This window comes from Caballeronia sp. AZ7_KS35 (genome assembly GCF_023631045.1).
Classification (GTDB): Bacteria; Pseudomonadota; Gammaproteobacteria; order Burkholderiales; family Burkholderiaceae; genus Caballeronia; species Caballeronia zhejiangensis.
In genome coordinates this window covers 1-51,405 of the sequence record NZ_JALQDV010000019.1, presented here as the reverse complement: position 1 = coordinate 51,405, position 51,405 = coordinate 1, and the positions used below count along the sequence as shown (strand labels likewise).

General features: G+C 62.9%; 52 protein-coding genes. 20 read left to right on the top strand and 32 right to left on the bottom strand.

Annotated features, from left to right (window positions below; genetic code table 11):
- Window positions 1-216: 216 nt before the first annotated feature.
- On the top strand, window positions 217-1,851 hold the full coding sequence (locus NCT05_RS15080) for an NAD(P)/FAD-dependent oxidoreductase (protein ID WP_250435243.1): 1,635 nt from the start codon (window positions 217-219) through the stop codon (window positions 1,849-1,851).
- Between the two features lie 77 nt (window positions 1,852-1,928).
- Window positions 1,929-2,261 (top strand): hypothetical protein, encoded by a 333-nt coding sequence (locus tag NCT05_RS15075; protein ID WP_244807658.1) that lies wholly within the window; start codon window positions 1,929-1,931, stop codon window positions 2,259-2,261.
- Between the two features lie 53 nt (window positions 2,262-2,314).
- Here the strand turns inward: NCT05_RS15075 and NCT05_RS15070 are convergent, their stop codons facing one another.
- From NCT05_RS15070 to NCT05_RS15060, 3 genes are all read right to left on the bottom strand, one after another.
- A complete protein-coding gene (locus NCT05_RS15070) occupies window positions 2,315-3,856 on the bottom strand; it encodes a UxaA family hydrolase (RefSeq protein WP_008344367.1) in 1,542 nt (513 codons plus the stop codon).
- Window positions 3,857-3,872: 16 nt separating this feature from the next.
- Window positions 3,873-5,159 (bottom strand): MFS transporter, encoded by a 1,287-nt coding sequence (locus NCT05_RS15065; protein ID WP_008344369.1) that lies wholly within the window; start codon window positions 5,157-5,159, stop codon window positions 3,873-3,875.
- A 97-nt stretch (window positions 5,160-5,256) separates the two neighbouring features.
- Complete coding sequence (locus NCT05_RS15060) at window positions 5,257-6,381, bottom strand: mannitol dehydrogenase family protein (RefSeq protein WP_034473910.1); 1,125 nt, start codon at window positions 6,379-6,381, stop codon at window positions 5,257-5,259.
- Window positions 6,382-6,605: 224 nt separating this feature from the next.
- Between NCT05_RS15060 and NCT05_RS15055 the strand changes: the two genes are divergently transcribed.
- Window positions 6,606-7,304, top strand: a complete 699-nt coding sequence (locus NCT05_RS15055; RefSeq protein ID WP_008344373.1) for a FadR/GntR family transcriptional regulator — start codon at window positions 6,606-6,608, stop codon at window positions 7,302-7,304.
- Window positions 7,305-7,352: 48 nt separating this feature from the next.
- On the opposite strand, the gene NCT05_RS15050 is transcribed toward NCT05_RS15055, so the two are convergent.
- Window positions 7,353-7,673 (bottom strand): hypothetical protein, encoded by a 321-nt coding sequence (locus NCT05_RS15050; RefSeq protein WP_008344375.1) that lies wholly within the window; start codon window positions 7,671-7,673, stop codon window positions 7,353-7,355.
- A gap of 376 nt (window positions 7,674-8,049) precedes the next feature.
- Between NCT05_RS15050 and NCT05_RS15045 the strand changes: the two genes are divergently transcribed.
- Window positions 8,050-8,925, top strand: coding sequence for a class I SAM-dependent methyltransferase (locus NCT05_RS15045; RefSeq protein WP_008344377.1), 876 nt, complete (start codon window positions 8,050-8,052; stop codon window positions 8,923-8,925).
- Here the strand turns inward: NCT05_RS15045 and NCT05_RS15040 are convergent, their stop codons facing one another.
- Both NCT05_RS15040 and NCT05_RS15035 read right to left on the bottom strand, forming a co-directional pair.
- Window positions 8,926-9,483: a DUF1415 domain-containing protein gene (locus tag NCT05_RS15040; RefSeq protein WP_250480701.1), complete on the bottom strand. Its 558-nt coding sequence runs from the start codon at window positions 9,481-9,483 to the stop codon at window positions 8,926-8,928.
- Window positions 9,480-10,127: a TetR/AcrR family transcriptional regulator gene (locus NCT05_RS15035; RefSeq protein ID WP_175983101.1), complete on the bottom strand. Its 648-nt coding sequence runs from the start codon at window positions 10,125-10,127 to the stop codon at window positions 9,480-9,482. Before NCT05_RS15035 ends, NCT05_RS15040 begins: the two co-directional genes overlap by 4 nt.
- Before the next feature lie 131 nt (window positions 10,128-10,258).
- On the opposite strand from NCT05_RS15035, the gene NCT05_RS15030 reads away from it, so the two are divergent.
- Window positions 10,259-11,542: an MFS transporter gene (locus tag NCT05_RS15030; RefSeq protein WP_033536108.1), complete on the top strand. Its 1,284-nt coding sequence runs from the start codon at window positions 10,259-10,261 to the stop codon at window positions 11,540-11,542.
- Between the two features lie 104 nt (window positions 11,543-11,646).
- Complete coding sequence (locus NCT05_RS15025; protein WP_250440230.1) at window positions 11,647-12,243, top strand: nitroreductase family protein; 597 nt, start codon at window positions 11,647-11,649, stop codon at window positions 12,241-12,243.
- A 6-nt stretch (window positions 12,244-12,249) separates the two neighbouring features.
- Here the strand turns inward: NCT05_RS15025 and NCT05_RS15020 are convergent, their stop codons facing one another.
- The gene (locus NCT05_RS15020; protein WP_175983103.1) at window positions 12,250-13,737 is read right to left on the bottom strand and encodes an MFS transporter; all 1,488 of its coding nucleotides are present in this window, start codon (window positions 13,735-13,737) and stop codon (window positions 12,250-12,252) included.
- A gap of 183 nt (window positions 13,738-13,920) precedes the next feature.
- On the opposite strand from NCT05_RS15020, the gene NCT05_RS15015 reads away from it, so the two are divergent.
- Window positions 13,921-15,171, top strand: a complete 1,251-nt coding sequence (locus tag NCT05_RS15015) for an Hsp70 family protein (RefSeq protein ID WP_250502660.1) — start codon at window positions 13,921-13,923, stop codon at window positions 15,169-15,171.
- Between the two features lie 74 nt (window positions 15,172-15,245).
- Here the strand turns inward: NCT05_RS15015 and NCT05_RS15010 are convergent, their stop codons facing one another.
- Window positions 15,246-15,449, bottom strand: coding sequence for a cold-shock protein (locus tag NCT05_RS15010; protein WP_007000074.1), 204 nt, complete (start codon window positions 15,447-15,449; stop codon window positions 15,246-15,248).
- A 493-nt stretch (window positions 15,450-15,942) separates the two neighbouring features.
- Between NCT05_RS15010 and NCT05_RS15005 the strand changes: the two genes are divergently transcribed.
- On the top strand, window positions 15,943-17,493 hold the full coding sequence (locus NCT05_RS15005) for an APC family permease (RefSeq protein WP_075583595.1): 1,551 nt from the start codon (window positions 15,943-15,945) through the stop codon (window positions 17,491-17,493).
- Window positions 17,494-17,550: 57 nt separating this feature from the next.
- Here NCT05_RS15005 and NCT05_RS15000 read toward each other — a convergent pair whose 3' ends face one another.
- The 7 genes from NCT05_RS15000 to NCT05_RS37010 form a co-directional block, all read right to left on the bottom strand.
- Complete coding sequence (locus NCT05_RS15000; protein ID WP_250502658.1) at window positions 17,551-18,336, bottom strand: DODA-type extradiol aromatic ring-opening family dioxygenase; 786 nt, start codon at window positions 18,334-18,336, stop codon at window positions 17,551-17,553.
- A 94-nt stretch (window positions 18,337-18,430) separates the two neighbouring features.
- A complete protein-coding gene (locus NCT05_RS14995; RefSeq protein ID WP_034473917.1) occupies window positions 18,431-19,033 on the bottom strand; it encodes a UbiX family flavin prenyltransferase in 603 nt (200 codons plus the stop codon).
- Window positions 19,034-19,044: 11 nt separating this feature from the next.
- The gene (grxD, locus tag NCT05_RS14990; RefSeq protein WP_008344391.1) at window positions 19,045-19,356 is read right to left on the bottom strand and encodes a Grx4 family monothiol glutaredoxin; all 312 of its coding nucleotides are present in this window, start codon (window positions 19,354-19,356) and stop codon (window positions 19,045-19,047) included.
- 73 nt (window positions 19,357-19,429) lie between these two features.
- Window positions 19,430-20,254, bottom strand: a complete 825-nt coding sequence (prmC, locus tag NCT05_RS14985) for a peptide chain release factor N(5)-glutamine methyltransferase (RefSeq protein ID WP_239295460.1) — start codon at window positions 20,252-20,254, stop codon at window positions 19,430-19,432.
- The gene (gene prfA / locus NCT05_RS14980; protein ID WP_034473922.1) at window positions 20,251-21,333 is read right to left on the bottom strand and encodes a peptide chain release factor 1; all 1,083 of its coding nucleotides are present in this window, start codon (window positions 21,331-21,333) and stop codon (window positions 20,251-20,253) included. The genes prmC and prfA overlap by 4 nt, the downstream gene beginning before the upstream one ends.
- Window positions 21,334-21,430: 97 nt before the next feature.
- Window positions 21,431-22,726, bottom strand: coding sequence for a glutamyl-tRNA reductase (hemA, locus tag NCT05_RS14975; protein ID WP_008344394.1), 1,296 nt, complete (start codon window positions 22,724-22,726; stop codon window positions 21,431-21,433).
- Between the two features lie 188 nt (window positions 22,727-22,914).
- Complete coding sequence (locus NCT05_RS37010; protein ID WP_250502657.1) at window positions 22,915-23,523, bottom strand: glycosyltransferase family 2 protein; 609 nt, start codon at window positions 23,521-23,523, stop codon at window positions 22,915-22,917.
- On the opposite strand from NCT05_RS37010, the gene NCT05_RS14965 reads away from it, so the two are divergent.
- From NCT05_RS14965 to NCT05_RS14950, 4 genes are all read left to right on the top strand, one after another.
- The gene (locus NCT05_RS14965) at window positions 23,518-23,826 is read left to right on the top strand and encodes a hypothetical protein (protein ID WP_250502656.1); all 309 of its coding nucleotides are present in this window, start codon (window positions 23,518-23,520) and stop codon (window positions 23,824-23,826) included. The two genes, NCT05_RS37010 and NCT05_RS14965, sit on opposite strands and share 6 nt — an antisense overlap.
- A gap of 276 nt (window positions 23,827-24,102) precedes the next feature.
- Window positions 24,103-24,375 (top strand): hypothetical protein, encoded by a 273-nt coding sequence (locus NCT05_RS14960; RefSeq protein ID WP_034473925.1) that lies wholly within the window; start codon window positions 24,103-24,105, stop codon window positions 24,373-24,375.
- Window positions 24,376-24,501: 126 nt separating this feature from the next.
- On the top strand, window positions 24,502-26,289 hold the full coding sequence (locus NCT05_RS14955; RefSeq protein WP_502801794.1) for an aminopeptidase P family protein: 1,788 nt from the start codon (window positions 24,502-24,504) through the stop codon (window positions 26,287-26,289).
- 18 nt (window positions 26,290-26,307) lie between these two features.
- The gene (locus NCT05_RS14950) at window positions 26,308-26,931 is read left to right on the top strand and encodes an HAD family hydrolase (protein ID WP_250435229.1); all 624 of its coding nucleotides are present in this window, start codon (window positions 26,308-26,310) and stop codon (window positions 26,929-26,931) included.
- A 23-nt stretch (window positions 26,932-26,954) separates the two neighbouring features.
- Here NCT05_RS14950 and NCT05_RS14945 read toward each other — a convergent pair whose 3' ends face one another.
- The 4 genes from NCT05_RS14945 to ychF all read right to left on the bottom strand — a co-directional run bounded on the left by NCT05_RS14945 (window position 26,955) and on the right by ychF (window position 31,562).
- Window positions 26,955-28,082 carry a DUF748 domain-containing protein gene (locus NCT05_RS14945; RefSeq protein ID WP_250502654.1) on the bottom strand — a complete coding sequence of 376 codons (1,128 nt, stop codon included), beginning with the start codon at window positions 28,080-28,082 and terminating at the stop codon, window positions 26,955-26,957.
- Window positions 28,083-28,213: 131 nt separating this feature from the next.
- Window positions 28,214-29,881: an energy-dependent translational throttle protein EttA gene (ettA, locus tag NCT05_RS14940; protein WP_008344405.1), complete on the bottom strand. Its 1,668-nt coding sequence runs from the start codon at window positions 29,879-29,881 to the stop codon at window positions 28,214-28,216.
- Window positions 29,882-30,019: 138 nt separating this feature from the next.
- Window positions 30,020-30,328 (bottom strand): DUF3761 domain-containing protein, encoded by a 309-nt coding sequence (locus tag NCT05_RS14935; RefSeq protein WP_008344406.1) that lies wholly within the window; start codon window positions 30,326-30,328, stop codon window positions 30,020-30,022.
- A gap of 139 nt (window positions 30,329-30,467) precedes the next feature.
- On the bottom strand, window positions 30,468-31,562 hold the full coding sequence (ychF, locus tag NCT05_RS14930) for a redox-regulated ATPase YchF (RefSeq protein WP_034473932.1): 1,095 nt from the start codon (window positions 31,560-31,562) through the stop codon (window positions 30,468-30,470).
- A 200-nt stretch (window positions 31,563-31,762) separates the two neighbouring features.
- On the opposite strand from ychF, the gene NCT05_RS14925 reads away from it, so the two are divergent.
- The 4 genes from NCT05_RS14925 to NCT05_RS14910 all read left to right on the top strand — a co-directional run bounded on the left by NCT05_RS14925 (window position 31,763) and on the right by NCT05_RS14910 (window position 36,427).
- Window positions 31,763-32,935, top strand: a complete 1,173-nt coding sequence (locus NCT05_RS14925) for a UbiH/UbiF family hydroxylase (protein WP_034473934.1) — start codon at window positions 31,763-31,765, stop codon at window positions 32,933-32,935.
- A gap of 50 nt (window positions 32,936-32,985) precedes the next feature.
- Entirely contained in the window at window positions 32,986-33,717 is a 732-nt protein-coding gene (locus tag NCT05_RS14920) for a DsbC family protein (protein WP_244807656.1), read from the top strand.
- Between the two features lie 171 nt (window positions 33,718-33,888).
- Window positions 33,889-35,688 (top strand): M61 family metallopeptidase, encoded by a 1,800-nt coding sequence (locus NCT05_RS14915; RefSeq protein ID WP_250502659.1) that lies wholly within the window; start codon window positions 33,889-33,891, stop codon window positions 35,686-35,688.
- A 142-nt stretch (window positions 35,689-35,830) separates the two neighbouring features.
- Window positions 35,831-36,427 carry an FMN-dependent NADH-azoreductase gene (locus NCT05_RS14910; protein ID WP_250440218.1) on the top strand — a complete coding sequence of 199 codons (597 nt, stop codon included), beginning with the start codon at window positions 35,831-35,833 and terminating at the stop codon, window positions 36,425-36,427.
- Window positions 36,428-36,475: 48 nt separating this feature from the next.
- On the opposite strand, the gene NCT05_RS14905 is transcribed toward NCT05_RS14910, so the two are convergent.
- Genes NCT05_RS14905 through trpE form a run of 6 tightly spaced genes read right to left on the bottom strand, consistent with a single transcriptional unit; the run spans window position 36,476 to window position 41,862 of the window.
- Window positions 36,476-37,258: a uracil-DNA glycosylase gene (locus NCT05_RS14905; protein WP_008344418.1), complete on the bottom strand. Its 783-nt coding sequence runs from the start codon at window positions 37,256-37,258 to the stop codon at window positions 36,476-36,478.
- Window positions 37,255-37,902, bottom strand: coding sequence for a CYTH domain-containing protein (locus NCT05_RS14900; protein ID WP_008344419.1), 648 nt, complete (start codon window positions 37,900-37,902; stop codon window positions 37,255-37,257). The genes NCT05_RS14905 and NCT05_RS14900 overlap by 4 nt, the downstream gene beginning before the upstream one ends.
- A 20-nt stretch (window positions 37,903-37,922) precedes the next feature.
- Window positions 37,923-38,708, bottom strand: a complete 786-nt coding sequence (gene trpC / locus NCT05_RS14895) for an indole-3-glycerol phosphate synthase TrpC (RefSeq protein WP_250502653.1) — start codon at window positions 38,706-38,708, stop codon at window positions 37,923-37,925.
- A 22-nt stretch (window positions 38,709-38,730) separates the two neighbouring features.
- A complete protein-coding gene (gene trpD / locus NCT05_RS14890; RefSeq protein WP_008344422.1) occupies window positions 38,731-39,765 on the bottom strand; it encodes an anthranilate phosphoribosyltransferase in 1,035 nt (344 codons plus the stop codon).
- A 4-nt stretch (window positions 39,766-39,769) separates the two neighbouring features.
- A complete protein-coding gene (locus NCT05_RS14885) occupies window positions 39,770-40,354 on the bottom strand; it encodes an aminodeoxychorismate/anthranilate synthase component II (RefSeq protein WP_034473938.1) in 585 nt (194 codons plus the stop codon).
- Between the two features lie 11 nt (window positions 40,355-40,365).
- Complete coding sequence (gene trpE / locus NCT05_RS14880) at window positions 40,366-41,862, bottom strand: anthranilate synthase component I (RefSeq protein ID WP_250502652.1); 1,497 nt, start codon at window positions 41,860-41,862, stop codon at window positions 40,366-40,368.
- Here trpE and NCT05_RS14875 point away from each other — a divergent pair.
- The gene (locus NCT05_RS14875; protein WP_160172923.1) at window positions 41,861-42,025 is read left to right on the top strand and encodes a hypothetical protein; all 165 of its coding nucleotides are present in this window, start codon (window positions 41,861-41,863) and stop codon (window positions 42,023-42,025) included. The two genes, trpE and NCT05_RS14875, sit on opposite strands and share 2 nt — an antisense overlap.
- A 201-nt stretch (window positions 42,026-42,226) precedes the next feature.
- On the opposite strand, the gene NCT05_RS14870 is transcribed toward NCT05_RS14875, so the two are convergent.
- Window positions 42,227-42,967, bottom strand: a complete 741-nt coding sequence (locus tag NCT05_RS14870) for a phosphoglycolate phosphatase (RefSeq protein ID WP_250497038.1) — start codon at window positions 42,965-42,967, stop codon at window positions 42,227-42,229.
- Complete coding sequence (gene rpe / locus NCT05_RS14865; RefSeq protein WP_250502651.1) at window positions 42,964-43,659, bottom strand: ribulose-phosphate 3-epimerase; 696 nt, start codon at window positions 43,657-43,659, stop codon at window positions 42,964-42,966. The genes NCT05_RS14870 and rpe overlap by 4 nt, the downstream gene beginning before the upstream one ends.
- 220 nt (window positions 43,660-43,879) lie before the next feature.
- On the opposite strand from rpe, the gene apaG reads away from it, so the two are divergent.
- Window positions 43,880-44,254, top strand: coding sequence for a Co2+/Mg2+ efflux facilitator ApaG/CorD (apaG, locus tag NCT05_RS14860; protein WP_008344432.1), 375 nt, complete (start codon window positions 43,880-43,882; stop codon window positions 44,252-44,254).
- A 25-nt stretch (window positions 44,255-44,279) separates the two neighbouring features.
- Here the strand turns inward: apaG and NCT05_RS37230 are convergent, their stop codons facing one another.
- Window positions 44,280-44,429, bottom strand: coding sequence for a hypothetical protein (locus NCT05_RS37230; protein ID WP_033536109.1), 150 nt, complete (start codon window positions 44,427-44,429; stop codon window positions 44,280-44,282).
- Between NCT05_RS37230 and mltA the strand changes: the two genes are divergently transcribed.
- A complete protein-coding gene (mltA, locus tag NCT05_RS14855) occupies window positions 44,428-45,591 on the top strand; it encodes a murein transglycosylase A (protein ID WP_502801793.1) in 1,164 nt (387 codons plus the stop codon). The two genes, NCT05_RS37230 and mltA, sit on opposite strands and share 2 nt — an antisense overlap.
- A gap of 65 nt (window positions 45,592-45,656) precedes the next feature.
- Here the strand turns inward: mltA and paaK are convergent, their stop codons facing one another.
- The 4 genes from paaK to paaN form a co-directional block, all read right to left on the bottom strand.
- Window positions 45,657-46,961 (bottom strand): phenylacetate--CoA ligase PaaK, encoded by a 1,305-nt coding sequence (paaK, locus tag NCT05_RS14850; protein WP_008344438.1) that lies wholly within the window; start codon window positions 46,959-46,961, stop codon window positions 45,657-45,659.
- A gap of 69 nt (window positions 46,962-47,030) precedes the next feature.
- Window positions 47,031-47,417, bottom strand: coding sequence for a hydroxyphenylacetyl-CoA thioesterase PaaI (paaI, locus tag NCT05_RS14845; RefSeq protein WP_235366211.1), 387 nt, complete (start codon window positions 47,415-47,417; stop codon window positions 47,031-47,033).
- A 64-nt stretch (window positions 47,418-47,481) separates the two neighbouring features.
- Window positions 47,482-48,273, bottom strand: coding sequence for a 2-(1,2-epoxy-1,2-dihydrophenyl)acetyl-CoA isomerase PaaG (gene paaG / locus NCT05_RS14840; protein ID WP_250481667.1), 792 nt, complete (start codon window positions 48,271-48,273; stop codon window positions 47,482-47,484).
- Window positions 48,274-48,431: 158 nt separating this feature from the next.
- Complete coding sequence (paaN, locus tag NCT05_RS14835) at window positions 48,432-50,141, bottom strand: phenylacetic acid degradation protein PaaN (protein WP_175983113.1); 1,710 nt, start codon at window positions 50,139-50,141, stop codon at window positions 48,432-48,434.
- Between the two features lie 140 nt (window positions 50,142-50,281).
- Between paaN and NCT05_RS14830 the strand changes: the two genes are divergently transcribed.
- Window positions 50,282-51,058, top strand: coding sequence for an enoyl-CoA hydratase (locus NCT05_RS14830; protein WP_008344444.1), 777 nt, complete (start codon window positions 50,282-50,284; stop codon window positions 51,056-51,058).
- Window positions 51,059-51,405 lie beyond the last annotated feature (347 nt).

Sequence of the window (51,405 nt, the reverse complement as noted above, 5' to 3'; positions counted from 1 at the left end):
GGACCGTGAAACGACTCCACGCCGATGATAGTGCGGATACCCGTGTGAAAGTAGGTAATCGTCAGGCTCCTCATGCTCCAAACAAAAACCCCACCCCAAAAAGGTGGGGTTTTTGCGTTTGAAGCGCGGTATCTGCAAATCCGCGAAGTGCGCGTTGCGCAAGCGCTAGAATCTCTCTACAGCTTTTCAAAAAGTACGGAGCGCCGTCGACTTCCCATGCTACGTCTAAGCGAACTCAAGCTCTCGCTCGATCATCCCGAATCGGCTATCGAAACTGCGGTTCTCGCGCGTCTCGCGGAAATCGGCGTTGGCGCGAACGAACTCGTGAGCTTTCACGTATTTCGCCGCGCACACGATGCCCGCAAGCGCGCCGATATCAAGCTCACCTACATCATCGATGTCGAGTTGCGAGACGAAGCGTCGGTGTTGAAGCGACTGGAAGCGCATCCGCATCCGCACTGCGGCGTGACGCCCGACATGGCGTATCGTTTCGTCGCAAAAGCGCCGGCGCAATCGACGATGCTGCGTCCCGTCGTCATCGGCATGGGACCGTGCGGGCTTTTCGCCGGATTGATCCTCGCGCAGATGGGTTTTCGGCCGATCATTCTCGAACGCGGCAAAGCGGTGCGCGAGCGGACGAAAGACACGTGGGGCCTCTGGCGTCGCAACGAGCTCAATCCGGAATCGAACGTGCAGTTCGGCGAAGGCGGCGCAGGCACATTCTCGGACGGCAAGCTCTACAGCCAGATCAAGGATCCCAAACATTACGGCCGCAAGGTGCTCGACGAGTTCGTCAAAGCTGGCGCGCCGGAAGACATTCTGTATTTGAGCCGGCCGCACATCGGTACCTTCCGGCTCGTGAGCATGGTCGAGAAGATGCGCGCGCAAATCCATCAGCTTGGCGGGGAAGTGCGATTTCAGCACCGGGTTGAAGACATCGACATCGATAACGGCAAGGTGCGCGGGCTCAAGCTTTCGACGGGCGAAACGCTGCGCTGCGATCACGTCGTGCTCGCCGTCGGTCACAGCGCACGCGATACGTTCGAGATGCTGCACGAACGCGGCGTCTACATGGAGGCCAAGCCGTTCTCGCTCGGCTTCCGGATCGAGCATCCGCAAGGCGTGATCGACAGAAGCCGCTTCGGCAAATTCGCCGGCCACGAAAAGCTCGGCGCCGCCGACTACAAAGTGGTCCATCACTGCAGCAATGGACGCGCGGTCTATAGCTTTTGCATGTGCCCGGGCGGCACGGTCGTCGCGGCGACGTCCGAGCCGGGCCGCGTCGTGACGAACGGCATGAGCCAGTATTCGCGCGCCGAGCGTAACGCGAACGCGGGCATCGTCGTCGGCATTACGCCGGATGACTACCCGGGCGGCCCGCTGGCCGGCATCGCGTTTCAGCGCAAGTGGGAAGAGCGCGCGTTCGAACTCGGCGGCGGCGACTACTCCGCGCCGGGGCAACTCGTCGGCGATTTCATCGCGGGGCGCGCATCCACTTCGCTCGGTTCCGTGGCGCCGTCCTACAAGCCGGGCGTAAAGCCGACCGATCTGAGCACCGCGCTGCCCGATTACGTGATCGAAGCGATTCGCGAAGCGTTGCCCGAGCTCGACAAGAAGATCAAGGGATTCGCGATGCACGACGCAGTGTTGACCGGTGTCGAGACGCGCACGTCGTCGCCGATCCGCGTGCGTCGCAAGGACGACTATCAGAGCGTCAATGTGGAGGGGCTTTATCCGGCGGGAGAGGGCGCGGGCTACGCTGGGGGCATTTATTCGGCTGCGATCGACGGCATCGAAGTGGCGGAAGCCGTCGCGTTGCAGATGATGGCGCAACACGCCGAGACGGTCTGATCGTCCGCGCTCCCAACGAGGTCGCGAACATGCCATCCGATGCGCTTCTCGTCACCGATCGAGCGGCTGCTGTCGTCTTGCCGAAGCAGCCGTTCGTCGATTGGATCAACCGCGCCGATCCGGCACCAGATCCGCAGCGTCCCGTTCTTTTCGACGAGGCGCGCGACGACCCAAACACGTTCCTGATTCCATGCGGAGGCGACGATGTTATCGAGTCCGCCGAAAAATGGATCAACCGAAACTGGCAGACGATCTTCGACCAGATGCTCGACGACCGGTACACGGACGACGCATTGTGGCCGCAGAAGCGATCGCTCAAACTCTTTCGCGAATGGCGCGAAGTGCGGCTTCACGGCACGGTGTTCGACTGCTCGGACGAGCCAATCCAAATCGACCTCGGACCGGCCTGATCGAAGAAAAACGCGCCGGAACACGGCGCGTTTTTTTCACCAAAATAGAAGCCTCAAGTCACCACACCCACCTGCCAAGGCACGAACTCACTCTGCCCATACCCGTGGAGTTCGCTCTTCGACGCCACGCCTGACGCACAGTCGAGCATCATCTGGAAGATTTCGTCTCCGAGTTGTTCGATGGTCGCGGAGCCGTCGATCACGCCGCCGCAATTGATATCCATGTCCTCTTCCTGGCGTTCCCACAGCGCGGTGTTCGTCGCCAGTTTGAGCGACGGCGACGGCGCGCATCCATAAGCCGAACCGCGTCCCGTCGTGAAGCAGATCAGATTTGCGCCCGATGCAACCTGGCCCGTCGCCGACATCGGATCGTAGCCGGGCGAATCCATGAACACGAAGCCTTTCGCGTCGATGCGCTGAGCGTACTCGTACACTTCGACGAGATTCGTTGTCCCGCCTTTCGCGACCGCGCCGAGCGATTTCTCGAGGATCGTCGTCAATCCGCCGACCTTGTTGCCTGCCGACGGATTGTTGTCCATCGCCGCGCCATTGCGCGCGCAGTATTCTTCCCACCACTTGATACGCGTGAGCAGTTTCTCTCCGACCTCGCGGCTCACCGCGCGGCGCGTCAGCAGATGCTCCGCGCCATACACTTCCGGCGTTTCGGAAAGAATCGCCGTGCCGCCATGCGCGACGAGCTTGTCGACCGCCGCGCCCAATGCGGGATTCGCCGAAATGCCCGAATAGCCATCCGACCCGCCGCACTGCAAACCGACGATCAGGTGCGACGCCGGCAGCGGCTCGCGCTGCACGCGATTGGCATCGGCGAGCATTTCCTTCACCAGCGCGATGCCGCGTTCGATCGTCTTGCGCGTGCCGCCGCTATCCTGAATCGTGAAGCTCTTCAGATGCGAACCGTCCTTCAGCCCGCTCGATTCGAGCACACCGGAAATCTGATTGGTCTCGCATCCCAGACCCACGAACAGCACCGAATGAAAATTCGGATGCACCGCGTAACCCGCAAGCGTGCGCCGCAAGATGCCGAGCCCTTCGCCCTGCATGTCGATGCCGCATCCGAGACCGTGCGTCAGCGCGATCACGCCGTCGACGTTCGGGTAATCCGCGAGCGCTTCCGGATGCACGTCGCGCCGGAAATGATCGGCGATCGCGCGGGCGACCGTCGCCGAGCAGTTCACGCTCGTCAGCACGCCGACGAAATTGCGCGTGGCGACGCGGCCGTCCTCGCGGCGGATGCCCATGAAAGTCGCGGGCTTGTCGACGAACGGCGTCGGATGCAGATCGACGCCGAACTCGTGCTCGCGCGCGAAATCGGCCATCGACAGATTGTGCGTGTGGACGTGCTGCCCGCGCGCGATCGCTTCCTTCGCCACGCCGATGATCTGGTTGTAGCGCTTCACGGGCGCGCCCGCCGCGATATCGCGCGTCGCGATCTTGTGGCCCGGCGGAATCAGCCCGGCGACGACGAGATCCTCCGACGCGATCCGCGCGCCGGAGAGCAACTGACGCGTCGCGATCACGACGTCGTCGTTCGGATGCAGCCGGATGACCGCATGGTCGGTGGATGTGGTGGACATGGTTTTGTTCTCAGACTCAGACCGTGGAAGGTGCGCGACCGTCGTCGCGCCGGGCTTGCTCTTCTTCGGCGCGATTGAGCGGTTCGATCTTGCCGACAATGAAAAGATAGCTGAACGCGCCGAGGAAGCAGAAGCCGCCCGCGACGCACAGCGGAATCACGAATGAGCCCTTGGTGATCGCGAGCATCACGCCGGTGAACGTGGTGATGACGATGCCCGCCAGATTCGACGCGAAATTCTGGATGCCGCCGATCGACGCGACGTGATCCGGCGTCGGCGCGACGTCGCTCGGGAGCGACCAGATCGATGCAGCGGCGAACGCGAGACTCGCGTAAGCGATGCCGAAGAACGCGAGCATCAGATAAATGTTTTCGACGAACGCGCACAGCGTGATGACGGACGACATCAGCATGCCGCCGACCATGCAGGTCTTGCGTGCGGCGGTCAGGCTCCAGCCGCGCTTGAAGAGCGAATCGGAGATGAAGCCGCCGAGCCAGCCGCCGGGAATCGACATCAGCGCGGGAATCGTGCCGAGCGTGCCGAGCGATTTCAGCGAGAAGCCGTGCGCCTGTACGAGATAGCTCGGGAACCAGGTGATGAAGAAGTAGATCACGAAGTTCAGGCAGAAGAAGCCGAGCATCATGCCCCACAGCGTGCGGTACTTGAACAGCGACGCCCACGACACCTTGTTCTTCGGCGCAACCGGCACCGGCGCGACATCGGTCTCGCCGGTGAGATCGCCCTTCGACTTGTTACGGTAGATCAGGAACCAGCCGAGAATCCACACGAAGCCGATCACGCCGGTAATGACGAACGACGCTTCCCAGCCGAACGAGCTGATGATGAACGCGACGACCGGAATGGACAGTGCCGAACCCACGCGCGAGCCCGAATCGAAGATGCTGGTCGCGAATGCGCGCTGCGATTTTGTGAACCATTGCGACACGAGCTTCGCGCACGACGGATACGCGCCCGCTTCGCCGACGCCCAGCATCAGGCGGCAGCCGAACATGCCGACGACGCTCGTCGCAACCGCGGTCAACGCCGTGAACACCGACCACCAGCCCACCGCGAGCGGCAATGCGATGCGTGCGCCGACGCGATCCACGAACCAGCCGAACGGCATCTGCATGAGCGCGTAGCTCCAGAAGAAGCCGCTCAGGATGAAGCCCATTTCGGCCGGGCCGATATTGAGCGCTTTTTCGATTTGCGGCGCGGCGACCGCAAGGTTTGCACGATCGATGTAATTGATCGCGATTGCCAGAAAGGCCAGAAATATCACTACCCAACGCATTTTGCGCATCGTTTGTCTCCTCAATGGGGCGGCACTTCAATGTGTTCCAGCTCGATCCGCGATGCCGGCGCGGTGAGCCGTGATTGAAAATCGGTCGGGCCGGTCGTCAGGCGGTTTCGAGTGCGTCGCGAAGACGCGTTTGTTCGATGTCGAGCTTCAGTTCGCGCGCCAGATCGATGACGGGCTGAAAGCGTCGAACTTTCTTCTCGTCGTGATTGCGCGCGATGTCAGCGAGCCGATGGACGAGAAACGGGTTCTCGAAGCGGTCGCGCACGCTCGCGAGGTAGTCGGCCGCAACGTCGCCCTTGCCGAGCGCCGCGAATACGGGAAGCACTTCGTCGCGCCACGTCGCTTCGAGCGGCTCGCGATAGGCCGGATCGCGCATCGCGTCGAGTACGGTCATGTCCGGCGAGCCGTCGCGCGTGCGCCAGATCTGCGCGAGCATCGTGTGGCCGAGATTCAGCATCAGAAGCTTGAGGCGTTCGTAGTGCGCGAGATCGTCGGTGACGACGATGTCCTCGTGCTCGCACGGCAATACCATGCCGTCCTGACGCTCGATCGCCCACAGCGCGTACGGCTCCGCGATCGCGCCGACAGGTTGTATCGGCTCCGACACGATGCGGTCCACTAGCGAATTCACCCACACGCAGTCGTTCGTCAGATAAGCGATGAACGCGTCGTCGACGTTCCAGCCGCGCGCCACGCCGATGACCAGATCGCGCAGCGTATCGCCGTTGCGCGAAACGAGTTCGCAGGGCAGAAGCGTGATCGGCGCGCCGCCGGCGCGATGCCGCGCGTGCAGCAGCACCGCGAGCTTCGCCGCGAAGCCGCGCGGCGTGCGCTGGCCGTCGAGCAGATCGGCGGTGTCTTCATCGAAAAGCGCGTACCCTGCGTCGGCGGTGTTCGAGACGATCACTTTCACGTCGCGCTTCACGCGCTCGATCAGCAAGGGCCAGTCTTCGTTCGCGTGCAGCGCTTCGGTGATGGCGTCGCATTCGACCGTCATATCGATGGTTTCATCGCGCTGACGGCCACGGATGCGCACCGGATAACGCCCGGCGGAGCGCAAGGCCTCGACACGCGCGCGGCTGTCGGCGCTCGACGTCGTCTGGACGACGGTGATCTTGCCGAGCGCTTTCGCCGGATCGCGGCGCGCCGCAACGGTCACGAAAAAATCGACGTGTGCCTGCAAAAAGCGGCTGGTGCCGAATTGAAGAATCGGATTGCTCATCGTCGCGCGCGCTAGGGAGGAATTTGGTCTGGGAACGGTTCCAGATTGCCGTAAAAAAATTGGCCCACCTGGCCTTACCGGATTGCATACTAGTGTCTTGAAATAGAATTGGTCAAGCCACTTGTAAGCAGTCTGCGGACGGCAAACGCCCGCCCCACGGCGCGTCAACCCTTCCACTGATTACAATCCACGTTTTCCCCGAGACGAAAAGCAGGAGCCAGCTCGTGAGCGTCAAACCAGCCGAAACGCGTCGCCTCTATCTACAGATCGCCGACAAGCTGCGCGGGCTGATCGAACAGCAGGATTTCGCGCCGAACGGCCGCTTGCCGTCCGAGCGCGAACTGGCGCAGACGCTCGGCGTGTCGCGGCCATCGGTGCGCGAGGCGCTTGTCGCGCTGGAACTGGAAGGGCGCGTCGAAATTCGCATGGGCTCGGGCGTGTACATCGTCGCGGCGCCGTCGGCGAAGCCGGCGACGAGCGAAGCGGAACTGGGCGAAAGCCCGATCGAGATCATGAACGCGCGCGGCGTAATCGAGGGCGCGATCGCGGCGAGCGTCGCGCCGTTCTCGAAACCGAAAGAGATCAAGGCGTTGCGCGCCGTGTACGAGACGATGGCGCGCGAAGTCGCGAACGGCCAGGTGCCGATGGCGGCCGATCGCGCGTTTCACATCGCGATCGCGCAGATGACCGGCAACGACGTGCTCGTGCGAACGGTCGGCAGTCTGTATGACGAGCGGCATAGTCCGCTGTCATCGACACTGCGTGGGCACTTCGAAGGAGAGGAAACGTGGGCGGCCGCGCTTGGCGAGCATCGCGAGATTCTGGAAGCACTGGAAGCGCGCGACGCCATACAGGCGCAAGCCGCGATGCAGCGGCACATGCGTCAGTCCGCGGCGCGCCTCATGACCAAACGCAAAAGCTGACGCCGGCGCGCGCTCGGAACGCGCACCGGTTTCAGACGCGCGATCGCGTCAGCCCGGATAGGCTTCATCGACCTTCAGACCCGCCAGCTTGAAGATCACGCGCAACGTTTGCGGCGCAATCTCGCGGCGTGACGCGAGCGTCGTCAGGACGAAATCCATCACCTTGGCGTACTTCAGCATGGTCAGGCACGTTTCGATATCGGTGGAGCCGTCGCGCATCGATTCGGCGAGGCGCAACATCTCCACGGAAATCTCTCGTGCCATTTCGAGTTCGAGTTGCTGCTTTTCGCTCCACGCGGGCATCGCGGTCAGTGCCGCGAGCATCTCCTGAAATTGTTTCTCTGCTTTCTTGTCCGGGATCGCATCCATCGCCGTCCTCTCATGTTCATGGCGCCGGCGAGTCGCATTCGCCGCGCTGTGCGTTAGGTGTTACGTAACAAGGTGGGCGCGGGTGACGACGTTCGACGTGTCGAGGCACGGCTTGTTACTGGCTTGTTGCTCCTGCTTGCTGCATCGGTACGCAGCCGCGAGGCCACGCTGTGTCGTCTTTTCCAATGGCCTCATTGTCCGACGATGCACAATCCGTTCCATGCGTTTGCTGCCACGCATTGGCCGATCAGCCGTGGCTGGAACAAGAGCGTCTTCGCGCTTTTGGGTAAACTTCCCCTTTTGAGACGGCAGAACCAGCGGTTAGCGCACATTCGGCGCGAACTGCTCCGCTTTTTTTATTCAACACACCTTCAAGATGACCAGGAAGTCCTCCGCGTCGGCTCCGGGCACACCCGACCCATCCACCAAACACGAGATTCGTCCAGGCCAGTCGATCGAACTGCTGAAGGAACTCCATATCCTCACGCGCGACGGCAAGATGAATCAGGACAGCCGCCGCAAACTGAAGCAGGTCTATCACCTCTATCAGTTCATCGAACCGCTTCTCGCCGAAGTTCACGAGCGCCAAGGGGCCGTATCACTTGTCGATCACGGTGCAGGAAAATCCTATCTTGGGTTTATTCTCTACGATCTCTTCTTCAAGACTCTGCGCGATCGGTCACACATCTTTGGAATCGAGACGCGCGAAGAACTCGTAAAAAAATCGGAAGAATTGGCTGGCCGACTCGGGTTTACGGGGATGTCATTTTTGAATCTGTCGGTGGCCGAATCAATTGATTCAGATCGTCTACCTGATTCGATCGATATCGTCACCGCGCTTCACGCGTGCAACACCGCCACCGACGACGCCATCCAGTTCGCTCTGCAAAAGAAAGCGAAATACATCGTCGTGGTGCCGTGCTGTCAGGCGGAAGTGGCTTCGGTGCTGCGCAAGAACAAGGGCCACTCGCTTTCGAAGAACGTGCTGACGGAAATGTGGCGGCATCCGCTGCACACGCGCGAATTCGGGAGCCAGATCACGAACGTGCTGCGCTGCCTGCAGCTCGAATCGCACGGTTATCAGGTGAGCGTAACGGAACTCGTCGGCTGGGAACATTCGATGAAGAACGAGCTCATCGTTGCGCAATTCAAGGACTTGCCGCGCGGCCGGCCTGCGCAAAGGCTGTCTGACGTGCTGGAAACGCTCGGGCTGGACGAGTTGCGCGAGCGCTTTTTCGCGCCCGCGCACTGATCAGGACTTCTCTTTCATCCACGCTGCGAAGCCGTCGTGCCCGAGACGGCGCAGCGTTTCGATATTGCGTTCGTAGATGTCGGCTGCATCGGGAAATGCAGCCACCGCGCGATCGATGCTCGCTTCGCGGATCAGATGGAACGTCGGGTACGGCGCGCGATTCGTGTAGTTGTCGATATCGTCGGGCCCGGTGCCTTCGAACCGATAGTCCGGATGAAAACTCGCGATCTGCAACTCGCCCGCGAGTCCCAATTGATCGACGAGGCGCTCGGCGAAGAAGAGCGCGTCGTTATAGTCGGCGAAATCGGCGAACGCGTGCGGCGTGATGAAAAGCGTCGTGTCGATTACTTCCGCGTCGGTGTCGCGCAAGAGGCGAAGTTCATCGGTCAGTTCCACGACGAGGTCGTCCACGCCGCGCGCCTCGCTCACCACATAGCGAATCTGCTCTTTGACATGCACGCTCTTCGCGAACGGGCACAGGTTGAGTCCGATCACCGCGCGGGTGAGCCAGTGTCGGGTCGCCGCGATCACTTCGTCGCGGTTGCTGCTGTCATTCATGAATCTTCCTGTTTGCGATGCCCGGCGCAGGCCGCCGCGATCAGCGTGCGCGCGATGCGCGGCGCGGCGAGCAGCGGGCCCGAACCGGGGCCGTAGGTCTGGCTCGTCGCGTAGATGCCGTCGACGAGCAACGCGAGCGATTCCGCCAGCTCGACGGGATTATCCGCTCCGGCGGCCGCCGAAATTTCGACGAGACGGGTCATCAGGTAACTTTTGTTGCGCTCGACCGATTGGCGCGCGGGATGCGCCGGATCGCCGAATTCGCACGCGATGTTCACGAACGGGCAGCCGCGGTAATCGGGCGACGACGCGCGCTTCACCAGATCTTCGAGCGCCTGGACGAGCTGTTTCGCCGGCTCGCCGGGATGTTTCGCGACGCTCGCCTCGAAGCGCCGCCGGAATCTTTCATCCATGCGCTCCAGATACGCGACGACGAGTTCGTCTTTCGACGCGAATTGCCGATACAGGCTCATTTTATTGACGCCCGCCCGCTCGACGACGGCATCGACGCCGATCGCGCGGATGCCGTCGCGATAGAAAAGCTCCTGCGCCGCGTCGAGCAATTGCTCCTGCGCGGTCGCCGCGTCCGTGCGCGCGTTGCGACGGGCGGCGGTTTTCGGCTGATCGGACGTTACTCGGGTCAAGATCGGATCCTCGATGATTTCTGCTGCATGCTTGACATGTTACCGATCGGTAACTAAGCTCGCAACTCTGATGTGACAGAACGGTAACGAAGGTTCTTGCTTGAGATAAAAATCAACCTGACGGAGCAGCGATGAATTGGGTAGCGAGACGGCTGAACGGCCGTATGCATTACGGCTGGGTCGCGGTGGGCGTCGTGTTCCTGGTGTTGCTCGCGGCGGCTGGCACGCGCGCAACGCCGAGCGTCATGATGTTGCCGCTCGAAAAGCAGTTCGGCTGGTCGCGCGGCACGATTTCGCTGGCGATCTCGATCAATCTCGCGCTCTACGGTCTCGCGGGCCCGTTCGCCGCGGCCGCGATGCAGCGTTTCGGCGTGCGCCCGACCGTGCTGGCCGCAATTGCGACGCTTGCCGCCGGCGTCGGCATTTCGTCGATGATGACCGAGCCGTGGCAAATGGTGCTCGTCTGGGGCGTGATGGTCGGCAGCGCGACGGGCGTGGCCGCGCTCACGCTGTCCGCGACGATCGTGAATCGCTGGTTCACGACGCATCGCGGTCTCGCGATGGGCATTCTCACCGCGAGTTCCGCGACCGGCCAGCTCGTGTTCCTGCCGTTCCTCGCTTCGATCTCCGAGCATTACGGCTGGCGTCCGGTGGTGTTCGTCGTCGCGGCGGCGGCGGCGATCGTGTTGCCGCTCGTCGCGTGGCTGCTGCCCGAGCGCCCGGCCGATCTCTCGCTGCGTCCGGTCGGCGAGACCGCCGACTTGCCGCCCGGCGCGCTCCCGCCGCCGAAAAATCCGATCAAGGTCGCGTTCGGCACGCTCGCGATGGCCAGCAAGACGCGCGATTTCTGGCTGCTGTTCTTCAGCTTCTTCGTCTGCGGCGCGAGCACGAACGGTTACGTCGGCACGCATCTGATCGCGATGTGCTCCGACTACGGCATGACGCAAGTGCAGGGCGCGACGCTGCTCGCCGCGATGGGCATTTTCGATCTCTTCGGCACGACGCTCTCCGGCTGGCTTTCCGACCGTTTCAACTCGCGCGTGCTGCTGTTCTGGTACTACGGCCTTCGCGGGCTGTCGCTGATCTATCTGCCATATGCGTTCGGCATCGATTTCTTTGGCCTGCCGCTCTTCGCCGTGTTCTACGGGCTCGACTGGATCGCCACCGTGCCGCCGACCGTGCGCCTCGCCACCGATGTCTACGGCAAGGAATCGGCGCCGATCGTGTTCGGCTGGGTCGTCGCGGGCCATCAGCTCGGCGCGGCGTTCGCGGCGCTCGGCGGCGGCATGCTGCGTTCGAGCCTCGGCAGCTATACCGTCGCCACGATGATCTCCGGCGGCCTTTGCCTCGTCGCCGCCGTGACGGTGCTGCGCATCAATCGCGCGGGCCGGACGATGGGCGTCGCCGCGACCTGACGATCTGCACGCGCGCGCGAGCTTGTTTATCCTTGTCGCGTTGAACGGCGCGCATCTTTGCCGATGCGCGCCGTTTGTCTTTCATCACGCCAACGAGGACCAACATGAGCACGAAACCCGCTCCGACCGATGTCGACATCCACGAACTGATCGCCGGCCGCTGGAGCCCGCGCGCCTTTTCCAATGCGCCGATCGAGCGCACGACGTTGCATCGCCTGCTCGAAGCGGCGCGTTGGGCGCCGTCGTCGAACAATTTGCAGCCGTGGCGTTTCATCGCGTTCGATCGTCATCGCGACGAAGCCGCGTTCAAGCGCGCGTTCGATACGCTCGCGCCGTCGAATCAGAAATGGAACGTGAACGTGCCGCTGCTCGTCTGCGTGACGGCCTCGACGCTCACGCCGAAGGGCGACGCGAACCGCACCGCGACTTATGACACCGGCGCGGCCGCGATGGCGCTGGTGCTTCAGGCGCACGCGCTCGGACTCGCGACGCATCAGATGGGCGGCTTCGACCGCGACGCCTTCCGTCAGGCGTTCTCGGTTCCCGCCGATGTCGAGATCATCGCGATGATCGCGATCGGGCATCACGGCGACGCAAGCGAGCTCGACGACGCGCTGCGCGAGCGCGAAGCGGCGCCGCGCGCACGCAAGACGCTGGCTGAAACGGCCTTCGAAGGCGCGTGGGACAAGGCGTTCAAGTAAGCGCGGTCAGTGCTCGTCCGCCGCCGACAGCGGACGAGCGACATCTTCGAGCGATTTGCGCTCCGCCGCGACGCCCCAGATTCCGGCGACGACCGCCGCCGCGATCATCAGCAGCGAGCCGATCAGATAGCCGACGAACACAGGGCCGCGCTCGTGCGTGTCGATCAACTGGCCGAAAAGCGTCGGCCCGATAATGCCGCCGAGCGCCGTGCCGAACGCGTAGAACACGGCGATGGCGAGCGCGCGAATTTCCAGCGGGAACGTCTCGCTCACGGTCAGATACGCGGAACTTGCCGCCGCCGACGCGAAGAAGAAAATCACCATCCACGCGATGGTTTGCGTCGTCACGGTGAGCATGCCGTGCATGAACATCCAGCCGCTCACCGTCAGCAGCACGCCCGAGATCGCATACGTCGACGCGATCATGCGACGCCGTCCGAGCACGTCGAAAAGCCTGCCGAGCAGCACCGGACCGAGAAAATTCCCGGCGGCGAACGGCAGCACGTACCAGCCGATGTGATCGCCCGGCACATGATAGAAATCGGTCAGCACGAGCGCGTAGGTGAAGAAAATCGCGTTGTAGAAGAACGCCTGCGCGGTCATCAGCACCAATCCGACGAGCGAGCGGCTGCGATGCGCCTTGAACAGCGTGTGGACGACTTCGCGGATCGGCGTGCCATCACGCGCGTGCAGACGCAGCGGCTTGACGGGCGTGTCGGGAATCTCGATGCCGTGCTGCCGGAAATGCGCCTCGATTTCCTCGACGACGTGCCTCGCCTCGTCCGCGCGATTGTGCGTGATGAGCCAGCGCGGGCTTTCCGGCACCCACATGCGCATGAAGAGAATCGTGAGCCCGAGCGCCGCGCCGATCAGAAAGCACGCCCGCCAGCCCCAATCGGGCGGAAGCAGCGCGGGATCGAGCAGCACGATCGAGCCCGCCGCGCCGATGCCCGCGCCGACCCAGAACGTGCCGTTGATCGCGAGATCGGTCCAGCCGCGCAGGCGGGCGGGCGTGAATTCCTGAATCGTCGAATTGATCGCCGTGTATTCGCCGCCGATGCCCGCGCCCGTCAGAAAACGGAACAGTACGAACGTGGCGAGATTCCACGAGAACGCGGTCGCGGCGGTCGCGGCCACGTACAGAAAGAGCGTGATGAAGAACAGCTTGCGCCGGCCGAGCCGGTCCGTGAGCCAGCCGAACCCGAGCGCGCCGAGCACCGCGCCCGCGATATACGCGCTGCCCGCGATACCGACATCGGCATTCGAAAACTGCAGCGCCGGGCTCGATTTCAGCGCGCTCGCGACCGCGCCGGCGAGCGTCACTTCGAGGCCGTCGAGCAGCCAGGTGATGCCGAGCGCAAGGACGATCAGCGTGTGAAAGCGTCCCCACGGCAGGCGATCGAGCCGCCCGGGCAGATCGGTTTCGATGATGGCCGGGCGATCGCTGGCTGTATCGCTCAAACGGGTCTCCCGTGGCGTGGCGGTTTCGTTCATGCGTCCGGAGCGTGCTCTCGAAATCAAACAAATTGCCGCGAGGCGAGCAAGTTATATTCCGCTTTTGTCGAATAAACTCAATGGTTTAAAAATATCTGAAATGCGGTTGATGCGCCCGCGCGAACGTGTTAAAAACGCCGTCCATGTTTGAATGCGGCGTCTTTCAGGACGCCGCCGATGCCCATGACTTATTGCGCGATCGATTTCGGCACATCGAATTCAGCGGTGGCTTTGCCCGACGGATTGTCGATCCGGCTGGCGCCCGTCGAAGGCGAAGCGACGACGCTGCCCACCGCGGTTTTCTTCAACACCGACGAGAATAACCAGTCCTACGGCCGCGCGGCGCTCGAAGCGTACATCGACGGCTTCGACGGCCGCCTGATGCGCTCGATGAAGAGCATTCTCGGTTCGCCGCTCGCGGACAACAGCACCGACCTGGGCGACGGCTCGGCGATCAAATACACCGATGTCATCACGCTCTTTCTGCAGCATTTGAAGCAGAAGGCGCAGGCGCTCGCCGCCGAACCGCTCACGCGCGCGGTGCTCGGCCGCCCCGTATTTTTCGTCGACGACGATCCGCGCGCCGACCATCTCGCGCAAAAGCAGCTCGAAGCGTGCGCGCACGCGGTCGGCTTGCGCGAGATCCATTTCCAATACGAGCCGATCGCGGCGGCCTTCGACTATGAGGCCGGGCTGACGCAGGAAGGCCTCGTCCTGGTCGCCGATATAGGCGGCGGCACGTCGGACTTTTCGCTCGTGCGCGTCGGTCCGGAGCGCGCGCGGCATCTCGAGCGCAAGGGCGATGTGCTCGCGCACCACGGCGTGCACGTCGCCGGCACGGATTTCGACCGGCGCGTGGAACTCGCGACGGTGCTGCGCGAACTCGGCTATCAATCGCTCGATCCGAAAGGGCGCGAAGTGCCGAGCCCCGTGTATTTCGATCTCGCGACCTGGCATCTGATCAACACGGTCTATACGCCGAAGCGCGTGAGCGAATTGCAACTGATGCGCCATCTCTACACCGACGTGCGGCATCACGATCGGCTGATGCGCGTCGTGTATCGCCGGCTCGGGCACGCGCTGACCGCGCACGCCGAGGAAGCGAAGATCGACGTCGCCGCGGGCGGCACGACCGAAATCGACATGGAAGAGGTGGAAGAAGCGCTGCGCGTCGGGTTCGACGAGACGCAGCTCATCGCGGCCGGCGCGGACGAAACGCGGCGGATCGTCGAGGCGGCGCAAGAGACGCTCAAGCGGGCGGGCGTCGCGCCGGCGGACGTGGGCGCGGTCTATTTCACAGGTGGCACGACGGGCCTGCGATTCCTGTCGGACGCGCTTTCGGCGGCGTTTCCCGGCGCGAAACCGGTATTCGGCGATCGTCTCGCCAGCGTGGCGAAAGGACTCGGAATCTACGCGCAACGCATCTTCGCCTGATGCGGATCACGCAGCCGCGCAGAAAACAAAAAACCCCGCCGAAGCGGGGTTTTTCATACGAATTCTAGCGGGTCTTAGACCGGCTTGATGTTCGCGGCTTGCTTGCCCTTCGGGCCGGTCTTCACTTCGTAGGAAACCTTTTGGTTTTCCTGAAGCGTCTTGAAGCCTTCGATGCGGATTTCCGAGAAGTGCGCGAACAGATCTTCGCCGCCGCCATCCGGAGTGATGAAGCCAAAGCCCTTTGCGTCATTGAACCACTTGACGGTACCGGTTTCCATGTTACTTGTTCCAAAAAAATGATGAATAAGGCCGAAGCCCAGGGGTGCGGAAAATCAAGGAAGGGGCAATGGGACCAACCGGAGTACCGTGATGGCGAACTCGAAAGAACCAATTCACTCGCCACTTGAAATCCTGCAAGAAGCTTTATACGGCGAAACGATTTCGCGGTCAATTAATATCCGACAACTCTGAAGGGATTTTTTTGAGATGCGTAAGCAAATTTTACAGCGCTTGCGCATCCGGTCTCGACTGGCTCAAGGAATCCCCGCTTTAGGGCGAACTTCTCTCCAATATGCACTGCATTCGAAAGGTGCAACCGTTAAACTACGCGCCTTCTTGACGGTTGCACCGATATCGCCGGCTGCCAGACATGGTCGTTGCTGGATCGGGCAACGGCGGCTCCGCGAGCCGTTTCTATTCCGGCAGTGCGAGATATTTGGAGGAAAAGTGACAGAGAAGTCGATTAAGCGAAACATCGGTCCGTTGGCGCTGATGCTGACGGGCCTCGGATCCATCATCGGGTCGGGGTGGCTGTTCGGTGCGTGGAAGGCGTCGCAGATCGCCGGACCCGCCGCGATTTGCGCGTGGATCATCGGTGCGGTGGTCATCCTGGCGATTGCGCTGACCTACGCCGAACTGGGCGCAACCTTTCCCGAATCCGGCGGCATGGTGCGCTACGCGCGCTATTCGCACGGCGCGCTGGTCGGATTCATCAGCGCTTGGGCGAACTGGATCGCGATCGTGTCCGTCATTCCGATCGAAGCGGAAGCGTCCATCCAGTACATGAGCACCTGGCCGTACGAATGGGCGCACGAGCTGTTCGTCGGACATACGCTCACGACTACTGGCCTGCTGTTGTCGGCCGTGCTGGTCGTCATTTACTTCCTGCTGAATTACTGGGGCGTCAAGCTGTTCGCGCGCGCGAACTCGATCATCACGATCTTCAAGTTCCTGGTGCCGGGTTTGACGATCGGCGGCCTCGTCTTCTCGGGCTTCCATTCGGAGAACTTCGGCACGGCGTCGAATTTCGCGCCGTTCGGATGGTCCGCGGTTCTCACCGCCGTGGCGACGAGCGGGATCGTGTTCAGCTTCAACGGCTTTCAGAGCCCGGTGAACCTCGCGGGCGAGGCGCGCCATCCGGCGAAAAGCATCCCGTTCGCCGTGGTCGGTTCGATCCTGATCGCGCTCGTGATCTACGTGCTGCTTCAGATCGCATATATCGGCGCGGTGAATCCGGCGGATGTGGCGAAGGGCTGGCAGCACTTCAACTTTGCATCGCCGTTCGCGGAACTGGCGATCGCGCTCAACCTGAATTGGCTCGCCATCCTCTTGTACGTCGATGCGTTCGTCAGTCCGAGCGGCACCGGCACGACCTATATGGCCACGACCACGCGCATGATCTACGCGATGGAGCGCAACAACACGATGCCGAAGATGTTCGGCAACGTGCATCCGTTTTACGGCGTGCCGCGTCAGGCGATGTGGTTCAACCTGTTCGTGTCGTTCGTGTTCCTGTTCTTCTTCCGCGGCTGGGGCACGCTCGCGGCGGTGATCTCGGTGGCGACGGTCATCTCGTATCTCACCGGCCCGGTCAGCCTGATGGCGTTGCGCCGCGCGGCGCCGGATCTGGATCGCCCGGTCAATATTCCGCTGATGGGCCTGGTCGCGCCGTTCGCATTCGTGTGCGCGTCGCTTGTGCTGTTCTGGGCGAAGTGGCCGCTGACCGGCGAGATCATTCTGCTGATGGTCGTCGCGTTGCCGGTGTACTTCTATTTTCAGAGCAAGGTCGGTTTCGCAGGCTGGGGCCGCGATCTGAAGGCTGCTTGGTGGCTCGTGGCCTATCTGCCGTCGATGGCGGTCATGTCGCTGATCGGCAGCAAGGACTTCGGCGGAAACGGATTGCTGCCGTACGGCTGGGACATGGCGGCGGTCGCCGTGCTCGCGCTGATCTTCTATTACTGGGGCGTGCACACGGGTTATCGCACGACCTATCTCGAAGAGCGCGAAAGCACCGACGACATTCTTCACGAAGTCGGCGCGTAAGCGTTTCGCCTTCGCCGAACAAAGCCCGCCTGAGCGATCAGGCGGGCTTTTTTTCGATCAGTCGTCGGTGAAGACGTAGTTGGTCATCGCGAGCGCACGCTGGAATGTGCCGAGCGACTGGATGCCGAGCCGATAATCGTCCGCCGCCGCGCCGAGCGCGCTGAACACCGGCAGCAGATGCTCGTCGGTCGGATGCATCAGCGCGGCGTGCGGCGCGCGTGCGCGATAGTCGAGCAGGGCGTCGATGTCGCGTTCGGCCATGCGGCTCTCGAACCAGCCGGTGAATTCGGCCACGCGCGGATCGGCGTCTTCAGGGCGAGCGCTGAAATCGGCCATGCGCAGATTGTGCGTGATTTGCCCCGAACCGACGATCATCACGCCGTCATAGCGCAACTCGCGCAGCGCCCGGCCGATGCGGAAATGGTGCGCGGCATCGAGATGCGGCTGAATCGATAGCTGCGTGACCGGCACCTCGGCGTCGGGGAACATCAGCAGCATCGGCACCCATGCGCCGTGATCGAGCCCGTGATTCGTCGTCGCGGCGGGAATGCCTTGCGCGCCGAGCAGCGCGGCGGCGCGCTTTGCCAGATCGGGCGCGCCGGGCGCCGGATAGCGCAGTTCGTAGAGCGCGCGCGGGAAGCCGTAGAAGTCGTGGATGGTTTCCGGGCGCTCGGCCGTGCTAGCGACCGGCTGCGCCGTGCCCCAATGCGCGGACAGCATCAAAATGGCGCCGGGGCGCGGCAGCGTCTGACCGAGCGACGCGAATTCGGCGGACGGCATCGACGGGTCGATCGGCAGCGTCGGCGCGCCGTGGGAAATGAAAACGGTGGGGAGTCGGCTCATGGCGGCAAATTCCTAAGCGGTATGCCGTGAATGTAGTACCGCTAGCTTCGTTTATAAACGGTCCGGCGGGCAACGAATTGTGTCGCCGGCGTTGTCAATCCGACGCTTCGCCGCGCAGCCCGCGCCACGCGGGTGCAACCGGTTGGGCAAAGCCGAACAGATCGATGACGCGCGCGACGGTGTGATCGACCATTTCGTCGATGCTCGCGGGCTTCTGATAGAACGCCGGCAACGGCGGAAAGATCACACCGCCCATTTCGGTGACGGCCGTCATATTCCGCAGATGCGCGAGGTTGAACGGCGTTTCGCGCACAAGCAGCACCAGACGGCGACGTTCTTTCAGCACGACATCGGCGGCGCGAGTGATGAGATTGTCGGAGAGACCGTGCGCGATGCTCGCGAGCGTTCGCATCGAACAGGGTGCGACCACCATGCCGTCGGTTGCGAACGAACCCGACGCAATGGTCGCGCCGACATCGCGCACGCTGTGGACGACATCGGCGAACGCGTGGACCGCGGCTTTATCGAGTTCGAGTTCGTGCTGGATATTGAGCCAGCCGGCGCTGGAAACGAGCAGATGCGTCTCGACGCCGGACAGCCGGCGCAGCGTCTCGAGCAGACGCACGCCGTAGATGGCGCCCGTTGCGCCCGTGATCGCGACGATGAGCCGTCGTTTCGCGGCAGCGGGCGCGCTCACTTGCTAAAGACTTAAGCGGCGGCGAAAAGCTGTTGCAGTTCGCCCGATTGATACATCTCCATCATGATGTCCGAGCCGCCGATGAACTCGCCCTTCACGTAGAGCTGCGGAATGGTCGGCCAGTTGGAGAATTCCTTGATGCCCTGGCGGATGTCGTCGTCTTCGAGGACGTTCACGGTCTTGATCTGATCGACGCCGCATGCCTTGAGCACTTGGATTGCGCGGCCGGAGAAGCCGCACATCGGGAATTGCGCCGTGCCCTTCATGAAAAGGACGACCGCGTTCTGATCGACGATTTGCTTGATGCGTTCTTGCGTATCCATGGCGTTCCTGCGCTTGAGATTTCGGTGAGAGTTCTCGAAATGATAGCGGATTTCGATTACACGAGCCGGGCCGTCAGGCCGCGAACCGGCCGCCCGAGCAACGTTCGATGCCCGCGAGATCGCGCATCGAGTGCACGTCGCTGAAACCGCGTGCGGTGAGCAGCGCGCGCACCGATTCCGCCTGGTCGTAGCCGTGCTCGATCCACAGCGCGCCGTCGTGCGCGAGAAGACGCGGCGCGTTATCGACGATCGTGCGGATAGCGGACAAACCGTCGGCGTCGTCGGTGAGCGCGCCGCGCGGCTCGAAGCGCAGGTCGCCTTGTTCGAGATGCGGATCGCCGCTCGCGATATATGGCGGATTGCTGACGATCGCCTCGAACCGCAACGACGGATCGATGTTCGCGGTCCAATCGCTTTCGACGAAGGTCACGTTACCGCTCTTCAGCAGGCGCGAAGCGTTGCCGCGCGCGACATCGAGCGCGGCGCGCGACCGGTCGACGGCCCACACGCGCGCATCGGGCCGCGCGTGGGCGATCGAAATCGCGATCGCGCCGGTTCCCGTGCCGAGATCGAGCACGCGCGGGTTCGACGCATCGGCGATGGCTTCGAGCGTGAGTTCCACGAGCAACTCGGTTTCCGGCCGCGGGATCAGCACGTCGGGCGTCACGTCGAATTCGAGGCCGAAGAATTCGCGCTTGCCGATCAACTGCGCGATCGGCTCGCCGTTCGAGCGCCGCGCCGCGAGCGCCTCGAAACGCGCGACCGCGTCTTGCGGCAGCGTCTCGCGATCGCGCGTGATGAGTTCCGTGCGCCGCCAGCCGAGTACGTGCATCAAGAGAATGCGCGCTTCGAGCGGCGGCAGCGCGCACGCGCGCAATAACGCGGCGGCGTCGCTCACTCCGTTTCCCCGAGCGCCGCGAGCTGCTCCGCCTGATGCTCGGACACGAGCGCGCCGATCAGTTCGTCGAGATCGCCGTCCATGATGTACTCGAGCTTGTAGAGCGTGAGGTTGATGCGGTGATCCGTCATGCGCCCTTGCGGGAAGTTGTACGTGCGAATGCGTTCCGAACGGTCGCCCGAGCCGATCAGACTCTTGCGCGTCGCCGCTTCCTTCGCGTGCTGCTCGTGATACTGCTTGTCCTTGATGCGCGCGGCCAGCACCTTCAGCGCGCGATCCTTGTTCTTGTGCTGCGAGCGGTCATCCTGACATTCGACGACGATGCCCGTCGGCAAGTGCGTGACGCGCACCGCCGAATCCGTCTTGTTGATGTGCTGCCCGCCCGCGCCTGACGCGCGGAACGTATCGATGCGCAAATCGGCCGGATTGATGACGACTTCGCTGATCTCATCGGCTTCCGGCATCACCGCGACCGTGCACGCGGACGTATGAATGCGGCCTTGCGTTTCCGTCGCCGGAACCCGCTGCACGCGATGCCCGCCCGATTCGAACTTGAGCCGCGAATACGCGCCCTGTCCGGCGAGCCGCACGATCACTTCCTTATAGCCGCCGAGATCCGAGACGCTTTCTGACATCGTCTCGGCCGTCCAGCGATTGCGTTCCGCATAACGCAGATACATGCGCAGCAGATCGCCCGCGAACAGCGCGGATTCGTCGCCGCCCGTGCCCGCGCGAATTTCGATGAAGATGTTGCGATCGTCGTTCGGATCTTTCGGCAGAAGCATCGTCTGCAGTTCGCCTTCGATCTTCGTCATGCGCTCGCGCGCCTCGCCGATTTCCTCTTCGGCGAAATCGCGCATCGACGGATCGGAAAGCAGTTCCTGCGCGGTCGCTTCGTCGGTCAAAGCCTGTCGCCACAGAGCGTATTGCTCGACGATCGGACTGATTTCCGCGTGCTCGCGCGTGAGTTTCCGGTACTGATCCATGTCGGAAGTCACGTCTTCGCGGCTCAAAAGTTCGTTGAGATCGACCAGCCGCTTTGCAAGCTGGTCGAGCTTGCCTTGCATGCTCGTTTTCATCGGACGGAGATGACGCGGTGAGCGTCAGGAAGAACTGCGATCGGAAAGCCGCCGCGTAAATCGCGGACAGCCTTTGAGAATAGCAAAGAGAAGGCCGCTAACGTTCCGACGAATCGGACGACGAGCCGTGACGGTAGAAGCCGCTCATCAGGTCGATGAGCTGGTTGCGCTCCTCGCTGCTTGCTCGGTTGAGCGCGTGCGTCGGACCGTGAATCAGCTTGTTCGTGAGCGATTGCGAGAGCGCTTCGAGCACGGCGGCGGGGTCGTCGCCGCGCGCGAGCATCTTGCGCGCGCGTTCGAGTTCGGCGCGGCGCAGCGCGTCCGCCTGCGTGTGCATGTGGCGGATGACCGGCACGATGCTGCGCGCATCGAGCCATTGCATGAAATTCGCGACGCGCGTCTCGATGATCGATTCGGCCTGCGCGACCGCCGCCTGACGCGACGCGTTGCCCTCGCGCACGATCGCACCGAGATCGTCGACGGTGTAGAGGAACACGTCGTGCAAATTGCCGACTTCCGGCTCGATATCGCGCGGCACGGCGAGATCGACCATGAAGATCGGGCGATGCCGGCGCGCGCGCACTGCACGCTCGACCGCGCCGAGACCGATGATCGGCAGCGTCGACGCCGTGCACGACACGATGATGTCGAACTCGTGCATGCGCGACGGCAATTCGGAAAGCGGAATCGCGCGGCCGTTGAAGCGGCCGGCGAGCTTCTCGCCGCGCTCCGCCGTGCGGTTGGCGACGACCAGCTCACGCGGATTCTGCGCCGCGAAATGGGTGGCGCAGAGCTCGATCATTTCGCCCGCGCCGATGAACAGCACGCGCTGGCTGGAAATATTCTCGAAGATGCGCTGCGCGAGGCGCACGGCGGCGGCGGCCATCGAGACGGATTGCGCGCCGATTTCGGTCGTCGTGCGAACTTCCTTCGCGACTGCGAACGTGCGCTGGAACAACTGATTGAGATACGTGCCGAGCGCGCCGGCTTCGGACGCGGTGCGCACCGCGTCCTTCATTTGTCCGACGATTTGCGTCTCTCCGAGCACCATCGAGTCCAGCCCCGATGCGACGCGGAACGCGTGACGCACCGCTTCCGACTGCGGCAGCGCATACACATGCGGCGCGAGCTCGGGAACGGGGATGTTGTGGTACTTCGAGAGCCACTGGATCGCAGCTTCGCGGGCGGCGGAGTCGTCGGTGGCGCAGTAGAGTTCTGTGCGATTGCAGGTCGAGAGAATCGCCGCTTCGGGCGACGCCTTCGCGAGCGGGCCAAGCCAAATGTCCTTCAGCGCGCCCAGCGCGGGCTTCAGCTGTTCGAGCGGAAACGCCACGCGTTCGCGCAGAGCGACAGGCGCAGTGTGGTGGTTGATTCCGATCGTGAGGAGCTGCATTTTTTTGGGCTGATGCTTTGGGCCTAAGCCGATGGCCTTTCAGATAGCCCAATATTATAGCCTTTTGCGTATTTCTTCATTTATAGGTGGCATTTGGGGCGCGACCGCGCCCGAAGTGCCGAAAACGCCCGCGCAGCCGGGCGTCGAGCGGTTTGCCGGAACGAGCGTGTGACAGAAAGCCGCGCCGGTCAGCGGAAATACTTCGCAAGCTCGAGCGCTCGCGCCTCCAGTTCCTCGATCGGCATTTCATCGGTTCGGCGCGCCATTTGCCGGTTTCGCGCGCTATGTTCTTCCTCGCAGATCGCGGCGCGTGACGCGGAGTCATGATTCAGATGAAACAGCGAGGAATCCGGTCCGGCAAGTGCATGCCAACGCAGACCGAGCCGCGCGCCGCGGATGAACAGGTCGTCGTCCTCGCCGCCCCAGCCCGTGAACTGCGGATCCACGCCGCCGATACGGATGAATTCCGGGCGTTCAAAAAGGTTGATTGCGCCCGGCGTGTTGGCGTAGAGCACATTGATATCGTCTGGTAAATCGCCTTCCATGAACGGAGCGAATTCGTCGAAGTTTCCCGATTCGATAAACGTTTGGCGTCGATCGCCTGAAACATTCAGCACGCGCGAGAAGGGGCAAAGCACGTCGCTGGCATCGCCGTCCATTAATGCGTCGACGGCCGATTTCATCATGCGTGGATTGGCGATCATATCGGCATCGTGCATGCAGATAATCGGGCTTTTTGCCATTAACGCACCGAGATTGACGAGCCTCGCTTTCGGAAACGGGCCGGTATCGTGCACGAATACGTGCCGGATGCGCGAATCGCCGATCTCGGTCCAACTGAACGTGGGCGCGGCGTCCGCTTCGATCAGCCAGATGTGAAAGTCCGAATAGGTGCGGACAAGGTGGCGCAGAACGCCACGCAGGTTATCGCGCCTTTCCTGACCGGAGCCGCGATACGTGACGATCATTTCGAGACCACGCAGGGAAATTGGATTGGCTTCAGTCATAGGAAAATGCCGCCTTTGAAACCGTCAATTCGTCGCGTGAAAATCAGTAACGCGATTAACGAAGTGGCGATAAATGTGAGGTTCGCTTTATAAATGGCAAGAATATATATAAAGCGCAAAGATGAAAGGATTTTATCATTCGGCCGAGCGGCGGAGTTTCGGAAAACTCGCATAATCTTCTCAAAAAGAAGAAGCGCGCTTTTGGTTCCCTTCGATGCGATTTCGGTACGCGCATTCCGAGCCTTGCGCTCCCCATATCCGGCCCCTAAACTCAAGCGCTACGTCGCGCCGAGGATTGCCCTAAATCATGTACATCCACCGATCTGCTCCGCTTTGCAACGAATCGACACCGATGGAACATCGCCGCTGATGGGCTGGATCGGACTGATTTTTCTCGGTGCGGTGATCGGCGCGGCGGGCTGGTGGCTGCATCCGCTGCGCCGTGCGGGACGCGTCGCGCGCGGTCCGGCGGGCTACGTCTGGACGGCCATCGCCGCTGGCATACTGGCGACGGTTGTTGCGCGCATGCTCGGCAATATCGTCGATGTATATCACGACGGCGACACGCTCGAATGGCTCGCGTGCGCGGTCTTCGCGCTCTTCGTCGTGACGACGACTGTCGGACTGGCGGCGCGCCGCTGATCTCGATTTCGTGACGCGGGCGGGTGATCCTTGCCGCGCGTCGTGCTCTTCGCGCCCTACGCGGGCTTTCAAGCAGGTGACTTCATGAACGATCGCATTGCAGATTCAGCCATTCCGGAACCCGCCATGTTCGCGAGCCGCATCGAGTCGTTGCGCGGCCAGATGGCGCGCGAAAAGCTCGCCGCCGTGCTGATTCCATCGGCGGATCCGCATCTTTCCGAATATCTGCCGGAACGCTGGCAAGGGCGTCAGTGGCTTTCGGGCTTCACCGGCTCGGTCGGCACGCTCGTGGTGACGGCGGACTTCGCGGGCGTCTGGGTCGACAGCCGCTACTGGACACAAGCCGAGACGCAACTCGCCGGCACCGGCATCGTGCTCATGAAGATGATGGGCGGGCAGCAGACCGCCCCGCACGTCGACTGGCTCGCTGAAAACGTCGCATCGGGCGCGACGGTCGCCGTCGACGGCACCGTGCTCGGCGTCGCGGCGGCGCGTGCACTGTCCGATGCGCTGAGTGCGCGCGGCATCGTATTACGCACCGATGTCGATCTGCTCGATGCCGTGTGGCCCGCGCGTCCCGGCTTGCCGGAGGCGGCCGTCTACGAGCACGCGGCGCCGAATGCGAGCGTCGCTCGCGCGGACAAGCTCGCGCAAGTGCGCGACGCGATGCGTGCCAAAGGCGCGCAATGGCACTTCGTTTCCACACTCGACGATCTCGCGTGGATCTTCAATCTGCGCGGCGGCGACGTGAGCTACAACCCGGTTTTCGTCGCGCACGCGCTGATCGGTCTCGACGATGCGACGATTTTCGTCGCGGACGGCAAGATTCCGGGCGCGCTCGTCGAATCGCTGTCGCGCGACAACGTGCGCGTCGCGCCGTACGCGGCCGCATCGGAATCGCTCGCGTCGCTGCCCGCGGGCGCGACGCTCCTGATCGACCCGCGCCGAATCACGCACGGCTTGCTGGAGAAAGTGCCGTCGGCGGTGAAAATCGTCGAGGCGGTGAATCCGTCGACGTTCGCGAAGTCGCGCAAGACCGCGGCGGAAGCGGAGCAGATCCGCGCGACGATGGAGCAGGACGGCGCCGCGCTCGCCGAATTCTTCGCGTGGTTCGAGGAGGCGCTGGGACGCGAGCGCATCACGGAACTGACCATCGACGAGAAGCTGACTGCCGCGCGTGCGCGCCGCCCGGGTTTCGTCACGCTGAGCTTCGGCACGATCGCGGGCTTCAACGCGAACGGCGCGATGCCGCATTACCGCGCGACGGAAGCGTCGCATGCGGTCATCGAAGGCAACGGTCTGCTGCTGATCGATTCGGGCGGCCAATATCTGAGCGGCACCACGGACATCACGCGTGTCGTGCCGATCGGCGAGATCACGGCCGAGCACAAGCGCGATTTCACCGTCGTGCTGAAGGGTACGATGGCGCTTTCGCGCGCGCGTTTTCCGCGCGGCATCCGTTCGCCGATGCTCGATTCGATCGCGCGCGCGCCGATCTGGGAAGCGGGCGCGGACTACGGCCACGGCACGGGACACGGCGTCGGCTATTTCCTGAACGTGCACGAAGGCCCGCAAGTAATTTCGCACTACGCGCCCGCCGAACCGTGGACGGCGATGGAAGAGGGCATGATCACGTCGGTCGAGCCGGGCATTTATCGGCCGGGCAAGTGGGGCATCCGCATCGAGAATCTCGTGATGAACCAGGCGGCGGGCAAGACCGAATTCGGCGATTTCCTCGAATTTGAAACGCTGACGCTTTGTCCGATCGACGCGCGCTGCATCGATGTGTCGTTGCTGCGCGAAGACGAACGCGCGTGGCTCAACGCGTATCACGAAACCGTGCGGCGCCGCGTGTCGCCGCATGTGACGGGCAAGGCGCTGGCATGGCTCGAAGAGCGGACCAAGGCGATCTGACCCACGGAGCAGCGAGCAATGACCATCAAGGCAGTCGTATTCGATTTCGGCGGCGTGCTGATCGACTGGAATCGCGAATATCTCTACAAGCATCTAATTCCAGACGACACCGAGCGCCGCTGGTTCCTCGACAACGTCTGCAAGATGGAATGGGTCGTGCAACAGGACGGCGGGCAGACCATCGAGGACGGCACCGCCGAACTGATCGCCGTCTATCCCGAGCACGAAGCGCTGATCCGCGCGTTCTACGCACGCTGGCCGGAAATGGTGTCCGGCGTGCTGGAAGAGGGCGTGGCGCTCGTCGACCGGCTCGAAGCGGCGGGCGTGCCGCTCTTCGGCCTCACGAACTGGTCGGCGGAGACGTTTCCGTATGCGTGGGAACGCTTCGACGTCTTGCGGAAGTTTCGCGAGATCGTCGTGTCAGGGCGCGTGGGCCTCGTGAAGCCTGATCCGCAGATTTTCGGTTTGATGCGCGCGGAAATCGAACGGCATCTGCCGGGCGTTCAGCCGAACGAGCTCGTGTTCATCGACGACAACCCGATGAACGCGCAAGCCGCGACGGCGCTCGGCTGGCACGGCGTTCACTACACCGGCGCGCTGGAAACCGAAACGAAGCTGCGCGCGCTGAATCTGCCGATCTGAAAGTAAAGCGAGAAGGCGACGCGCTATTGCCCGAGCAGGTTCTTCAGCGCGTTGCCGATTCCCCGAACCGTATCGCCCGCGCCGCGCGCGACGCCTTCAGCGCTGACGCCCAGCGCCTTCGCGAATCCCGCCGCGAGCTTCTTCGACAGACTCTCGCTCAGCGAAAATTTCGGATCGCGCAGATCGCCTTCGAGCGTGAAGTCGAGCTTGATCTGTTCCTTGCGGTCTTTGAGCGCGGCGATCGCGGCTTTCGTCGGAATCGAGAGAAAGGTGTCGAGCGCGTTGCCGCTATCGCTGATCTGCAGATGATTCAGCGTCAACGTGCCGGGCGCGTGAATGCGGTAATTCTTCACGGTTGCATCGATCGTCATGTCGATGGTGCCGCCTGTCACCGCCGCCTTTGCGCCGGCCTTCTTCAGCAGATACGGATCGAGCGTCGCGACATCGACGTTGCGCAGCGTCGCGCGCGTCTGCGAATCCTTGTTGGCGATGATCATCCAGCCGCCCCACGTGACGTTGCCCGTGTGCGACGGACCTTTGATGGAACCGGTCATCGAAAGCTCGGTGCGCTCGGTGAGCGCGGGCAGATGCAGATGATCGACAGTGGCGCGCGCATCGCCGATCAGCACGCGATACGGCGGGTTCTGCACGGAGCCGTCGAAGAACTCCATCGAGCCGCGCTCGAACGACACGCGATCGATGATTTTTTCTTCTTGCGCGTGCTCCTGACGTTCCTTGCTGTCGGGCCGGGCGTCGGCTTCGCGCGCGGTTTCCTTGAGGCCGGGCAGGATGCGTACGCGGCCATCGGCGGAGCGGACGATCGACAGATAGTAGTTGTCGACGCTCACGCTGCGCAGATGAATCGGCCTCGAGATGAGCGATTGCATGTCGACGTCGAGCACGATGCGCTCCGCGCGCATCGCGTCGCCGGCTGGCCAGTCTTTCGGGCCGCGCAGCCGCACGCGCGAGAGCGTGACGTGCCCGAAGCCGACGTCGATCTCTTCCACCGAACCGTTCGGGCCGAGCGTCTCGAGGATCCGCTCTTTCATCTGATGGACGACGAAAAACCAGCCGCCGATCACCACGACGACGAGCGCCACGACGATTCCGATTGCCCAAAGCGCTCCCCGCCGCGCGCTCGATCCCGCCATCTGCGTGTGTCTCCGTGTCGGCTTACTGGAAAGCGTCGCTCGAAAAAGTAAGTGGCGACTGCGCCCTACACAGTCGCCACTTTTACGCCTGATGTCGGTGCGCGCGCCCGCATAGGCTATTTCGTCAGACGTTAGCGCGTGATCGGCTTGTAGCGCAGACGCTTGGGCTTCGCGGCTTCCTCGCCGAGACGCTTGCGCTTGTCGGCCTCGTATTCCTGATAGTTGCCGTCGAAGAATTCGACGTGCGAATCGCCCTCGAACGCGAGGATGTGCGTCGCGATGCGGTCGAGGAACCAGCGGTCGTGCGAAATCACCATCACGGAGCCGGCGAATTCGAGCAGCGCGTCTTCGAGCGCGCGCAGCGTTTCGACGTCGAGGTCGTTCGACGGTTCGTCGAGCAGCAGCACGTTGCCGCCCGCGATGAGCGTCTTCGCCAGATGCAGACGTCCGCGCTCGCCGCCGGACAGATTGCCGACGAGTTTCTGCTGATCGCTGCCCTTGAAGTTGAAGCGGCCGATATACGCGCGCGACGGCGTTTCGTATTTGCCGACCGTGAGGACGTCGGCGCCGCCGGAGATTTCCTCGAAGACGGTCTTGTCGGCGGCGAGCGCATCGCGGCTCTGATCGACGTACGCGAGCTTGACCGTCGGTCCCTTGACGATTTCGCCCGAATCCGGCTGCTCCTTGCCGGTCAGCATGCGGAAGAGCGTGGACTTACCCGCGCCGTTCGGCCCGATGATGCCGACGATCGCGCCCGCCGGAATCTTCATGTTCAGGTTGTCGATGAGCAGGCGGTCGCCATACGCCTTGCTGACGTTCTTGAACTCGATGACTTCATTGCCGAGGCGATCGCCGACCGGAATGAAGATTTCCTGCGTTTCGTTGCGCTTCTGGTATTCCTGGCTGTTGAGTTCCTCGAATCGCGCGATACGCGCCTTCGATTTCGCCTGACGTCCCTTCGGATTCTGCCGCACCCATTCGAGTTCTTTCTTGATCGCCTTCTGACGCGCGGATTCGCTCGCCTCTTCCTGCTTCAGGCGGTCTTCCTTCTGATCGAGCCAGCTCGAATAGTTGCCCTTCCACGGAATGCCGTGTCCGCGGTCGAGTTCGAGAATCCATTCGGCGGCGTTATCGAGGAAGTAGCGATCGTGCGTCACCGCGACGACGGTGCCCGGATAGCGCGTCAGAAACTGTTCGAGCCATTCGACGGATTCGGCGTCGAGGTGGTTGGTCGGTTCGTCGAGGAGCAGCATGTCGGGCTTTTGCAGCAGCAGCTTGCACAGCGCGACGCGACGCTTTTCGCCGCCCGACAGATGTTCGATTTTCGCGTCCCACGCGGGCAGGCGCAGCGCGTCGGCGGCGACTTCGAGTTGCTGCTCGGGGCTGCCGCCATCGCTCGTCGAGAGGATGGCTTCGTACTTCGCCTGTTCGGCGGCGAGCGCGTCGAAATCGGCGTCGGGTTCGGCGTAGGCGGCGTAGATTTCGTCGAGCTTCTTTTGCGCCAGGAAGACATCGCCGAGACCTTCTTCGACGGCTTCACGCACGGTCTGCTGCGGATCGAGCTGCGGCTCCTGCGGCAGATAGCCGATGTTCAGATTGGGCATCGGCGTGGCTTCGCCTTCGATGTCCTTGTCGACGCCCGCCATGATGCGGATGAGCGTCGATTTGCCGGAACCGTTCAGGCCGAGCAGACCGATTTTGGCGCCGGGGAAGAACGAAAGGGAGATGTCTTTCAGGATCTGACGCTTCGGCGGGACGATCTTGCCGACGCGGTTCATGGTGAAGACGTATTGGGCCATGTTGTCCTAGCTGGATGGATGAATGCGGGGCGCCCGGTTCGGCGCGCGAGGATGTTCGGTGGCGCGGATTCGCGCGTTCCCGCCGTGGCGTTTCGCGCAGGCGGGATTAGGTGGCATTGTACTTCGCGGTGGAGGCGGTCATTGCCAGGCGGCTACGCCCCCGTGCCGCGAGCATGTGCCGCTGTGATGCTGGCTGAAGCTGTAGGAGCCGTCGCGGCATTGCGCGGTCGCGCCCGCGGGGACAGCGCCGGAGCGCGTGCGCGCGGGCGAGTGGACGACGTTGCCGTCGCGGTTGACGTAATGACCGTGGTTGTCGAGATCGGACTCGTCGGGCTGCGGTTGATACTGGTACGGGTTGCCGCGATAGGCGAAGGCGTCGGACGTTGCGAGCAAGCTCGCCGCGATCAGCGTGAAAGCTGTGAATGCGCGCAGTGCGTGTCTCTGCATCTCGTGGTTATGTCTCGTTGTTTTTGTCGATCGCAGCGTTGCTGCGTTGTCTCGTCCGCGCAAGAAAAAAGCGGAGTGTCCATGAAAAGACACTCCGCTTCGCGAGGCAAGCAGCTTTGACGTTTCTTTACGTCGCGCGTCAGACGTTAAACAAGAAATTCATGACATCCCCGTCGTGCACGACATACTCCTTCCCTTCGGCGCGCATCTTCCCGGCTTCCTTCGCCCCTTGCTCGCCCTTATAAGCGATGTAGTCATCGAACGAGATGGTCTGCGCGCGAATGAACCCGCGCTCGAAATCCGTGTGAATGGCACCCGCCGCCTGGGGCGCCGTATCGCCGATATGAATCGTCCACGCGCGCACTTCCTTCACGCCCGCCGTGAAGTACGTCTGCAGGCCGAGCAGCTTGAAACCCGCGCGAATCACGCGATTCAAGCCCGGCTCGTCCATGCCCATGTCGGCGAGGAATTCGAGCTTGTCGGCATCGTCGAGATCGGCGATTTCCGCTTCGATCGCCGCGCACACCGCGACCACCGGCGCGTTTTCCGCTTCCGCATGCTTGCGCACCGCGTCGAGATGCGGGTTGTTCTCGAAGCCGTCGTCCTTCACGTTCGCGACGTACATCGTCGGCTTGGACGTGATCAGACAGAACGGCTTGATGAGCAGCAGTTCTTCTTCCGTCAGCGAAAGGCCGCGCACCGGCTTCGCCTGATCGAGCTGCGCGCGCACTTTTTCCAGCACGGCGACGAGCTTGATCGCTTCCTTGTCGTTGCCCGACTTCGCCGCCTTCGAATAGCGCGCCTGCGCTTTTTCGACCGTCGCCAGATCGGCGAGCGCGAGTTCAGTATTGATGACTTCGATATCCGCAATCGGATCGATCTGGCCCGCGACGTGGATCACGTTCTCGTCCTCGAAGCAGCGCACGACGTGCGTGATCGCGTCGGTTTCGCGGATGTTCGCGAGGAACTGATTGCCGAGGCCTTCGCCTTTCGACGCACCGGCGACGAGCCCCGCGATATCGACGAATTCGACGACCGCCGGCAGGATGCGCTCGGGCTTCACGATTTCGGCGAGCGCGGTGAGGCGCGCGTCCGGCACTTCGACGACGCCGACGTTCGGCTCGATCGTGCAGAACGGATAGTTTTCGGCGGCAATGCCCGCCTTGGTCAACGCATTGAAAAGAGTGGACTTGCCGACATTAGGCAAGCCGACGATGCCGCATTGGAGGCTCATGGAATCCTTCGAACTGGTAAGACGGCGCGGGCCGCGCGGGTTTCGTCAAAAATGGTGCGCAATGAGCGGGCGAGAACCGCCCGCCACGCTACGGCCGCGTGCGGCGGCCAGGCAAACCGCTATTGTACCGCCGCACCGTCGCGGGCAAGCGCCGCCGCCGGCTCGCAAACCCGTTCGAACCCCACGGCTATAATGCCCGGATGACTCCGCATCCACTGAAATTTCACGCTATCGTCGTCGGCGGCGGGCTCGTCGGCAAGACGGCGGCGCTCGCGCTCGCGCAATCCGGGCTGCGCACCGCGCTCGTCGCGTCGCGCGCGGCTGGCCTGCCGCCGGGCGCGGCGTTCGATTCGCGCATCTACGCGCTGTCGTCGAGCTCGCAGGCGCTGCTGGAGCGTCTGCGCGTCTGGCAGGCGCTCGATCGTTCGCGGCTCGGTCCCGTCTTCGACATGCGCGTGTTCGGCGATGCCCACGCGGAATTGCACTTCTCGGCGTTTCAGGCGTCGGTGCCGCAGCTCGCGTGGATCGTGGAATCGTCGCTGATCGAGCAATCGCTCGATGCCGCGTTGCGCTTTTCGCCGAGTCTTTCGTGGTTCGAATCGCGCGCGCAGGGCATGACGGTCGAAGCCGACGCCGCGCACATTGCGCTCGCGAGCGGCGAAATGCTGGAGACGGATCTGATCGTCGGCGCGGACGGCGCGCATTCGTGGGTGCGCGCGCAAATGGGCGCGAAGATGAATCGGCGCGATTATCGGCAGACGGGCGTCGTCGCCAATTTCAAGGCCGAAAAGCCGCACGGCGAAACGGCGTACCAATGGTTCCGCGATACCGAAATCATCGCGCTCTTGCCGCTGCCGGGCGATCACGTTTCGCTCGTGTGGTCCGCGCGCACCGAACACGCCGACGAACTGCTCGCGCTCGATCCGGCGCAACTCGCCGCGCAAGTCGAAACGGCAACGCAAAACCAGCTCGGCACGCTCGATTGCGTGACGCCGGCGCAAGGCTTTCCGCTCGGGCTGCAAACCGTCGACAAACTCGTCGCGCCGCGTGTTGCGCTCGTCGGCGATGCCGCGCATCTGATTCATCCGCTCGCGGGGCAGGGCATGAACCTCGGCCTGCGCGACGTCGCCGCGCTCGCGGACGTCATCGCGAACAAGGAGTCGTTCCGCGATCTCGGCGATCCGATCCTCCTTCGCCGATACGAACGCGCGCGCCGTGAAGACATCCAGAAGCTCATGTTCGCGACCGACGGCCTGCAGCGGCTTTTCGCCGTGCCGGGTACGCTCGCGCGCGCGGTCCGCAACACCGGCATGGCGTTCGTCGGCGCGCAGCCGCTCATCAAGCGCTGGCTCGTCTCGGCGGCGCTCGGCTGAAACAATCTCACTTTCTCGGGCGCGATGCCGCACGACTCACAGGAAACCGCATGAAAACCACCCTCAGACTGGCCCTGGCGACGGCCGCGGCGCTCGCCGTGACGCTCGGCGTCGGCTGTTCGGCGCAGGCCGATCAGACCACCGACAAGCTCAAGTCGGCGCTCGAATCGCGCATGGGCGACGCGACCATCAAGAGCATCGAAAAGACGCCGATTCCCGGTCTCTACGAGGTGAATCTCGGCTCCCAGATCGTGTATAGCGACGCGAGCGGCAATTACGTGCTGATCGGCGATCTCGTCGATACACGGAACAGCAAGAACCTGACCGAGGCGCGGCTTGCCGAAACCAACAAGATCGACTTCGCGAAGCTGCCGTTCGAGAACGCGGTGAAGGTCGTGAAGGGCAACGGCAGCCGCAAGATCGCGGTGTTTTCCGATCCGAACTGCCCGTACTGCAAGCAACTCGAATCGACGCTGAAGTCGATCGACAACGTGACGGTCTACACCTTCCTGTATCCGGTGCTCTCGCCCGATTCGACGGCCAAGTCGAAGTCGATCTGGTGCGCGCAGGATCGCGGTGTGTCGTGGGAAAGCTGGATGCTCGATCACAAGGCGCCGACCGCGTCGGGATCGTGCGATACGACCGCCATCGACAAGAATCTAAAGCTCGGCCGCGCGATGAACGTCACCGGCACGCCGACCGTATTCCTCGCCGATGGCCGGCGTCTGCCAGGCGCCGTGCCCGCCGACCGGCTCGAAAAGGAACTGTCCGCCGTGCGCTGAGCGCGGTCCGAAACGAAGAAGGGAGGCGCGTCATGCGCCTCCTGTGTTTTTACGGCCTTGCTTTTCCGAAAGCGCAGCGTAAACAAGCAAGGCGCCGGGCGCGGTTCGTTCAAGATCGACGCGCCCAGAACAAGAACAAAGGACATCGAGATGACTACGCTTTTGCAAACGGTGCAGCCCGTCCGCTACCGCATCGTTCCGAAAAATCCCGCCGCGCATCTCTTCGAAGTGACGCTGACCGTAGCCGTTCCCGATCCGGCCGGCCAGCGCTTCATGCTGCCGGTCTGGATTCCGGGCAGCTACATGATCCGCGAGTTCGCACGCAACATCGCGACGCTGCAGGCGTTCAACGCGGCGGGCCGCAAGATCGCCATCGAAAAGATCGACAAGCACGCGTGGCAAGCCGCGCCGACCGACGGCCCGATCACGCTGCGCTACGAGGTCTACGCGTGGGACATGTCGGTGCGCGCCGCGCATCTCGACGACACCGTCGGCTTCTTCAACGGCACGAGCACGTTCCTCGCGGTGGAAGGGCAGTCGGGCGCGCGGTGCGTCGTCGATATCGAACCGCCGCAGGGCGGCGCGTATCGCAACTGGCGCGTCGCGACGGCGCTTTCAGAAGCGCGCGGCACGAAGCGCTACGGTTTCGGCGCCTATGAAGCGGCGAATTACGACGAACTCGTCGACCATCCGGTCACGCTCGGTGAATTCGCGCTCGGCAGTTTCAGCGCGCACGGCGTGAAGCACGACATCGTGATTTCGGGGCGCGTCGTCAATCTCGATATGAACCGGCTCGCCGCCGACCTGAAGCGCGTCTGCGAAGCGCAGATCGCGCTCTTCGAGCCGCGCACGAAGAAAGCGCCGATGGAGCGCTACGTGTTCATGACCGTCGCCGTCAGCGATGGTTACGGCGGGCTGGAGCATCGCGCATCGACGGCGCTCATCTGCAATCGCACGGATCTGCCGGTGCAGGGCCGCCCGGAAACGACCGAGGGTTATCGCACGTATCTCGGCCTGTGCAGCCACGAGTATTTCCATACGTGGAACGTGAAGCGGATCAAGCCGGCGACGTTCGCGCCGTACGATCTGTCGCAGGAAAATTACACGACGCTCTTGTGGCTCTTCGAAGGCTTCACGTCGTACTACGACGATCTGATGCTCGTGCGCAGCGGCCTGATTTCCGCCGGCGATTATTTCAGTCTGCTCGGCAAGACGATCGGCGGCGTGCTGCGCGGCTCCGGGCGGTTCAAGCAATCGGTCGCGCAAAGCTCGTTCGACGCCTGGGTGAAGTACTACCGCGCCGACGAAAACGCGTCGAACGCGATCGTCAGCTATTACCAGAAAGGCTCGCTCGTCGCGCTGGCGTTCGATCTGTCGATTCGCGCGCAGACCGACAACCGCAAGTCGCTCGACGACGTGATGCGTCTGCTTTGGCAGCGCTACGGTCGCGAGTTTTACAACGGCAAGGGGCGCGGCATTGCGGAGGAAGACGTCGAGGCGCTTTTCGCCGAAGCGACCGGCGCTGACCTGCGCTCGCTGTTCCGCGACGGCGTGCGCGGCACGCGCGATCTGCCGCTCGACGCGCTTTTCGAGCCGTTCGGCATCGCGCTCGCCCCCGATCTGCCGGGCAACGGCGCGGCGGTCAAGCCGTCGCTCGGCGCGCGCGTGCGTGGCGGCGCGGATTGCACGCTGGCCGTCGTCCACGAAGGCAGCGCGGCGCAGAAGGCGGGATTGTCGGCGGGCGATGTGCTCGTCGCGATCGACGGACTGCGCGTCAACGGCTCGAATCTCGATGCGCTGCTGTCGCGTTATCTGCCGGGCGCGAAAGTGGAGGTGCACGCGTTCCGTCGCGACGAGCTGCGCCGCACCGAGGTCAAGCTGGACGGACCGGAAGTCGCGCGTTACGTGCTGACGGCCATCGACGGTCGGGGTCCGTCGAAACAATGGCGCGAGCGCTGGCTGAAAGGCTGATTGCCGGAATATGTGGCGGATTGTTCTATCGGTGCAACGATCCGTCACGATCTGACGGCTTTTTCCCGAAGGTCGAAATGAGAAGAATGCTTCCTAACGGGACGCCGAGTGCGCCCGAACCTCTCAGAGACAGGAAGCCATCATGACGACGATTCTCCAGATCAACTCCGCCGCCCGTTCGCAAGGCGCTCAATCGACGCTGCTCGCCGACGAACTGACCGCGAAACTGCAACAAAGCAATCCGGGCGCGAAGGTGGTCGTGCGCAATCTGCTGGGCGACGCGCTGCCGCATCTCGACGACGCCACGCTCGGCGCGTTCTTCACGCCCGCCGATCAGCGCACTGCGGAGCAAGCCGCGATCAACGCCAAGAGCGAAGCGCTGATCGCCGAGCTGCAAGCCGCGAATATCGTCGTAATCGCAGCGCCGCTGTACAACTTCGGCATCTCGTCGCAACTGAAGACGTATTTCGACTGGATCGCGCGTGCGGGCATCACGTTCAGCTACACCGCGAATGGTCCGGAAGGTCTCGTGAAGGGCAAGAAGGTGTACGTGGTGTCGGCGCGCGGCGGCAAGTACGCAGGCACGCCGAACGATTCGCAGACGCCGTTCCTCAAGACGTTCCTCGGCTTCCTCGGCATGACGGACGTGAACTTCATCTACGCCGAAGGCCTGAACATGGGACCGGAAGCGGCTGGCGCGGCACTCGCGTCGGCGCGTGAGGCGATCGCAGCGGTTTAAGCGCTTTCGTATCGAAGAAAAACCCCGCGTGGCGGGGTTTTTTGCGTTTCAGGCGAGCAATTCAGGCTCGGCGGGCAGACGCCAGTCGATCGGCGCGCGTCCGTGCTTCGTCAGATATTCGTTCGCGAGCGCGAAGTGCCCGCAGCCGAAGAATCCGCGGTACGCCGACAACGGCGACGGATGCGCCGCCTCCAGCACGCAATGCGCCTTCTGCGTGTCGTCGATCAGCTTGCGCTTCGCCTGCGCGTGTGCGCCCCACAGCATGAACACGAGGCCATCGTGACGCTGCGCCATTTCGTGGATCAGCGTGTCGGTGCATTGTTCCCAGCCGCGTTTCGCGTGGCTTCCGGCTTTATCGCGCTCGACCGTCAGCGACGTGTTCAGCAGCAGCACGCCTTGTTTGGCCCACGAATCGAGGCAACCGTGCGCGGGCGCGGGAAATCCGAGACTCGCGTGAATCTCCTTGAAGATGTTGCGCAAGGACGGCGGCGGGCGCACGGGTGCGGGCACCGAAAACGCGAGGCCGTGCGCTTGCGGCGCGCCTTTGTCCTCGCCGTGATACGGGTCTTGTCCGAGGATGACGACCTTCACGTCGGCAGGACTCGTGAGGCGCAGCGCGCGAAAGACATCGGCGGGATAGACGGTCTTGCCGGCGGCGCGCTCGGCATCGACGAACGCGCACAACGCCGCGTAATGCTTGCTGTCGATGAACGGCTTCAGATGGCGGCGCCAGTCGGCGGGCAGCGCGTCGAACTGACTTTCGAGCGTCGTGGAGTTCGACGACGCGTTCGCGGCTTCGTTATCCGCGAAAAGGGAAGGCTGCTGATTCATGCGTTGCGGTTCTTGCCTTCGGGCGGCTCGCGCAGCAGATAGCCGCGCTGCGCCTTGCTGAGGTCTTCGGGAACGATCTCGGGAAACGCGCCGCGCAATTCCGCCGCGAGCATCGAAAGCGCGCTTTCCTCGCCGGATTTCAGTTCCAGCTCCAGCTCGCTGATATCCGCGCGACGCGTCGTGCCGTCGACGTCCGCCGTGATTTCGCCGCGATCCAGCGCGACTTCGATATGCGAACCCTCGCGCTCGATGTCCCAGACGATGCGCCTGAAGTTGGTCTTGAACAGCGCGATCAGGTCCGGCGCGGCGCGTTCCAGCGCTTCGCGCGCGGCGTCGTTGTCGCAGGCGGCGATGAGCGCATCGATTTCGAGCGCTTCGCCTTGCACCGGCAACTCCCACTCGTGCCGGTTGCTCAGGCCAGCCACCGATTTGCCGAGCGTCTTGAACGTCTGCAGCCATTGCTCCGGCGTGCGGCGCAGGCGCAGCGCGGATTTCGCCTTCGCGAGCGCGCAGTCCGGCGTGTCGAAGTAGACGTTGGCAAGCTCGATCGGCTTGCCCGCGCCGGTGCGTTCGTCGAAGAAGCGCGCCACGTCGTCGTGTTGCGACGGCGCGAGCGCGAGTTTCAATTCCCGTTCGATGCCCATGCGGTTCCCGTCGATGAGATTTAGAAGAACATGCGCGCGAGTTCGGCGCCCGGATCGTCGGCGCGCATGAACGCTTCGCCGACGAGGAACGTATGCACGCGCATCGCGCGCAGCCGGTCGACATCGACGCGCGACAGAACGCCGGATTCCGTTACCACGATGCGGTCATCGGGAATCTGCTCCAGCAAGCCGATGGTCGTTTCGATCGTCGTTTGGAACGTGCGCAGATTGCGATTGTTGATGCCGATGAGCGGCGTCTTCAGCGTGAGCGCGTCGCGCAGTTCGTCGGCGTCGTGGACTTCGACCAGCACCGCGAGCCCGAGCGAGTGCGCGTAGGCTTCGAGATCCTGCATCTGCGAGAGTTCGAGCGCGGCGGCGATCAGCAGAATGCAGTCCGCGCCCATCGCGCGGGCTTCGATGATCTGATACGGATCGATGATGAAGTCCTTGCGCAGCACCGGCAGACTGCACGCCGCGCGCGCTTCCTCCAGATACGCGACGCTACCCTTGAAGAACTGCACGTCGGTGAGCACGGAAAGGCATGCGGCGCCGCCTTTTTCGTACGAACGCGCGATGTCGGCGGGTACGAAATCCTCTCGCAGCACGCCTTTCGAGGGGCTCGCCTTCTTCACTTCCGCGATCACCGCCGCCTGATTCGCCGCATGCTTCGCGCGCAATGCGCCGACGAAATCGCGCAGGTCGCGCGAACTGGCTTCGAGCTTCAGCTCTTCGAGCGGCGCGCTTTGTTCGGCAGCGCGGACTTCCTCGCGCTTGACCGCGATGATGCGATCCAGAATGTCACTCATGTCGGCTTCCGTTCGGGTTCCGTTATTTCTTTGCGAATTGCTGCGTGAACTTCACGAGCGTCTCGACCTTCTCGCGCGCCGCGCCGCTCTCGATCGCTTCGCGCGCGGCGGCCATGCCGGCTTCGATCGAATCGACGACATCCGCGGCATAAAGCGCGGTTCCCGCATTCAATGTGACGATCTCGCGCGCGACGCCCGCCTTGTTGTTCAGCGCGCCTAGCAGCATTGCCTTCGATTCCTGCGCGTCCTGCACCTTCAGCGAACGATTCGACACCATCTGCAGGCCGAAATCCTCCGGATGAATCTCGTACTCGGTGACTTCGCCGTTTTTCAGCTCGCCGACTTTCGTCGCGGCGCCGAGCGACACCTCGTCCATGCCGTCCTTGCCGTACACGACGAGAACGTGTTTCGCGCCGAGACGCTGCATCACGCGCACCTGAATACCGACGAGGTCTTCGTGAAACACGCCCTGAAGCTGATTCGGCGCGCCGGCCGGATTCGTCAGCGGCCCGAGAATATTGAAGATGGTCCGCACGCCGAGTTCGCGGCGCACGGGCGCGATGTTCTTCATCGCCGGATGATGATTCGGCGCGAACATGAAGCCCATGCCGGTTTCGGCAATGGAAGCGGCCACTTGTTCCGGTGTCAGATCGATGTTCACGCCGAGGGCTTCGAGCACGTCCGCGCTGCCGGATTTGCTCGACACGCCGCGGTTGCCGTGCTTCGCGACCTTCGCGCCCGACGCGGCCGCGACGAACATCGACGCCGTGGAGATATTGAACGTGTGCGAGCCGTCGCCGCCCGTGCCGACGATATCGACGAAATTCGAGTTGTCCGCCACTTCGACGTGATTCGCAAATTCGCGCATGACGGTCGCGGCAGCGGCGATTTCGCCGATGGTTTCCTTCTTCACGCGCAAGCCGGTGATGATCGCGGCGGCCATGACGGGCGACATCTCGCCGCGCATGATCTGGCGCATCAGATGCAGCATTTCGTCGTGAAAGATTTCCCGATGTTCGATCGTGCGCTGCAGCGCTTCCTGTGCGGTGATGGTCATGTCGTCAGGCTCGCTTTCCGGTCGAAGAGTTTTTCACGAAGTTTTCGAGCAGCGCGTGGCCGTGCTCGGAAAGAATCGATTCCGGATGGAACTGCACGCCTTCCACTTCCAGCTCACGGTGACGAACACCCATGATTTCGCCGTCGGGCGTCCACGCGGACACTTCCAGACAGTCGGGCAAAGACTCGCGCTCAATAGCGAGCGAGTGATAGCGCGTCACGTTGAAGTGTTTGGGAAGATCGGCGAACACGCCTTTACAGTCGGTTTCGATCTGGCTCACCTTGCCGTGCATGATCGTCTGTGCGCGCACGACGCGTCCGCCGAACGCCTCGCCGATTGCCTGGTGGCCGAGGCACACGCCAAGAATCGGCAGCTTGCCGGAAAACTCACGCAACACGTCGAGCGTGATGCCCGCGTGTTGCGGATTGCTCGGTCCCGGCGAAAGACAGATGCGCTCGGGGTTGAGCTTCGCGATTTCGTCGAGCGTGATTTCGTCGTTGCGATACGTGAGCACGTCCTCGCCGAGTTCGCCGAAGTACTGGACCAGGTTGTAGGTGAAGGAATCGTAGTTGTCGATCATCAGCAGCATGGCTTGTCTCCTCAGAAGTCGCTGTCGAGGCCGTCTTGCACTTGCTCGGCGGCGCGCAGCACGGCGCGCGCCTTGTTCTCCGTTTCCTGCCATTCGGATTCGGGCACCGAATCGGCGACGACGCCCGCTGCCGCCTGAACATAGAGATTGCCCTTGTGGATGAGACCGGTGCGGATCGCGATGGCCAGATCCATTTCGCCGCTGAAGGACAGATACCCGACAGCGCCGCCGTACAAGCCGCGCTTGATCGGCTCGAGTTCGTCGATGAGTTCCATCGCGCGAACCTTCGGCGCGCCGGACAGCGTGCCGGCAGGGAAGGTGGCGCGCAGCACGTCGAAATTGCTCATGCCTTCCTTGAGCTTGCCTTCGACCGAGCTCACGATGTGCTGGACGTGCGAGTATTTTTCGATGACCAGTTTGTCCGTCACGGTGACCGACCCGGTCTGCGCGATGCGGCCGACGTCGTTGCGCGCGAGGTCGATCAGCATGACGTGCTCGGCGACTTCCTTCGGATCGTTAAGCAGTTCGGTGGCGAGTTCGGCGTCGCGTTCGGGCGTGTTGCCGCGCGGGCGCGTGCCTGCGAGCGGACGAATCGTCACAATGCGATCGTCGGCGCGCTTTTCCTGACGCACGAGAATTTCCGGCGATGCACCGACCACGTGCACTTCGCCGCCGAAGTTGTAGTAGTACATATACGGCGACGGATTCAGCGAACGCAGCGCGCGATACAGCGAAAGCGGATTGTCGCGAAACGGCTTGATGAGCCGCTGGCCGACTTGCACTTGCATCAGTTCGCCGGCCGCGATGTATTCCTTCGCGCGGCGCACGGCGTTCAGATAATCGTCCTTCTTGAATTCGCGGAACGTTTCCGTACGCACGCTCGCGGATGTCACCGGCGGTTGAACCGTCACGCGCAAACGCGCCTTCAGTTCGCGCAGCCGATGCTTCGCCTTGGCATACGCTTCCGGCTTGGTCGGATCGGCGTAGACGATGAGATAAAGATTGCCCGCGAGGTTGTCGATGACCGCGACTTCTTCGGTCAGCAGCAACTGGATGTCGGGAAGATCGAGATCGTCGGGCGGCGCACTGTGCGCGAGCTTCTTCTCGATGTAGCGCACCGCGTCGTAACCGAAGTAGCCCGCGAGACCGCCGCAAAAGCGCGGCAAGCCGGGCCGCGTCGCGACCTTGAAGCGCTTTTGATATTGCTCGATGAACGTGAGCGGATCGCCTTCATCCGTCTCGATGACGTTGCCATCGGTCACGACTTGCGTCTTGCCGTTTCGCACGCTCACGGTCGTGCGGGCCGGCAGACCGATGAACGAGTAGCGCCCGAAACGCTCGCCGCCCACGACGGACTCCAGCAGGAACGAGTTCGCGCCGTTGCGCTCGGTCTGCGCGAGCTTGAGATAGAGCGAGAGCGGCGTTTCGAGGTCGGCGAGGGCTTCGGCGATGAGCGGAATGCGATTGAAGCCTTCGTTCGCCAGCGATTGGAATTCGAGTTCGGTCATGTTGCGATCCTTGAGCGATGCGCGCTTTCTGGGTGGCGCGGTATCGGGGAGTGCAGGGCGCTGCGGTCGGTCGAATCTCGTGATGATCGCATACGACGGCCCCGCCGCTTCGATTTGCGGAAGCGGACAGGACGACTCGCGGCACTACACGACGCGTGCGTGAGCGAGGTTCGATATACGACGATTCAACGGAAACGGCGCGGGTATGCGCAGCGAAACAAAAAACGGATGCTGAAGCGCGATCACGCATGACGGCTTCAGCGCACCTCGGGCGAGGTTAGCGCGACCAGCGACGCCAGGGCCAGGCTCCCCGGTCGATGCTGCTCAGACTCCGTTTTCTGTTGAGAAACATGAATGGATGGACTTATTCAGTCAGTGTGGTGTCCGGCGGCGCCAAGGTGGCCGCAATCGCCGATGCTGCGGTGCGCAGCGAGGAAACTATACCATCGGATTTCACCGACTGTACAGGCTTCCCATGGTTGTAACCGTACGGAACGGTCAAGGTCGCGAGGCCAGCCGCGCGGCCCGCAAGCGCGTCGTTTTCCGAATCGCCGACCGCCACGGTCTCGCGCGGCAGGACGTCCAGTCGTTCGCATGCGGTGAGCATCGGGAGCGGATCGGGTTTCTTCGCGGGCAGCGAGTCGCCGCCGAGAATCACCTTGAAGAAATCCGCAATGCCGAAGTGCGCAAGCAACTCCACGGCGAAGCGATGCGGCTTGTTGGTCACGCATGCGAGCGCGACGCCGCTTTCACGCATCGCTTCGAGGCCTTCCCTCACTTCCGGGAATAGCGTCGAGTGCTTGCCGTTGATCTTCGCGTATTCGCTTTGATAGATCGCGAGCGCGTCGTCGAACTGCGCGACCGCTTGCGACGGCGACAGCCGCACGGCGAGCACGCTGCGGATCAGATTCTCCGAACCCTTGCCGACATAGCCCGTGACTTCATCGCGCGTGACCGGCTGTTCGATGGCGATGCGCGCGAGCATTGCATTCAGTGCCGCGACGAAGTCGTCGGCGGTGTCGACCATGGTGCCGTCGAGGTCGATGATCGCCGCGCGGATCGGACGATTCACAAAGGGCGATTGCGCCGCTGCGATCTCACTCATGCTTTCGCTCCAGGTTCCACCTTCGCCAGTTCGGCGCGCATTGCGTCGATGACCGCCTTGTAGTCGGGCTTGCCGAAAATGGCCGATCCCGCGACGAACGAATCCGCGCCGGCCGCCGCGATTTCCGCGATGTTGTCGACCTTCACGCCGCCATCGACTTCCAGATGGATTTCGCGCCCCGTGCGATCCCGATACGCATCGATGCGCGCGCGTGCCTCGCGCACCTTGTTGAGCGCCTCGGGAATGAACGACTGCCCGCCGAAACCCGGATTCACCGACATGATGAGCACGAGATCGACCTTGTCCATTACGTGATCGAGGTAGATCAGCGGCGTGGCGGGATTGAAAACGAGGCCCGCCTTGCAGCCGTGATCGCGGATCAGCGACAGCGTGCGGTCGATGTGATCCGAACCTTCCGGATGAAAACTGATCACATTGGCGCCGGCCTTCGCGAAATCGGGCACGATGCGGTCGACCGGGCGCACCATCAGATGCACGTCGATGGGCACGTCCACATGCGGGCGGATAGCCTCGCACACCATCGGACCGATCGTCAGGTTCGGCACGTAGTGGTTGTCCATGACGTCGAAGTGGATCCAGTCGGCGCCGGCGGCGACGACGTTGCGGACTTCCTCGCCGAGGCGGGAAAAGTCGGCGGACAGGATGCTGGGAGCGATGTGGAATTGCGCCATGGACGTATGCGGGTAGCGACCTAAAGCCGTGATTTTAACCCGCGTTTTCCGCGGAGTCCCTCGTCCGAATGGCCAACGGATGGCGCGCGGATGTGGCGGCGGGACGCCAATCGTGTTGCGGGCGCCGCTCGCATCAAGCAGAATGCCAGACCAATGGCCGCGCGCCGGCGCGCCCGTGTCTGGCGGCCAAGCGGCCGATCGAATTGGAATTGGAACAACGATGAGCCAGTACGAATTCAGCGTTTCCGTGGAGACGCGGTATTTGCCGGACCAATCAGACCCGGATAGCAGGCAGTACGCATTTGCCTACACGCTGACGATCCGCAATACCGGCCAGGTGGCGGCGCAGTTGATCTCGCGGCACTGGATCATCACCGACAGCAACGATCACGTTCAGGAAGTGAAGGGGCTGGGCGTCGTCGGGCATCAGCCGCTGTTGCCGCCGGGCGAGCAGTTCGAATACACGAGCTGGGCGGTAATCGCGACGCCGGTCGGCACGATGCGCGGCGAGTATTTCTGCGTGGCGGAAGACGGCGAGCGCTTCGAAGCGCCCGTAGCGGAATTTGCGTTGCATATGCCGCGCACGCTCCACTGAGCGAAACAGCGGCAGGCGGCGCGAATCAGCGCCGTTTCGCGGGATCGTTCGAGCGGTTCTGGTTCTTCTTCTTGCCCGATGCCGTCCATACGACGATGAAGATCAGCAAGGCGAGCGCCACGAGCGACTCGAGCGCAAAAATAAGCATTGGATATTCGTCGAACAGATCAGACATGGCGGTTCCCATCAAGAACGAGCATTGTATGCGCTTCGTGGGGCCGGCCGCACGAGCAGCGGCCTGGGCCGCATCGATTGCAACCGCTGTCCTGCTCGCCTCGTGCGGCGGCGGCAATTACGTGAAGCCGGGGCCTGCGACGGCGACCGGCACGCCGATCGTCACCGGACAGCGCGCCGCTTCGCGCCTGACTGCGGTGAGCTGGCAGCAGGTGCCGGGCTGGCAGGACGATTCGCTGATCGGCGCGACCGCCGCGCTGCGCCAGAACTGCAACCGGCTCTCGCGACAGGCCAACTGGCAGAAGGCGTGCGCGGCGGCCGAGCGGCTGGACGACCTCGACATGTCGGCGGCGCGCAGCTTCTTCGAAGCCTATTTCACGCCATTTCAGCTCGCCAACACCGACGGCACGCTCGACGGTCTCGTGACCGGCTACTACGAGCCGCTTCTGCGCGGGTCGCGCACGCGTCACGGGATTTATCAGTATGCGTTGTACCGGTGGCCGTATCGATACAAGCCCGGTTCGGCGCTTCCCGCGCGCGCGCAGCTCGAACGTTCGGGCGCGTTGAACGGCAACGAACTCGTGTGGGTCGACGATCCGATCGAAGCGTTCTTTCTGCAGGTGCAGGGTTCGGGGCGCGTCGTCATGGAAGACGGCAGCGTGATGCGCGTCGGCTTCGGCGGCACCAACAACCAGCCGTATCGCTCGATCGGCAAGGAATTGCTCGATCGCGGCGAACTCACGCCCGCACAGGCGACGATGCAAGGCATCAAAGCATGGGCGAAGGCGAATCCGGCGCGCGTCGACGCACTGCTCGACGTGAACCCGCGCTTCGTCTTTTTCCGCGAGATGCCCGCTAACGAAACGGTGTCCGCAAGTCTCGGCGACGGTCCCGTCGGCGCGCTCGGCGTGCCGTTGACGCCGGAGCGTTCGATTGCCGTCGATCCGTCGGCGATTCCGCTCGGCACGCCCGTTTTCCTGCAGACCACGCGTCCGCTCAGCAATCAGCCGATGAATCGCCTCGTTTTCGCGCAGGACACCGGTTCGGCGATCAAAGGCGGTGTGCGCGCGGACTATTTCTGGGGACTGGGGGACGATGCCGGCGATCTCGCCGGGCGCATGAAGCAGGGCGGCAGGATGTGGCTGTTGCTGCCCAATTCCTGATATCGCCGGTTTCCCGGCAGCTTCACAAAAAGCTCGCGGCCATCATGGCTCGCGAGCTTTTTGCTTCACGACGCGACGTTGCGCCGGTCGATCACGCGCCGCGCCTTGCCGACGGATCGTTCGATGCCGTTCACCGCGAGCACGTTCACCACGGCGCTCACACCGATCAGCGCCTTGATGTCGTAGGCGAGCGCGGACTTCGCGTTTTCGAGCGCGGTCACATCCGGCGCGGATTCGGGGCAAGGCTCGACATTCAGCGTGAGTACGTCGAGCGGGCCTTCCTTGGTGAGCACGATCTGATAGTGCGGCGCGAGTACCGGGCGCTTGAGCAGCAACTCCTCGATCTGCGTCGGGAAAACATTGACGCCGCGCACGATCATCATGTCGTCGGAGCGGCCGGTGATCTTCTCCATGCGTCGCATCGTGCGAGCGGTGCCGGGCAGAAGGCGCGTCAGATCGCGCGTGCGATAGCGGATGATCGGCAACGCTTCCTTCGTGAGCGACGTGAACACGAGTTCCCCGAATTCGCCGTCCGGCAGCACCTCGCCGGTTTCCGGATCGATGATCTCGGGATAGAAGTGATCTTCCCAGATCGTCGGGCCGTCCTTGGTTTCCGCGCATTCCGATGCCACGCCCGGCCCCATTACTTCCGAGAGTCCGTAGATGTCGACGGCGTCGATGCCCATGCGCGTTTCGATCGCGCGGCGCATGTCGTTCGTCCACGGCTCCGCGCCGAAAATGCCGATGCGCAGCGAGCAACTTGCCGGATCGATGCCCTGGCGCTCCAGTTCATCGGCGATCGACAGCATGTAGCTCGGCGTGACCATGATGATGTCCGGCCGAAAATCCTGGATCAGTTGCACCTGCTTCTCCGTCTGGCCGCCGCCGAACGGAATGACGGTGAGTCCCGCGCGCTCGGCGCCGTAGTGCGCGCCGAGTCCGCCGGTGAAGAGGCCGTAGCCGTAACTCACGTGCACCTTGTCGCCACGACGTGCGCCGGCCGCCCGAATGGAGCGTGCGACGAGGTTCGCCCAGTTGTCCAGATCCTGCGCCGTGTAGCCGACGACAGTCGGCTTGCCCGTCGTCCCCGATGACGCGTGGATGCGCGAGACCCGCTCCTGCGGAACCGCGAACATGCCAAACGGATAGTTGTCGCGCAGATCCTTCTTGGTCGTAAACGGAAAACGGCCAAGATCCGAGAGCGACGTGACGTCATCCGGATGAACGCCTGCTTCGTCAAACTTGCGCCGATAAACCGGCGAGTTCTCGTAAGCATGCTTGAGCGTCCATTTGAGACGCTCGAGCTGCAGCGCCGCGAGTTCGTCGCGGCTCGCCTTCTCGATCGGGTCGAGCGGCAGCGATGTGGTCATTGCTGTCTCCTTGATGCTGACTACGCGGCGCGGCTTTTAGATGCCGCGTCCGTTATATGAACGAGTCCGTCACACGGGAATTACGTTGCCTCTTATCTGAGCCGACTTGCCGCGGAACATCGCGACCGGCTCGCCTTCGCGATTCGTCACGCGGATATCGTAGATACCCGTGCGCCCGCTCAGCGTTTGCTCGATCGCTTCGGCAGTCAGGCGATCGCCGCCCTGCACGGGCCGCAAAAACTCGATCGAGCAGCCCGCCGCGACCGTGCTGATGTTGTACGAGTTGCAGGCGAACGCGAACGCGGAGTCCGCCAGCGTGAACATCAGGCCGCCGTGGCAAATCGCATGGCCGTTCAGAAAGTCGGGGCGCACGTCCATTTGCAGACGCGCATAGCCGGGCCGGACTTCGATCAGCTCGATGCCGAGCGCGCGCGAGCATGCGTCCGCTTCGTACATGGCTTTCGCCGTGGCTTCCGCGAGTTGTTGTGGCGTCACAGATATCTCCAGTTCGATTCGGTTCTCACAGACCTTCGAAGCGCGGTGCGCGCTTCTCCTTGAACGCGGCGACGCCTTCGATGTAATCCGGCGACGCACCGAGCTCGCGCTGAAGATCGCGTTCGAGATCGAGCTGCTGGTCGAAAGTCCTGTTCGCGCTCGCGCGGATCGCTTTCTTGATCGCGACGACCGCGCGCGCCGGCTGCTGCGCGAGTTGGGCGGCCAGTTGCGCGGCCGCTTGCTGCAGCTCGGCATCGTCGACGACGCGCCACACGATGCCCCACGCCTCCGCCTTCTCGGCGCTGAGTTTTTCGCCCGTCAGCGCGAGCCCGAGCGCACGCGCCTCACCGACGCGGCGCGACAGCAGCCATGTGCCGCCCGAATCGGGCAGGAGGCCGATCTTCACGAATGCCTGAATGAAGCTGGCCGAGCGCGCCGCGACGACGAAGTCGCACGCCATCGCGAGATTCGCCCCGGCTCCAGCGGCCGTGCCGTTCACTGCCGCGATGACCGGCATCGGCAAGGCCTGAAGCCTGCGCACGAGCGGATTGAAGTGCTCGTCGATGAGATCGCCCAGATCCGACATCGAGCCAGGCGTGAAATCCAGATCCGCGAGATCCTGTCCCGCGCAGAAGCCGCGACCCGCGCCGGTGATGACGAGCGCGCGCGCATTGCCCGCTTCTATTTCAGTGAGCGCCTGGTTCAACTCGCGATGCATCTCGCGCGTGAAGCTGTTCAGTTTGTCGGGGCGATTGAGCGTCAACGTCGCGACGCGCGTCTCGACATCGACGTGAAAGAACACGGACTTCTCTGTCATTACATTTCCTCTCTCGACGAATGCGGCTGCGGCGGCGCGTGCTCGCCGCCATTCCTTGCATCCGATACTAGCCGCGCGACCGCGAGCTTTCCATTAGGCCGAATGGCATAAGCCGTTTGCACGGCGATCCGGCCTTTGGATCGTTTGTGTCGATTGGCTTATGCCGTCTGGCCAGCTTCCGCCGACGCGGCCTTCGGTGCAACATGGACGCGGCTTTGCACTACTCGGAAGCGATTTGCGACGAAAGCTGCATCCGAAAGCGCTGCGTTGGCCGCGGGGTTCGCGCCCGTGCCGTGGAAGTCGGAGAACGCCGCGGTCTGATTGACGAAGACGCCGCCGGTGAGGTTGATCGAGAGCGCGACACCGCCTTCAATGGCTGCTTCGTGCGCGGCTTCGATCACCTTGTCGTCGGTGCTGTAGACCGAGAACGTCAAGGCGCCGTGCGTGCGCGCGATCGACCCGGCGAGTTCGAGCGATTGCGCGGTCGAGTCGGTCGCGACGACGAACGAAATCGGGCCGAACCATTCCTTGGTGAATTTCGCTTCGTCGGTGCGCGCGTCGAGCTTGAGCATGAGGGGTGTGTGAACGCGGGCTTCGGGAAACGCAGGGTGCGTGAGAGATTGGCTGTCGAGCAGCATGTCGCCGAGCTTGCGCGCTTCGGTGACGCGTTCCACGACGCCATCGTTCTGAATCGCTCCCGTGAGCTCGACGGCGCGGGCCGGATCGGATGCGAGTTTTTCGACGGCGCCCGCGAGCGCTTTCGCGACGTCATCGAAGCTCAGTTGGCCTTCGGCGGTGCGGATGCCATTGCGCGGCACGTAGATGTTCTGCGGCGCGGTGCACATCTGACCGGAATAGAGGGCGAGTGAGAAGGCGATGTTGCGCGCGGCGGACTTCATGTCGTCCACGGAATCGATGACGATCTGATTCACGCCCGCCTTCTCGGTGTAGACCTGCGCCTGATGCGCGTTGCGCTCGAGCCAGGTGCCGTTTTGCGTGCTTCCCGTGAAATCGATGAGCTTGATTTCGGGACGCACGGCGAGTTCCTGGACCAACGCGCCGTCGTTGGGTTCGGTGGCCAAGAGCGTGACGACGTTCGGATCGAAGCCGGCCTCACGAAGCACTTCACGCGCGATTCGCACGGTGATCGCGAGCGGCAGGATCGCGCCGGGGTGCGGCTTGACGATGACGGCGTTGCCGGTTGCGAGATCGGCGAACATGCCGGGATAGCCGTTCCAGGTCGGAAACGTGCAGCAGCCGAGCACAAGCCCCGTGCCGCGCGGGACGATGGAGAAGCGCTTTTGCATCGCGAGCGGCGGATTTTTGCCTTGCGGCTTTTCCCAGTGCGCTTCGGCGGGGATGCGACGTAGCTGGTCCCACGCATAGACGACGGCTTCCAGCGCCCGGTCTTGCGCGTGCGGGCCACCGGCCTGGAATGCCATCATGAATGCCTGGCCGGTCGTGTGCATCACGCCGTACGCGATCTCGAAGCTGGCGCGGTTCAGGCGCGACAGGATTTCGAGGCTCACGCCCACCCAAGCCTGCGGGCCGGCGGCGCGCCAGGCGGACTGCGCCTTGGCCGCAGCTTGAGTCAGCGCGTCGGGATCGGCCTTCGGATAGCGGACGTCCAGCGCGATGCCGAACGGCGAACGCTCCTTCCCGACCGTTTCGCCCGTCGAAGGCTGATCGAGTTCGAAAGTCTTGCCGAGATGAGCTTTGAATGCTGCTTCTCCATCGGCGCTGGCCGTTTCCCCGTACACTTTGGGGCTCGGCATTTCGGCGAACGGGCTCCAGTAGCCGCGCGTTTCGATGGCTGCGAGCGCTTTGTCGAGCGTCGCTTCGTGCTTCGTGAATAGCGGATGTGTCATGGTCGCGAGAAGAGAAGAACGAGGGAAAGGTGCCAGGCCGAATAATTAACCGACCGGTTGGTTGGTGATGGTAGCATTATCGAGATGCAGTGACGAATGACTTTTCATTAGGGCTTACCTGAGGATCGCAGGAGGAGCGAATGGCTTACGAGAATCTGCTGGTCGAGACGCGTGGTCGGGTCGGACTGATTACGCTGAACCGTCCGAAAGCGCTGAACGCGCTGAATGACGCGCTGATGGACGAACTGGGCGTCGCGCTCAAGGCATTCGACGCCGATGGAGACATCGGCGCAATCGTGCTGACCGGCAGCGAAAAGGCGTTCGCGGCGGGTGCGGACATCGGCATGATGGCCGGCTACTCCTATATGGATGTCTACAAGGGCGACTACATCACGCGTAACTGGGAAACGATCCGCACGATTCGCAAGCCGATCATTGCCGCGGTCGCGGGTTTTGCGCTCGGCGGAGGTTGCGAACTCGCGATGATGTGCGACATCGTCATCGCCGCCGACACGGCCAAGTTCGGTCAGCCCGAGATCAAGCTCGGCGTGATTCCGGGAGCGGGCGGCACGCAGCGCTTGCCGCGCGCTGTATCGAAAGCCAAGGCGATGGATATGTGCCTGACTGCGCGCATGATGGACGCGAGCGAGGCCGAACGGGCGGGGCTGGTGTCGCGCATCGTCGGGGCGGATCGCCTTCTGGACGAGGCCGTCGAAGCGGCGACGATCATCGCCGGCTTCTCGCTGCCCGCCGTGATGATGGCCAAGGAGGCTGTTAATCGCGCTTACGAGACAACGCTCGCAGAAGGTGTTCATTTCGAGAGGCGTCTGTTCCATTCTCTGTTCGCGACGGAGGATCAGAAGGAAGGCATGGCGGCGTTCGTTGAAAAGCGTAAGCCGGTTTTCAAGCATCGGTGACGTTCATGTGAGAAAGCGCTTGCGCTCCTCGATTCCGCTCACTAGAATTCCGTTCCTTCGCGATTCGATGAACGCGAAGGAAGCGGGAGAGGGCGGTATCGGCGGTGCGCTTGGGGGGGTAGGTTGTAGAAGGCTCCGGGCGCGGATCGGCAAGAAAAAGAAACTTCGAATTCTTGTTGACACGAACCGAAACGTTCTTCATAATCTCGTTTCTCTGCTGCTGATGCAGCGACGCAAGACGGAAGTTGAAGTAAGGCTTGTCTTGCGATGTGCTCTTTAAAAACTAACAGCCGATAAGTGTGGGCGCTTGATGGCGAGTGCGGCTGGTTCTTCGGAATCGGCAATAG

Excerpts from the sequence above, each read along its gene's own strand:
- apaG (WP_008344432.1), top strand. The coding sequence starts at position 43,880 with ATGAGCCAGTACGAATTCAGCGTTTCCGTGGAGACGCGGTATTTGCCG.
- NCT05_RS14905 (WP_008344418.1), bottom strand. The coding sequence starts at position 37,258 with ATGAATCAGCAGCCTTCCCTTTTCGCGGATAACGAAGCCGCGAACGCG.
- trpE (WP_250502652.1), bottom strand. The coding sequence starts at position 41,862 with ATGACCGAACTCGAATTCCAATCGCTGGCGAACGAAGGCTTCAATCGC.
- NCT05_RS14875 (WP_160172923.1), top strand. The coding sequence starts at position 41,861 with ATGTTGCGATCCTTGAGCGATGCGCGCTTTCTGGGTGGCGCGGTATCG.
- NCT05_RS15040 (WP_250480701.1), bottom strand. The coding sequence starts at position 9,483 with ATGAATGACAGCAGCAACCGCGACGAAGTGATCGCGGCGACCCGACAC.
- NCT05_RS15030 (WP_033536108.1), top strand. The coding sequence starts at position 10,259 with ATGAATTGGGTAGCGAGACGGCTGAACGGCCGTATGCATTACGGCTGG.
- NCT05_RS15060 (WP_034473910.1), bottom strand. The coding sequence starts at position 6,381 with ATGAGCAATCCGATTCTTCAATTCGGCACCAGCCGCTTTTTGCAGGCA.
- mltA (WP_502801793.1), top strand. The coding sequence starts at position 44,428 with ATGGCGGTTCCCATCAAGAACGAGCATTGTATGCGCTTCGTGGGGCCG.
- NCT05_RS14960 (WP_034473925.1), top strand. The coding sequence starts at position 24,103 with ATGGGCTGGATCGGACTGATTTTTCTCGGTGCGGTGATCGGCGCGGCG.
- NCT05_RS15020 (WP_175983103.1), bottom strand. The coding sequence starts at position 13,737 with ATGAACGAAACCGCCACGCCACGGGAGACCCGTTTGAGCGATACAGCC.
- NCT05_RS14945 (WP_250502654.1), bottom strand. The coding sequence starts at position 28,082 with ATGGCGGGATCGAGCGCGCGGCGGGGAGCGCTTTGGGCAATCGGAATC.
- NCT05_RS15050 (WP_008344375.1), bottom strand. The coding sequence starts at position 7,673 with ATGGATGCGATCCCGGACAAGAAAGCAGAGAAACAATTTCAGGAGATG.
- trpC (WP_250502653.1), bottom strand. The coding sequence starts at position 38,708 with ATGAGTGACATTCTGGATCGCATCATCGCGGTCAAGCGCGAGGAAGTC.
- NCT05_RS15010 (WP_007000074.1), bottom strand. The coding sequence starts at position 15,449 with ATGGAAACCGGTACCGTCAAGTGGTTCAATGACGCAAAGGGCTTTGGC.
- rpe (WP_250502651.1), bottom strand. The coding sequence starts at position 43,659 with ATGGCGCAATTCCACATCGCTCCCAGCATCCTGTCCGCCGACTTTTCC.
- NCT05_RS14955 (WP_502801794.1), top strand. The coding sequence starts at position 24,502 with ATGTTCGCGAGCCGCATCGAGTCGTTGCGCGGCCAGATGGCGCGCGAA.
- NCT05_RS15005 (WP_075583595.1), top strand. The coding sequence starts at position 15,943 with ATGCTGACGGGCCTCGGATCCATCATCGGGTCGGGGTGGCTGTTCGGT.
- trpD (WP_008344422.1), bottom strand. The coding sequence starts at position 39,765 with ATGACCATCACCGCACAGGAAGCGCTGCAGCGCACGATCGAACATCGG.
- NCT05_RS14920 (WP_244807656.1), top strand. The coding sequence starts at position 32,986 with ATGAAAACCACCCTCAGACTGGCCCTGGCGACGGCCGCGGCGCTCGCC.
- paaK (WP_008344438.1), bottom strand. The coding sequence starts at position 46,961 with ATGACCACATCGCTGCCGCTCGACCCGATCGAGAAGGCGAGCCGCGAC.
- NCT05_RS15045 (WP_008344377.1), top strand. The coding sequence starts at position 8,050 with ATGACCAGGAAGTCCTCCGCGTCGGCTCCGGGCACACCCGACCCATCC.
- hemA (WP_008344394.1), bottom strand. The coding sequence starts at position 22,726 with ATGCAGCTCCTCACGATCGGAATCAACCACCACACTGCGCCTGTCGCT.
- NCT05_RS14830 (WP_008344444.1), top strand. The coding sequence starts at position 50,282 with ATGGCTTACGAGAATCTGCTGGTCGAGACGCGTGGTCGGGTCGGACTG.
- NCT05_RS15070 (WP_008344367.1), bottom strand. The coding sequence starts at position 3,856 with ATGTCCACCACATCCACCGACCATGCGGTCATCCGGCTGCATCCGAAC.
- NCT05_RS14870 (WP_250497038.1), bottom strand. The coding sequence starts at position 42,967 with ATGAGTGAGATCGCAGCGGCGCAATCGCCCTTTGTGAATCGTCCGATC.
- NCT05_RS15000 (WP_250502658.1), bottom strand. The coding sequence starts at position 18,336 with ATGAGCCGACTCCCCACCGTTTTCATTTCCCACGGCGCGCCGACGCTG.
- NCT05_RS14910 (WP_250440218.1), top strand. The coding sequence starts at position 35,831 with ATGACGACGATTCTCCAGATCAACTCCGCCGCCCGTTCGCAAGGCGCT.
- NCT05_RS15080 (WP_250435243.1), top strand. The coding sequence starts at position 217 with ATGCTACGTCTAAGCGAACTCAAGCTCTCGCTCGATCATCCCGAATCG.
- NCT05_RS14885 (WP_034473938.1), bottom strand. The coding sequence starts at position 40,354 with ATGCTGCTGATGATCGACAACTACGATTCCTTCACCTACAACCTGGTC.
- grxD (WP_008344391.1), bottom strand. The coding sequence starts at position 19,356 with ATGGATACGCAAGAACGCATCAAGCAAATCGTCGATCAGAACGCGGTC.
- NCT05_RS37230 (WP_033536109.1), bottom strand. The coding sequence starts at position 44,429 with ATGTCTGATCTGTTCGACGAATATCCAATGCTTATTTTTGCGCTCGAG.
- NCT05_RS14935 (WP_008344406.1), bottom strand. The coding sequence starts at position 30,328 with ATGCAGAGACACGCACTGCGCGCATTCACAGCTTTCACGCTGATCGCG.
- ychF (WP_034473932.1), bottom strand. The coding sequence starts at position 31,562 with ATGAGCCTCCAATGCGGCATCGTCGGCTTGCCTAATGTCGGCAAGTCC.
- NCT05_RS14900 (WP_008344419.1), bottom strand. The coding sequence starts at position 37,902 with ATGGGCATCGAACGGGAATTGAAACTCGCGCTCGCGCCGTCGCAACAC.
- ettA (WP_008344405.1), bottom strand. The coding sequence starts at position 29,881 with ATGGCCCAATACGTCTTCACCATGAACCGCGTCGGCAAGATCGTCCCG.
- paaI (WP_235366211.1), bottom strand. The coding sequence starts at position 47,417 with ATGTACGAAGCGGACGCATGCTCGCGCGCGCTCGGCATCGAGCTGATC.
- NCT05_RS15065 (WP_008344369.1), bottom strand. The coding sequence starts at position 5,159 with ATGCGCAAAATGCGTTGGGTAGTGATATTTCTGGCCTTTCTGGCAATC.
- NCT05_RS15025 (WP_250440230.1), top strand. The coding sequence starts at position 11,647 with ATGAGCACGAAACCCGCTCCGACCGATGTCGACATCCACGAACTGATC.
- NCT05_RS14925 (WP_034473934.1), top strand. The coding sequence starts at position 31,763 with ATGACTCCGCATCCACTGAAATTTCACGCTATCGTCGTCGGCGGCGGG.
- NCT05_RS15015 (WP_250502660.1), top strand. The coding sequence starts at position 13,921 with ATGACTTATTGCGCGATCGATTTCGGCACATCGAATTCAGCGGTGGCT.
- prfA (WP_034473922.1), bottom strand. The coding sequence starts at position 21,333 with ATGAAAACGAGCATGCAAGGCAAGCTCGACCAGCTTGCAAAGCGGCTG.
- paaN (WP_175983113.1), bottom strand. The coding sequence starts at position 50,141 with ATGACACATCCGCTATTCACGAAGCACGAAGCGACGCTCGACAAAGCG.
- paaG (WP_250481667.1), bottom strand. The coding sequence starts at position 48,273 with ATGACAGAGAAGTCCGTGTTCTTTCACGTCGATGTCGAGACGCGCGTC.
- NCT05_RS14950 (WP_250435229.1), top strand. The coding sequence starts at position 26,308 with ATGACCATCAAGGCAGTCGTATTCGATTTCGGCGGCGTGCTGATCGAC.